At 66.1% G+C, this 55,950-nt stretch carries 53 protein-coding genes and 1 tRNA gene; 26 read left to right on the top strand and 28 right to left on the bottom strand.

Features of this window, described 5'->3' with window-relative positions:
* Positions 1-889: alpha-amylase family glycosyl hydrolase (locus LOC59_RS13365; RefSeq protein WP_269440083.1), on the bottom strand; the 889-nt coding region annotated here is incomplete at its 3' end.
* A gap of 535 nt (positions 890-1,424) precedes the next feature.
* Between LOC59_RS13365 and LOC59_RS13360 the strand changes: the two genes are divergently transcribed.
* Positions 1,425-2,126, top strand: a complete 702-nt coding sequence (locus tag LOC59_RS13360) for a DUF4190 domain-containing protein (protein ID WP_229972539.1) — start codon at positions 1,425-1,427, stop codon at positions 2,124-2,126.
* Between the two features lie 85 nt (positions 2,127-2,211).
* Here the strand turns inward: LOC59_RS13360 and LOC59_RS13355 are convergent, their stop codons facing one another.
* From LOC59_RS13355 to LOC59_RS13340, 4 genes are all read right to left on the bottom strand, one after another.
* Complete coding sequence (locus LOC59_RS13355; protein WP_229972536.1) at positions 2,212-3,573, bottom strand: DUF4032 domain-containing protein; 1,362 nt, start codon at positions 3,571-3,573, stop codon at positions 2,212-2,214.
* 113 nt (positions 3,574-3,686) lie between these two features.
* Positions 3,687-4,775 carry an ABC transporter ATP-binding protein gene (locus tag LOC59_RS13350; RefSeq protein ID WP_227897489.1) on the bottom strand — a complete coding sequence of 363 codons (1,089 nt, stop codon included), beginning with the start codon at positions 4,773-4,775 and terminating at the stop codon, positions 3,687-3,689.
* Between the two features lie 157 nt (positions 4,776-4,932).
* Positions 4,933-5,709, bottom strand: coding sequence for a trehalose-phosphatase (gene otsB / locus LOC59_RS13345; RefSeq protein ID WP_229972534.1), 777 nt, complete (start codon positions 5,707-5,709; stop codon positions 4,933-4,935).
* A complete protein-coding gene (locus LOC59_RS13340) occupies positions 5,706-7,178 on the bottom strand; it encodes an alpha,alpha-trehalose-phosphate synthase (UDP-forming) (protein WP_227897491.1) in 1,473 nt (490 codons plus the stop codon). Before LOC59_RS13340 ends, otsB begins: the two co-directional genes overlap by 4 nt.
* A gap of 163 nt (positions 7,179-7,341) precedes the next feature.
* Here LOC59_RS13340 and LOC59_RS13335 point away from each other — a divergent pair, with 163 nt between their 5' ends.
* The gene (locus LOC59_RS13335; RefSeq protein ID WP_227897492.1) at positions 7,342-8,220 is read left to right on the top strand and encodes a DsbA family protein; all 879 of its coding nucleotides are present in this window, start codon (positions 7,342-7,344) and stop codon (positions 8,218-8,220) included.
* Between the two features lie 135 nt (positions 8,221-8,355).
* Positions 8,356-8,432 (top strand) — tRNA-Thr (locus tag LOC59_RS13330).
* 209 nt (positions 8,433-8,641) lie between these two features.
* Here the strand turns inward: LOC59_RS13330 and LOC59_RS13325 are convergent.
* Positions 8,642-8,941, bottom strand: a complete 300-nt coding sequence (locus tag LOC59_RS13325) for a hypothetical protein (protein WP_227897493.1) — start codon at positions 8,939-8,941, stop codon at positions 8,642-8,644.
* A gap of 73 nt (positions 8,942-9,014) precedes the next feature.
* Positions 9,015-9,830 (bottom strand): DUF427 domain-containing protein, encoded by an 816-nt coding sequence (locus LOC59_RS13320; protein WP_227897494.1) that lies wholly within the window; start codon positions 9,828-9,830, stop codon positions 9,015-9,017.
* A gap of 133 nt (positions 9,831-9,963) precedes the next feature.
* On the opposite strand from LOC59_RS13320, the gene LOC59_RS13315 reads away from it, so the two are divergent.
* From LOC59_RS13315 to LOC59_RS13305, 3 genes are all read left to right on the top strand, one after another.
* Positions 9,964-10,461: a DUF2975 domain-containing protein gene (locus tag LOC59_RS13315; protein ID WP_227897495.1), complete on the top strand. Its 498-nt coding sequence runs from the start codon at positions 9,964-9,966 to the stop codon at positions 10,459-10,461.
* Positions 10,461-10,706, top strand: coding sequence for a helix-turn-helix domain-containing protein (locus LOC59_RS13310; protein ID WP_227897496.1), 246 nt, complete (start codon positions 10,461-10,463; stop codon positions 10,704-10,706). Before LOC59_RS13315 ends, LOC59_RS13310 begins: the two co-directional genes overlap by 1 nt.
* Before the next feature lie 304 nt (positions 10,707-11,010).
* Positions 11,011-12,042 (top strand): hypothetical protein, encoded by a 1,032-nt coding sequence (locus LOC59_RS13305; protein WP_227897497.1) that lies wholly within the window; start codon positions 11,011-11,013, stop codon positions 12,040-12,042.
* Here LOC59_RS13305 and LOC59_RS13300 read toward each other — a convergent pair.
* Genes LOC59_RS13300 through LOC59_RS13290 form a run of 3 tightly spaced genes read right to left on the bottom strand, consistent with a single transcriptional unit; the run spans position 12,039 to position 14,876 of the window.
* Positions 12,039-12,698 carry a GntR family transcriptional regulator gene (locus LOC59_RS13300; protein ID WP_227897498.1) on the bottom strand — a complete coding sequence of 220 codons (660 nt, stop codon included), beginning with the start codon at positions 12,696-12,698 and terminating at the stop codon, positions 12,039-12,041. The two genes, LOC59_RS13305 and LOC59_RS13300, sit on opposite strands and share 4 nt — an antisense overlap.
* Positions 12,699-12,708: 10 nt before the next feature.
* Complete coding sequence (locus LOC59_RS13295) at positions 12,709-13,677, bottom strand: hydroxymethylglutaryl-CoA lyase (RefSeq protein WP_227897499.1); 969 nt, start codon at positions 13,675-13,677, stop codon at positions 12,709-12,711.
* The gene (locus LOC59_RS13290) at positions 13,674-14,876 is read right to left on the bottom strand and encodes a CaiB/BaiF CoA transferase family protein (protein ID WP_229972526.1); all 1,203 of its coding nucleotides are present in this window, start codon (positions 14,874-14,876) and stop codon (positions 13,674-13,676) included. Before LOC59_RS13290 ends, LOC59_RS13295 begins: the two co-directional genes overlap by 4 nt.
* Positions 14,877-15,142: 266 nt before the next feature.
* On the opposite strand from LOC59_RS13290, the gene LOC59_RS13285 reads away from it, so the two are divergent.
* From LOC59_RS13285 to LOC59_RS13275, 3 genes are read left to right on the top strand one after another with little or no spacing between them, the layout of a single operon-like run.
* Entirely contained in the window at positions 15,143-17,218 is a 2,076-nt protein-coding gene (locus LOC59_RS13285) for a hydantoinase/oxoprolinase family protein (RefSeq protein ID WP_227917476.1), read from the top strand.
* 4 nt (positions 17,219-17,222) lie between these two features.
* On the top strand, positions 17,223-19,097 hold the full coding sequence (locus LOC59_RS13280; protein ID WP_227897502.1) for a hydantoinase B/oxoprolinase family protein: 1,875 nt from the start codon (positions 17,223-17,225) through the stop codon (positions 19,095-19,097).
* On the top strand, positions 19,094-19,702 hold the full coding sequence (locus tag LOC59_RS13275) for an isochorismatase family protein (protein ID WP_227917475.1): 609 nt from the start codon (positions 19,094-19,096) through the stop codon (positions 19,700-19,702). Before LOC59_RS13280 ends, LOC59_RS13275 begins: the two co-directional genes overlap by 4 nt.
* A gap of 9 nt (positions 19,703-19,711) precedes the next feature.
* Here the strand turns inward: LOC59_RS13275 and LOC59_RS13270 are convergent, their stop codons facing one another.
* The 3 genes from LOC59_RS13270 to LOC59_RS13260 all read right to left on the bottom strand — a co-directional run bounded on the left by LOC59_RS13270 (position 19,712) and on the right by LOC59_RS13260 (position 21,971).
* Complete coding sequence (locus LOC59_RS13270; protein ID WP_229972524.1) at positions 19,712-20,539, bottom strand: transporter substrate-binding domain-containing protein; 828 nt, start codon at positions 20,537-20,539, stop codon at positions 19,712-19,714.
* 116 nt (positions 20,540-20,655) lie between these two features.
* Positions 20,656-20,988 carry a hypothetical protein gene (locus LOC59_RS13265; protein ID WP_229972522.1) on the bottom strand — a complete coding sequence of 111 codons (333 nt, stop codon included), beginning with the start codon at positions 20,986-20,988 and terminating at the stop codon, positions 20,656-20,658.
* Positions 20,989-20,999: 11 nt separating this feature from the next.
* The gene (locus tag LOC59_RS13260; RefSeq protein WP_229972520.1) at positions 21,000-21,971 is read right to left on the bottom strand and encodes a VOC family protein; all 972 of its coding nucleotides are present in this window, start codon (positions 21,969-21,971) and stop codon (positions 21,000-21,002) included.
* A 141-nt stretch (positions 21,972-22,112) separates the two neighbouring features.
* On the opposite strand from LOC59_RS13260, the gene LOC59_RS13255 reads away from it, so the two are divergent.
* From LOC59_RS13255 to LOC59_RS13240, 4 genes are read left to right on the top strand one after another with little or no spacing between them, the layout of a single operon-like run.
* Positions 22,113-23,294 (top strand): 4-oxalomesaconate tautomerase, encoded by a 1,182-nt coding sequence (locus LOC59_RS13255; RefSeq protein WP_227917473.1) that lies wholly within the window; start codon positions 22,113-22,115, stop codon positions 23,292-23,294.
* A complete protein-coding gene (locus LOC59_RS13250; RefSeq protein ID WP_227897508.1) occupies positions 23,291-24,340 on the top strand; it encodes an amidohydrolase family protein in 1,050 nt (349 codons plus the stop codon). Before LOC59_RS13255 ends, LOC59_RS13250 begins: the two co-directional genes overlap by 4 nt.
* A complete protein-coding gene (gene ligK / locus LOC59_RS13245) occupies positions 24,333-25,016 on the top strand; it encodes a 4-carboxy-4-hydroxy-2-oxoadipate aldolase/oxaloacetate decarboxylase (RefSeq protein ID WP_227897509.1) in 684 nt (227 codons plus the stop codon). Before LOC59_RS13250 ends, ligK begins: the two co-directional genes overlap by 8 nt.
* Positions 25,017-25,049: 33 nt before the next feature.
* Positions 25,050-25,688 (top strand): peptidyl-tRNA hydrolase, encoded by a 639-nt coding sequence (locus LOC59_RS13240; RefSeq protein ID WP_229972518.1) that lies wholly within the window; start codon positions 25,050-25,052, stop codon positions 25,686-25,688.
* Between the two features lie 39 nt (positions 25,689-25,727).
* On the opposite strand, the gene LOC59_RS13235 is transcribed toward LOC59_RS13240, so the two are convergent.
* Positions 25,728-26,480: a hypothetical protein gene (locus LOC59_RS13235; protein WP_229972516.1), complete on the bottom strand. Its 753-nt coding sequence runs from the start codon at positions 26,478-26,480 to the stop codon at positions 25,728-25,730.
* 152 nt (positions 26,481-26,632) lie between these two features.
* Here LOC59_RS13235 and LOC59_RS13230 point away from each other — a divergent pair, with 152 nt between their 5' ends.
* Together LOC59_RS13230 and LOC59_RS13225 are read left to right on the top strand one after the other, a co-directional pair.
* The gene (locus tag LOC59_RS13230; RefSeq protein WP_229972514.1) at positions 26,633-29,365 is read left to right on the top strand and encodes an alpha-amylase family glycosyl hydrolase; all 2,733 of its coding nucleotides are present in this window, start codon (positions 26,633-26,635) and stop codon (positions 29,363-29,365) included.
* 132 nt (positions 29,366-29,497) lie between these two features.
* On the top strand, positions 29,498-29,800 hold the full coding sequence (locus LOC59_RS13225) for a hypothetical protein (RefSeq protein WP_227917469.1): 303 nt from the start codon (positions 29,498-29,500) through the stop codon (positions 29,798-29,800).
* Between the two features lie 30 nt (positions 29,801-29,830).
* Here the strand turns inward: LOC59_RS13225 and nhaA are convergent, their stop codons facing one another.
* The 5 genes from nhaA to LOC59_RS13200 form a co-directional block, all read right to left on the bottom strand.
* Positions 29,831-31,654: a Na+/H+ antiporter NhaA gene (gene nhaA / locus LOC59_RS13220; RefSeq protein WP_229972512.1), complete on the bottom strand. Its 1,824-nt coding sequence runs from the start codon at positions 31,652-31,654 to the stop codon at positions 29,831-29,833.
* 39 nt (positions 31,655-31,693) lie between these two features.
* Entirely contained in the window at positions 31,694-32,077 is a 384-nt protein-coding gene (locus LOC59_RS13215) for an RNA-binding S4 domain-containing protein (protein ID WP_227897515.1), read from the bottom strand.
* Between the two features lie 14 nt (positions 32,078-32,091).
* On the bottom strand, positions 32,092-32,976 hold the full coding sequence (locus tag LOC59_RS13210) for an HNH endonuclease (RefSeq protein WP_227897516.1): 885 nt from the start codon (positions 32,974-32,976) through the stop codon (positions 32,092-32,094).
* A gap of 22 nt (positions 32,977-32,998) precedes the next feature.
* Positions 32,999-33,289 carry a DUF1540 domain-containing protein gene (locus LOC59_RS13205; RefSeq protein WP_227897517.1) on the bottom strand — a complete coding sequence of 97 codons (291 nt, stop codon included), beginning with the start codon at positions 33,287-33,289 and terminating at the stop codon, positions 32,999-33,001.
* Between the two features lie 124 nt (positions 33,290-33,413).
* Positions 33,414-34,271, bottom strand: a complete 858-nt coding sequence (locus LOC59_RS13200; protein ID WP_229972505.1) for a hypothetical protein — start codon at positions 34,269-34,271, stop codon at positions 33,414-33,416.
* Between the two features lie 165 nt (positions 34,272-34,436).
* On the opposite strand from LOC59_RS13200, the gene zapE reads away from it, so the two are divergent.
* Positions 34,437-35,516 (top strand): cell division protein ZapE, encoded by a 1,080-nt coding sequence (gene zapE / locus LOC59_RS13195; RefSeq protein WP_229972503.1) that lies wholly within the window; start codon positions 34,437-34,439, stop codon positions 35,514-35,516.
* On the opposite strand, the gene LOC59_RS13190 is transcribed toward zapE, so the two are convergent.
* The 4 genes from LOC59_RS13190 to LOC59_RS13175 form a co-directional block, all read right to left on the bottom strand.
* Complete coding sequence (locus tag LOC59_RS13190; RefSeq protein ID WP_229972501.1) at positions 35,505-36,455, bottom strand: transposase; 951 nt, start codon at positions 36,453-36,455, stop codon at positions 35,505-35,507. The two genes, zapE and LOC59_RS13190, sit on opposite strands and share 12 nt — an antisense overlap.
* Entirely contained in the window at positions 36,452-36,823 is a 372-nt protein-coding gene (locus LOC59_RS13185) for a DoxX family protein (protein ID WP_227897521.1), read from the bottom strand. Before LOC59_RS13185 ends, LOC59_RS13190 begins: the two co-directional genes overlap by 4 nt.
* 96 nt (positions 36,824-36,919) lie before the next feature.
* Positions 36,920-37,963: a LacI family DNA-binding transcriptional regulator gene (locus tag LOC59_RS13180; RefSeq protein ID WP_229972499.1), complete on the bottom strand. Its 1,044-nt coding sequence runs from the start codon at positions 37,961-37,963 to the stop codon at positions 36,920-36,922.
* Positions 37,964-37,968: 5 nt separating this feature from the next.
* On the bottom strand, positions 37,969-39,693 hold the full coding sequence (locus LOC59_RS13175; protein WP_229972496.1) for a glycoside hydrolase family 13 protein: 1,725 nt from the start codon (positions 39,691-39,693) through the stop codon (positions 37,969-37,971).
* A gap of 278 nt (positions 39,694-39,971) precedes the next feature.
* On the opposite strand from LOC59_RS13175, the gene LOC59_RS13170 reads away from it, so the two are divergent.
* The 3 genes from LOC59_RS13170 to LOC59_RS13160 all read left to right on the top strand — a co-directional run bounded on the left by LOC59_RS13170 (position 39,972) and on the right by LOC59_RS13160 (position 43,873).
* Positions 39,972-41,261: a sugar ABC transporter substrate-binding protein gene (locus LOC59_RS13170; protein WP_227897524.1), complete on the top strand. Its 1,290-nt coding sequence runs from the start codon at positions 39,972-39,974 to the stop codon at positions 41,259-41,261.
* A gap of 72 nt (positions 41,262-41,333) precedes the next feature.
* The gene (locus LOC59_RS13165; RefSeq protein WP_227897525.1) at positions 41,334-42,941 is read left to right on the top strand and encodes an ABC transporter permease subunit; all 1,608 of its coding nucleotides are present in this window, start codon (positions 41,334-41,336) and stop codon (positions 42,939-42,941) included.
* The gene (locus tag LOC59_RS13160) at positions 42,938-43,873 is read left to right on the top strand and encodes a sugar ABC transporter permease (protein ID WP_229972494.1); all 936 of its coding nucleotides are present in this window, start codon (positions 42,938-42,940) and stop codon (positions 43,871-43,873) included. Before LOC59_RS13165 ends, LOC59_RS13160 begins: the two co-directional genes overlap by 4 nt.
* Before the next feature lie 10 nt (positions 43,874-43,883).
* On the opposite strand, the gene LOC59_RS13155 is transcribed toward LOC59_RS13160, so the two are convergent.
* Positions 43,884-44,861, bottom strand: coding sequence for an aldo/keto reductase (locus LOC59_RS13155; RefSeq protein WP_227897626.1), 978 nt, complete (start codon positions 44,859-44,861; stop codon positions 43,884-43,886).
* 134 nt (positions 44,862-44,995) lie between these two features.
* Positions 44,996-45,829 (bottom strand): amino acid-binding protein, encoded by an 834-nt coding sequence (locus tag LOC59_RS13150; RefSeq protein WP_227897527.1) that lies wholly within the window; start codon positions 45,827-45,829, stop codon positions 44,996-44,998.
* A 105-nt stretch (positions 45,830-45,934) separates the two neighbouring features.
* On the opposite strand from LOC59_RS13150, the gene LOC59_RS13145 reads away from it, so the two are divergent.
* Positions 45,935-46,852: a CHAD domain-containing protein gene (locus LOC59_RS13145; RefSeq protein ID WP_227897528.1), complete on the top strand. Its 918-nt coding sequence runs from the start codon at positions 45,935-45,937 to the stop codon at positions 46,850-46,852.
* Between the two features lie 124 nt (positions 46,853-46,976).
* Entirely contained in the window at positions 46,977-48,542 is a 1,566-nt protein-coding gene (locus tag LOC59_RS13140) for an MFS transporter (protein ID WP_227917462.1), read from the top strand.
* On the opposite strand, the gene LOC59_RS13135 is transcribed toward LOC59_RS13140, so the two are convergent.
* Positions 48,539-49,582, bottom strand: a complete 1,044-nt coding sequence (locus LOC59_RS13135; protein ID WP_227897530.1) for an LLM class flavin-dependent oxidoreductase — start codon at positions 49,580-49,582, stop codon at positions 48,539-48,541. The two genes, LOC59_RS13140 and LOC59_RS13135, sit on opposite strands and share 4 nt — an antisense overlap.
* 227 nt (positions 49,583-49,809) lie before the next feature.
* Here LOC59_RS13135 and LOC59_RS13130 point away from each other — a divergent pair, with 227 nt between their 5' ends.
* Together LOC59_RS13130 and LOC59_RS13125 are read left to right on the top strand one after the other, a co-directional pair.
* Positions 49,810-50,883 carry a lipid II:glycine glycyltransferase FemX gene (locus tag LOC59_RS13130; RefSeq protein ID WP_229972490.1) on the top strand — a complete coding sequence of 358 codons (1,074 nt, stop codon included), beginning with the start codon at positions 49,810-49,812 and terminating at the stop codon, positions 50,881-50,883.
* A gap of 230 nt (positions 50,884-51,113) precedes the next feature.
* The gene (locus LOC59_RS13125; RefSeq protein WP_423722593.1) at positions 51,114-52,643 is read left to right on the top strand and encodes a threonine/serine ThrE exporter family protein; all 1,530 of its coding nucleotides are present in this window, start codon (positions 51,114-51,116) and stop codon (positions 52,641-52,643) included.
* Positions 52,644-52,661: 18 nt separating this feature from the next.
* On the opposite strand, the gene LOC59_RS13120 is transcribed toward LOC59_RS13125, so the two are convergent.
* Together LOC59_RS13120 and LOC59_RS13115 are read right to left on the bottom strand one after the other, a co-directional pair.
* Entirely contained in the window at positions 52,662-53,507 is an 846-nt protein-coding gene (locus LOC59_RS13120) for a siderophore-interacting protein (RefSeq protein WP_229972480.1), read from the bottom strand.
* Between the two features lie 32 nt (positions 53,508-53,539).
* Positions 53,540-54,343, bottom strand: coding sequence for a uracil-DNA glycosylase (locus tag LOC59_RS13115; RefSeq protein ID WP_442860592.1), 804 nt, complete (start codon positions 54,341-54,343; stop codon positions 53,540-53,542).
* A 169-nt stretch (positions 54,344-54,512) separates the two neighbouring features.
* Here LOC59_RS13115 and LOC59_RS13110 point away from each other — a divergent pair, with 169 nt between their 5' ends.
* From LOC59_RS13110 to LOC59_RS13100, 3 genes are all read left to right on the top strand, one after another.
* Positions 54,513-54,821, top strand: coding sequence for a DUF3263 domain-containing protein (locus LOC59_RS13110; protein ID WP_227897534.1), 309 nt, complete (start codon positions 54,513-54,515; stop codon positions 54,819-54,821).
* Positions 54,822-54,853: 32 nt separating this feature from the next.
* Positions 54,854-55,471: a LytR C-terminal domain-containing protein gene (locus tag LOC59_RS13105; protein WP_229972478.1), complete on the top strand. Its 618-nt coding sequence runs from the start codon at positions 54,854-54,856 to the stop codon at positions 55,469-55,471.
* A gap of 186 nt (positions 55,472-55,657) precedes the next feature.
* Complete coding sequence (locus LOC59_RS13100) at positions 55,658-55,861, top strand: cold-shock protein (RefSeq protein WP_066301805.1); 204 nt, start codon at positions 55,658-55,660, stop codon at positions 55,859-55,861.
* The last annotated feature ends 89 nt before the right edge of the window (positions 55,862-55,950 follow it).

Genomic DNA, 55,950 nt, shown 5'->3' with positions numbered 1-55,950 from the left:
TCGCTTCGGCGCAGAGCACGCGGTCGCCGTCGTATTCGTCGAGGATTTTGCGCCAGGAGCGGTAGATGTCGTGGATGCCGGCCTGGCCGAACATGGGGGCCGCCTCTCCGGGGAAGCCTTCGGAGGAGGCGCCGTCGGCGCGGCCGCCCCAGTCGGGGAGCCCGGTTTTCTTGATCAGGGCGTGGGCGACGTCGACGCGGAAGCCGCCGACGCCGCGGTCGAGCCAGAAGCGCAGGATGCGTTCGAATTCGTCGTGGACGGCGGGGTTGTCCCAGTTGAAGTCGGGCTGGGTGGAGTCAAAGAGGTGCAGGTACCACTGGCCGGGGGTGCCGTCGGGGTTGGTGGTGCGGGTCCAGGCGGGGCCGCCGAAGTGGGACTGCCAGTTGTTCGGCGGGTTTTCGCCGTGTTCTCCGGTGCCGTCGCGGAAGATGAACATGTCGCGGGCGGGGGAGTTTTCGGGGGCGGCGAGGGCTGCCTGGAAGAGTGGGTGCGCATCGGAGCAGTGGTTGGGGACGAGGTCCACGATGACTCGGATGCCGTGTTTTTTGGCGGTGGCGACGAGGGTGTCGAAGTCGTCCAGGGTGCCGAAGAGGGGGTCGACGTCGCAGTAGTCGGCGACGTCGTAGCCGGCGTCTTTTTGGGGGGAGACGTAGAAGGGGGAGAGCCAGATTGCGTCGATGTCGAGTTCGGCGAGGGCGGGGAGTTCGGCGGTGATGCCGGGCAGGTCGCCGATGCCGTCCCCGCGCAGGTCGCGGAAGGAGCGGGGGTAGATCTGGTAGATGACCGAGGAGCGCCACCATTGGCGGTCGCGTTCGGCGGAGGCCTCATGGACAGGAACAAGCTGGAGCTTTTCGGTACCAGGGGAAGGATCGCGGAGAGCATTGTCCATAGACAGGATCATCCTTTACACACATTGCAGTCTGCTTACCTTAATTTTAACGGCGTGTGTTCCCTGGGGTGTGCCGAATAATGACTGGTGATTGCTCACACAGGGGTGTGGTGTGCGACTTCGGACCTGGCCCGGACGCGCGGCTCGGCGGCGGCTCGGTGAGGGCGGCACTGGCCGCGGACGCGCGGTCCGGAACGGCGGCAACGAAATTCCTCGCTCGCAGAGCTCGCTTGGAATATTAAAGCCGCCTAACCCGGACCGCGGGTCCGCTGGTTGGTCCGTGCGCCTAACCGGGACCGCGGGTCCGCTGGTTGGTCCGTGCGCCTAACCCGGACCGCGGGTCCGGTGGTTGGAGCGGAGTCCGGGCTGCGGGAGTGCAACGGGTTTGGGAGGTGGTCGGGGGCGCTGGCTTGGGGGTTGAGATGAATCTACGGGGGAGTGACAGCTGCGCAGGATAGACTGGGCGGCGATCGCGGACCTCGCCGCAGAGGCGGACCGCATGCCACTATCGCCTTACAAAGTTCCCGGGAGAACCATGTCAGAGAACCGAAACGACGCCGGCTCCGGCCAGCCCGAAACACAGCCCGCGAAGCCGGAAGAAGCCACACAGCAGGTTCCGGACATCGGCGCGCCGACCCAGCCGCTCTACGGACAGTACAGCCCGCAGTCCGGCCAGGCCGCACCGGGCGGGCAGCCGTTTGCCAGCCCCGGGAACCTGCCGTACGGGCAGCAGGAGGAGCCAGCTGCACCCTATGGGCAGCAGCAGCAGCCTGTCGGCCAGCAGGCGCCCTACGGCGGGGACAATTCCTACGGACAGCAGCAGGGGTACCCCGGTACCCAGCAGGGATACCCGGGTTACGGCCAGCAGTCCTCGCCCTACGGCTACCCGAACTACCAGGCCCCGGCAACGAACCCCGGCAAGACCATGGGCATTGTGGGCCTGATCCTCTCCTGCCTGTTCTTTATCCCGTTCGCCTCAGTGGTGGGCTTGATCCTGAGCATCGTCGGATTCGTCCAGTCCCGTAAAGCCAAGCTAAGCAACGGTCCGGCACTGGCCGGCATCATCGTCGGCGCCGTGGTGTTTGTCCTCACGCTGCTTATGACCATCGCGGTGTTTGTCTTCGCTGCCGATGCTGCCATGACCATCGTTGAGGCATGCGAGGCCAACGGACCCGGAGAGGTCTATATCGACGGAGAATTCATCGAGTGCCCGTCTGACTTCGAGCAGTCCCTCTAACCTCTGACCGTCCAGGGCAGGCGAGCGGCACCGGAGGCCGGGCCCGGCAGACCATGCCGGTGCCCGGCCTCCGGTATGTGCGGGCTCAGCCCTGCCCCGGCGCCGCTCCGCCTTCGAGCATGCGCATGGTCTTGGTGTCCGGGTTGAGCAGGATCGCCGCTTCATCCCTGCGGTGGCGCAGCACCGTGTCCATATAGGACTGCACCGCTTCGGCCATCGGCACGTTGCGGTTCTCCTTTTCGGACATGTACCAGCGGTGCTCCAGGACCTCATGCACCACCTCCGCCTGCTCCAGCTTGCTGCCCAGCTCACGCGGCACGGACTTCACTATCGGTTCGAAGACCTGGGAGACCCAAAGGTGCGCGCTCAGTTCTTCGTCCATCTCGGGGTGGTTGTCTGCCCGGTAGGAGTTGAGGTCGTTGAGCAGCCGGCGGGCCTGGTTTTCCTGGGCATCCAGTCCGGTCAGGCTGAGCAGCCGCCGCTGGTGGTGGCCGGCGTCGACCACCTTGGGCTGAAGCTGCACGCGGGAGCCGTCGGGCGTGGTGCGTATGGTGAGCTCGTCGACGTCGAACCCCAGGTCATTGAGCCGCCGGATGCGTGCGTTGACGCGCCAGCGCTCACCCAAGTCGAAGGACTCCTGCTCCGTCAGCTCCGCCCAGAGGTTCCGGTAGCTGTCCATAATCCGCTCGCTGGTGGCAAGGGGGTCGATGTTCTCCTCAACCAGCCCGCCCTCGGCCAGATCCATCAACTCGCCGGCGATGTTCACCCGGGCGATCTCAAGATCGTACTCGCGCTGCCCGTTGGAAAGCTCGGGGTAGAGCTCACCTGTTTCGGCATCGACCAGGTACGCGGCAAACGAGCCTGCATCCCGCCGGAACAAGGTGTTGGACAGGGACACGTCGCCCCAGTAGAAGCCGGCCAGATGCAGCCGCACCAGCAGCAGCGCCTGGGCATCGATCAGTCGGGTCAGCGTGACTTCGCGCAGCGTCTGCGAAAAAACGGCGCGGTAGGGCAGTGAGAAGCGCAGGTGCCGGGTGACCAGCACCGGTGCCAGTTCCTCCCCGTCCTTGTCCATCCTGCCGGTGATGACGGCGACAGGGGCCACGCTCGGCACATTCAGCCGCCTGAGCTTGCGCAGCATGTGATACTCCTGCCGGGCTACGTGCTCGCTGGTTTCCTTGATGGCGACCAGGGAGTCGCCCAGCCGGGCAAAGCGCACAACGTGCCGCGAAATGCCGCGGGGCAGGGCCGCCAGGTTTTCTTTCGGCCAATCTTCCAGCGGAATCGACCAGGGCAGGTCCAGCAGCGCGGGGTCCATGGAAGCTGCAGTGATGTTGAGCGAACCAAGCGGTGACTGGGTTGCTTCCGCATGGCTGCGGGGAAGTTTTCCGGGCTGTCCCCAGTCCGTCGGTTCATCGCGCCAGTTGGCGCGGGGAGTTTCAGTCATGGGCAAAATGCCTTCTATGGACTCAGTTGCGGGGCTTAAACCAATGCGGTGGCCTTCCCCCAGAAGTCTAGTTCAGGGGAAAGGCCACCGCACGTGCAAGGAGTGGCTAAAGGCTACGCTTCGTCAGCAAGTCGCTCTCCGGTGCTGGTGTCGAAAAGGTGCACGTGTCCCGGCTTGGGGCGGACAAACAGGGTATCGCCCTTGGCCGGCGGCCTCCGCGCATCCACGCGTGCGGTGATGGCGTGCTCCTGGCCGTCCAGGAAGGTGTGCCCGTACACAAAAGCATCGGCACCGAGTTCCTCCACGACGTCGACCTCAACCTTCAGGCCCTCGCCGTCGGCGGCGACGTCCATGTCTTCGGGCCGGACGCCGAAGGTCACCGTGTTGCCTGCAGCTGCGTCCAGGATGGTGCGCGGCACGGGGTAGACGGTCCCGCCGAAGGTGACGCCGCCTTCGGTGACCGGCAGCTCGAGCAGGTTCATGGCGGGGGAGCCCATGAAGCCTGCCACGAAGACGTTCATCGGCTTGTCGTAGAGGTTTCGGGGAGTGTCTACCTGCTGCAGTACGCCGTCCTTGAGGACTGCAACGCGGTCGCCCATGGTCATGGCCTCGACCTGGTCGTGGGTGACGTAGACGGTGGTGACTCCCAGCCGGCGGGTCAGCGAAGCGATCTGGGTGCGGGTCTGGACGCGGAGCTTGGCGTCCAGGTTGGACAGCGGCTCATCCATGAGGAACACCTGCGGGTTGCGCACGATCGCGCGGCCCATCGCGACACGCTGGCGCTGGCCGCCGGAGAGCGCCTTGGGCTTGCGGTCAAGGTAGTCCTCGAGATCCAGCAGCTTTGCTGCTTCCCGGACCCGTTCTGCGCGTTCCTCCTTGGAAACGCCCGCAATCTTCAGGGCGAAGCCCATGTTGTCCGCGACGGACATGTGCGGGTAAAGCGCATAGTTCTGGAAAACCATGGCGATATCACGGTCTTTGGGCGGAACGTCGGTGACGTCGCGGTCACCGATCAGGATGCGTCCCGAATTGACGTCTTCCAGCCCGGCGAGCATACGCAGGGAGGTCGACTTGCCGCAGCCGGAGGGGCCCACGAGCACCAGGAACTCGCCGTCGGCGATCTCCAGGCTGAGGTTGTCGACTGCGGGGCGCTCTGTGCCCGGGTACAGCCGTGTTGCTTGGTCAAACGTTACCGTTGCCATGATGTTTCCCTTCACGGGCAGGTACGTGCCCGACGATCCGTTGTGAATGGGTGAATATGAATTTGTAAAATATCGTGATGGGCGCCACAAGAGCACTCACTGTCGCCAAGTATGCCATGTCTGTCCAGCCCCGGCATGAAAAGCGGGAGACCGGGAGCTAATTGCCGACGGCGGCCCGGCGCAGGTCCAGCAGGTGTTCCAGCACTTGTGCGAACTCCCCGGGATTCTGCACCCGGAATGCGGCAGCCGTCTCGCCTGCGCCAACCTTGATGCCGACGTCGCCGCGCTCCAGGACAGCGAACCCCTGCTCGTCGGTGACATCGTCGCCGGCGAAGAAAACTGCCGTCGCGCCGGTGAGTTCGCGGAGCGCGCGGATGCCCTCTCCCTTGTTGGCATGCACGACCGACGCCTCCAGCACCTGCTTTCCGTCGGTCACCTGGACGCCGTCGAGTTCCCCCAGCCGGGCGCGGGCGGCATCAACGGCTGCGGAAGCGACATCGTGGGGCGCGCTGCGGGTATGCAGGACGACCCCGGCGGGTTTGCCTTCGATCCTGCACTCCGGGAAATCCATGACCACCTGTTCGAGGGCATTGCGGGCGCGGGCCAGCAAGGCAGCCTGTTCCGGGGTCAGCTGCAGCGGTTCGGCGTTGGGCCCGGTCCAGGTTTCGGCGCCGTGGCTGCCTACGAGCAGGGTTTCCGGTTCCGGAGAGGCAGCCCTGCGCAGGCTGTCCAGGGCCCTGCCGGAGATCATCGCCGTCGCCGTGTGCGGCACGCCGGCGAGGGCGCGCATTGCTGCCGCGGCTTCCGGGAGCGGACGGGCGTCCTCGGCGTGTTCCACCAGGGGCGCCAGGGTCCCGTCAAAGTCGACGGCCACCAGCAGCTCGTCGGCCGCAGCGAGTGTTGCCAGCGCCGTGCGCAGGTCCAGGGAAATCATTGGTGCTCTCCTTCTCCCTCCAGCCGCAGGGCATTGAGGAAGTTCTGCGACCAGCGTTCGACGTCGTTCTGCAGGACCTGGCGGCGCATCAGGCGCATGCGGCGCTGGGCTTCGCGCGGCTGCATGTTGATGGCGGAGACGATCGCGTCCTTGAGGCGGTCGATGTCGTGCGGGTTCACGAGCACTGCCTGGCGCAGCTGGTCTGCAGCCCCTGCGAATTCGCTGAGCACCAGGGCGCCGGAGTTCTCCGTCCGGGCGGCAACGTATTCCTTGGCCACCAGGTTCATGCCGTCGCGCAGGGCCGTGACCAGCATGACGTCGGAGGCCAGGTACAGGGCAACCATCTCCTCCACCGGATAGGAGTGGTGCAGATAGCGGATGGCGGTGTTGCCCATGGTGTCGTAGGTGCCGTTGATCCGGCCGACGGTTCCTTCAACCTCTTCGCGCAGCAGCCGGTACTGTTCCACGCGCTCGCGGCTGGGGCTGGCCACCTGGATCAGGGAGGCGTCCTCCACGGTGATACGGCCGTCTTCGAGGAGTTCGCCGTAAGCCTTGAGCCGGTGGCTGATGCCCTTGGTATAGTCCAGCCGGTCCACGCCGAGCAGGATCACCTTGGGGTTGCCGAGCTCCCGGCGGATCTGCTTGGAGCGTTCGATGATGTCTTCACGGTGGGCGAGCTCCGTGATCTGGTCGACGTCGATGGAAATCGGGAAGGCCTCGGCCCGCGAGACATAGGAATTGCCATCCTCGTCCGTGACGTGCACCTGCTGCTGGCGGACTGAGTGGCCGGCGAAGCGGCGGACGCAGCGCAGGAAATTCGCCGTGTCGCTGGGGCGCTGGAAGCCAATCAGGTCCGCTCCCAGCAACCCGGCGATGATGTCCCGGCGCCATGGCAGCTGGGCGAAGATTTCCAGCGGAGGAAAGGGAATGTGGTTGAAGAACCCGATCTTCAGGTCCGGGCGGGCCTTCCGGAGCAGCTGCGGCACCAGCTGGAGCTGGTAATCCTGGACCCACACCGTGGCCCCCTCGGCGGCGACTTCAGCCGCAGCTTCTGCGAAACGGCGGTTCACCGTGCGGTAGGAGTCCCACCAGGTCCGGTGGAACTCCGGCGGTGCAATGACGTCGTGATAGAGCGGCCAGAGGGTCGCGTTCGAGAAGCCTTCGTAATAGAGCTCAACCTCTGAGTCGCTCAGCGGCACCGGCCGCAGATGCATGTTGTCGTGGTCGAAGGGGTCCAAAGTTTCGTCCGGGGCGCCGTGCCAGCCGACCCACGCGCCGTCGGCCTTTGCCATGACGGGCGCCAGCGCCGTCACGAGCCCGCCGGGGGAGCGGCGCCATGTGTCGCCGTCGTCAGATCCGTTGTCCGCCACCCGGTCTACGGGCAGGCGGTTTGAGACAACGATGAAGTCGTAATCGCCGTACCCGTCCGTTGAAATCTCAGTCTTCGATTCCGCGGCAACAGCGTTCACCTTCGCACTCCTAAGTTGACTTGTTTGTTTGCCACTCTATCCAACAGGGGAAACTTTGTACCCTCCCGGGACGTTGTCCATGGGGTGCCGGGATATCGTTGTCCCGGAGACTGTGTACGTTGATGCCGCTACCAGCGCGGCCGTTAGAGAGACAGAAGGAAACATGAGCGACCGGAACCCCAAGGCCACCAAGGCTGATCGCCAGGCTGCGGCGCGTGAAAAAGCGCGGGCCCTGCGTGAAGCGCAGCTTAAGAAGGAACGCCGCAACAAGCTGCTGACGCGCTGGGGAATCGTGGCGGGAATCGTCGCCGTCATCGCCATCGTCGCTGTGATCGTGGTCAACAGTCTCCGCGGGGACATTCCCGACGCCGGACCGGCCCCGGCCAACGGCAACGCGGACGGCGGCTTCACCCTCACCTCCACCACCGCGCTGGAGCCTACCGAGCCGCTGGAAGTGGACGTCAACGCGCTGCCCGAGGCAACGACCACAAATGAAGCCGGCGACACCGTGCCTGCAGGCGTCGAAGCAGCCGGACCCGGGGAGCCGGTACAGATTGTCGAGTACGTCGACATCAACTGCGTGCACTGCGCGGACTTCACCGGAACGTACGGTGACCAGATCGGCTCCTGGCTCGACGCCGGCGAGGTCACCTACGAATACCGCACGGTGGCGTTCCTGGACCGTAACTCGCCCACGAACTACTCCTCCCGCGGCGCCAACGCTGCTGCCTGCGTGGCGGACACCAACCCGGAATCCTACTGGGACTTCATGAAGGCCATCTTCGCGCAGCATGCTTCCGGCGAGATCAACAACGCTGCCCTGGCCGATATGGCAGACTCTGTCGGCGCCTCGGATGCCAAGGACTGCATCACCAGCGACGGGTTCCGTACCTACGTGAAGTACGCCGACTCGCTGGCACGCGAAGCCGAAGTCAGCGGCACCCCGACGGTTTACGTCAACGGAGCCGAAGCCGACCTGAACGCTTTCGTCGACACCGTCCAGGCTGCCATCGACGCCAACAAGGCCGAGGCTTCTTCCTAGCAGCTCCTCCAGCCGGCGCCCCGCCGGAGCGGACCAGTCCTGGTTTCGTTCCGGCGGGTGTGCTGGGCTAATCTTGTCTAGCGCTGTTTTGTTGTCCGCGGACGACGACGGCGCGGGGCCGGTTTCCCGGTCCACGCCTCCTTAGCTCAGTTGGCCAGAGCACCTGTCTTGTAAACAGGGGGTCGCCGGTTCGAATCCGGCAGGGGGCTCCACGAAACCCCTTCTGATCAGGCATAACGCCCGGTCGGGAGGGGTTTTTCCATGAATGGACTCGGAGTTTCCGCTTTCGTTCAGGTGACATCTTCAGGCACCTGGACCATCACTCCCCAGTAGCGTCTTCAGCACACAGAAAAACAGGGGCGCGTAACAGCGGCTGGGATTTCAGTCTCAGGACCCGCTGTCTCAGCGCAGCGGGAAGACGTTAGCTGCCGCGGGGGTGGTCTGCATCCGCCGTGTCATCGGGGCGGGGCTGCGACTGGGCCTCGGTCGAACGCTTGCCGACCAGCCACACGAGCAGGACAGCAGCGGCCAGGGTGAGGGTCGCCCCGCCGTAAACGTTCGACGCCGCATAGATGCCGGGCTGCGACGCGGAGAACATCCGGCTCACGAGGCCCGGAATCTGCGGCCCGGCGAGCAGGAACACGGTAAGGAGCGGGCCTGACCCGGTGAACCGGCCCAGGGGGCCGGGGTGTTTGGCCTTTCCATTCTGCTGCTCGCTCATGATCCCAGTGTCCCAGAAAATCCTGAGCGCCGTTGAAGGCCGTCCCGCTCCGGAAGCGGAACCAAACAGCCCCCTAGAACCGGAAGATGGAGTCGATCTCTTGCCTGGCGCCGTCGACGTAGGTCTCGACCCGTTCGTCAAAGAACGAGACCCGGTCTTTCAACTGCCCCGAGTCCGGCAGCACCGACTCGTAGGACCAAGCGAGGTCAGTGCCGGCCGGGTCGTCAGTGACTGACCAGTAGGACGCCGTTCCCTTATAGGGGCAAACCGTCTGCGTGTCCGAGGGGCTGAGGAGGTCCCAATCGACGTCGCTCCTTGGAAAATAGGTACGCGGCGGCAGCATGGTCTCGTAGACAAAGAGGGGCTGCCGGGTCTCAGCCAGGAGCTCGCCGTTGAGATGCATGCGGACCGCGCGGGAGGAATCCCTGGCATCGACACGGTGGAACGGGTCGCGCGGGTGTCCCTTGATCTCATTGTCTTCCTCAAACCAGCTGTCGAAGGCAAAGAAATCCAGCACGACATGGTTCGCCAGGTCAGCGTCGGACGGCCTGAATCCCGCCCCGGCCAGCACCTGGGAGCCCGCCACAATGTCCAGGGCCTGCCCATCGGCGGTGTGGGCGCTGAACGGATACCGCGGATCCATCAAGGCGCCCGGCGGGACCATGGCCAGTGGGTCAACCTCCGTTTCCGCAGGGACCAGGCCGGCAGAGATGTCCTCCGGCGGTACGGCAAATACGGGCGTCACGCGCCGCGGTTCATACACCAGGAAGGCGTTGGTGGAGTCGACGACGGCGTCCGACCCCACCAGGGCGCGGATCCGCCGCGGGGTGGGCTCAAAGCGCAGCATCGGAAGCATCTTCGCGAACTCCGGGGTGATGTGCAGTGCCATGCATCCAGTGTCTTGCCGGCGGACCGGCCAAACAAGGCGTTGCGGAATTCGGCGCAGGCACCAAAACGCTTGACCAATCTATCGTTTATCGATATTAATAGAAGATCATTCGATATCGAGCCAAGAGGCCGCCATGGGAAACTTCACCATCCTCATCCTGCGCGTGCTGATGTCAGGAGTCCTGGCAGGGACGCTGCTCATCCAAGTGGTGCTGGTACCCCTGCTGGGCACCGACCTGGACCAAGGCGATCCGGCGATCGCTGCCCTGCGGATTCCGTTCCTGGTCATCGTGTGTCTCGGGGTGCTCGCGTTCCAGGTCACCCTGGTCTGCGTCTGGCGCCTGCTCACCATGGTCCGCAGGGGGACGGTCTTTTCCGCCGCGGCGTTCCGCTGGGTGGACATCATCATCGGCGCCGTAGGATCCGCGGCCCTGCTGCTGGTTGCCCTGGGGTTCCTGCTCGCGCCCGGAGAAGCGGTTGCCCCGGGAATCGTGCTCCTGGTCGGAGGAGCGGCGGTGACCGCCGCGGGAGTGGCGCTCGTCGTCGTCGTGATGCGGGCCCTGCTCGCCCAGGCTGTCGTGAGGGAAGCGGAAGCGCTGGACCTCCGAACGCAGCTCAGCGAGGTGATCTGATGCCAATCGTCGTCGACATTGACGTGATGCTGGCCCGGCGCAAGATGCCCGTTGGTGTCCTGGCTGAGCGGATCGGCATTACTCCGGCGAACTTGGCGGTGCTGAAGAACGGGCGAGCCAAGGCGGTTCGGTTCACCACGCTCGAGTCGCTCTGCGAGGTCCTGGAGTGCCAGCCCGGAGACCTGCTGCGGTGGGTGCCGGAGAGTGCTGACAGCGCGGACCGCGTACACCAGGCCCAAGCCTGACGCCGGGTAAAACGGGCGCCGGCGCCGTGCCTGGCCGTGTCCGGTTTCCGCACCTGTTCGACCTGCCGCGGTTGATATGAAGTTGTGTCCTAGACCGACGCTGGCACGGAAGAAACTTAGGTAGTCTCAGTACTGGATCACTGCAGGGCAGGGATCCACAGGTTTGAAGGTCCCGTACAGGGGTCAGGCGCCGGGCCGAAGCCGGTGATTTCCATGGGGGTGGAATCACCGGCTCCGGACCGGCGTCTGTGGTTTAAGGGCCGCGTTCCCATGACACCGCGCAAAACGGCGGTACCGTGTCCCGATGGGGAATGAACAACATGGGGGACAGCAGCACGGCCCGGCGGAACTTCTCAGCACAGTCCGGGCCATGGAAGGCCAGGGCATTCCACAGCCCAAGCCGTACATCATGACCGTGCTTTCCGCGGCCAAAGCGTACGCCGGCTGCGGCGAAACCGGGGAGGGCAGGGCACTGTGCGAAAGGGCGTGGGACTTCGCTGAATCAGTCCCGGCCCTGAACCACGACCGCGAGGTGGCAATCCACCTCTACGACGCGGCATGGGACCACCGCCGGCCCCGTGACCCTCTGTACCTGACCGGCGCGTTCTTCCTCGCCGTCGAGGAGCACGGTCCGGGCAGCCCCTGGGTGCCTTACCTCATGCGGGAACTGTACTGGCATCTCCAGGACCGCCCGGGCTGGGACGTTTTCGGCTCCCTCCGGGAACGGGAGGAGGACGAGGAACTGGCGGAAGCGCTGCACCAGATGGCCATCGCGGCGCTCGCAGGGTTTCCTGCCGGAACGAACCACGCCGAACGCTGCCGACGCAGCGACGTCGTCGGGTTCGCAGCGCAGTTCCTGTTCCTGGCAGGTGACGACTTGTGCCGCAGGGCATTGGAGGAATGGCTCTCCGGACCCGTCAGCGGGTACGAATCCGGCACCGCCCTGGTCAGCTTCCTGCTCAGGCTGCCCGCCTATGGACCGGCGCGGGCAGCGGCCGAGCGCACCTTGCAGGCAGTGGAAGCCGATCCCGACTCGACCGGAGCGGAGAAGGCAAGCGTCCTGTTGGATGTCGTGTTCGGCATCGCGATGGCGCCGGATCCTTCCGGACTGGCGCGGCTGCCTGAGCTCGAGCAGCGGATCGGTGGACTGGCGCACGGACCCTTCAGCGAGGGCGAAGCGCACGTGCTGCAGGAAAAGCTGTACCGCTACGTCATCCAGCGCCTGGATGAGGGCAAGGAAGCGCAGCCGGCCCAGCGGGAAATGTTCGGCCGGCTGCTCTTCGACCCTTTCAGCGCCGGCAGTACGTGGTCCTCGGAGAGCCAAGCCCGCCGCTAGACGGCGGCAGTCCGCGCCCCGGCGGCGTTCCGTGCGGCCAGGATGTGGGTGCGCATCACAGCTTCTGCCCACTCGCCGTCGCGGGCCCGCGCCGCAGCCACCAGTTCCGCGTGATGGAGCATGCTGCGGCGCAGGGCTTCGGGACTGTAGGTCCCGAAGGTGTGGGCGACTACTGCCGGCCGCATCAGGGTCTGCAGGGCCACGGCAAAGTGCCGGTTGCCGCAGCGGTCCACGAAAAGCCCGTGGAACTCGTTGTTCAGTGCTCCCAGTGTCCGCAGGTCCCCGTCCGCTGCCGCGGCTTCCATGGCGGTGTTCAGTTCGGCCAGCCGCTCGACGTCGCTGTCCGTTAGCCGGGGAACGGCCAGCAGTGCCGCATGCGGCTCGAAGCCGGCCCGCACGTCGTACAGCCCTGCCACGTCCTCGGGCGAGAAGGAGACCACCTGGGCACCCTTGTTCCGGCTGATCTCCACAATTCCTTCGGCGGCCAGCCGGTTCAGTGCCTCCCGGACCGGGGTCCGTGAAACGCCCAGCCGTTCGGCAAGGGCGGCCTCCCGCAGCCAGGCGCCCGGAGCGACCTCACCGGAGGCTATGAGGGCACGCAGGCGGGCGTAAGGGCTCTCCTCGACGGGATCCGAGGCGGCGGGGGAATGGTCCATGTGAACTACGTTATCCCTTGCCGGAGGCGGGTTCGTCCGCCGGCCAGCGGGCCTCGGCAAGCTGGGTGCGGGTGCCGCCGCGGGCAACGAACGACGCCGATGCCCGCCCGGTCAGCTCCACGATCCGGTTGGCTGCCAGCAGGTAACTCTCCAGGTCCACTCCGGTGTGAATGCCGAGGCCGTCACACAGGTGCACCAGATCCTCGAACGGCGCATTGCCCAGCACGGAGGGATCTCCGGGAAACCAGAGGTCTCCGCCCAGCCCGGCAAAGGAGCCCTCAATCCAGTCCGTGCCGGCCTGCAGTGCAGCCAGGGCATTCGCCGGGGCGAAGCCGTTGCGGTTATGCAGGTGGACACCAACTTCCAGCCCGGGATACAGCTCGCGGACCTCACGGATTCCGTCATAGATTTCGCCGGGCTCTTCCTGCCCGGAGGTCCCGGCGAGGTAGACACCGGCCGACCCTGCGGCCACAGCTGCATCCACCACCCGCAGCCGCTCTTCGCGGGCTACCGGGCCCCGGGCGGGGGCGAAGAAGGAGCAGGCGACGGCGGTGACCAGCCGCAGGCCCGCGGAGCGGGCCAGCTCGCCGATCCGCTCCAGTCCGGCCAGTGCTTCATCGACGGAGAGCCGCTGGTTGCGCCGGCTGACCTCTTGGTCTGCGGAGACCACCACCACCAGTTCATCCAGGCCGCAGTCCGCGGCCCGTTCGGCACCCCGGTAATTCGGTGCCAGACCGCGGTAGCGCACGCCGGGGACCCGGGGAACGGCGGCCATCACCTCGGCGGCATCAGCCAGCTGCGGCAGGACCCTGGGGTGGGCGAAGGACACCGCCTCGATTTCGCGGACGCCCGCATCGATCAGCAGTTGGACCAGTTCCACCTTGTGGGCGGTGCTCAGCGGTTCCGGAACAGACTGCAGCCCGTCCCGCAGGCCCACCTCCACCAGGCGGACCGAGGACGGAAGCCCCGGCAGGCTCATGCCACGCCCCGGGCGCGCAGCTCCTGGAGCGCTGCCTCGTCGACACCGATCCCGGCAAGGACTTCCGCGGTATGGGCTCCGAGCTCCGGGCCGGGCCAGCGGATGCTGCCGCCCGTCCGGCTGAGGCGGGGGAACACGTTCTGCATGGACACCGGACCCAGGGTGGGGTGGTCCACTTCGGTGATGGATTTCCGCGCGGCAAACTGCGGGTCCGTGAACATATCCGCCGGACGGAAAATCTTGCCTGAGGGGACTCCGTGTTCCTGGAGGAGTTTCTCGAGTTCGTCAGCGTCCAGCCCGGAGGTGAAGCCGGCAATCAGGTCGTCGAGCTCCTGCTGCCGCTCCCCGCGGGCGCCGTGGGTGGCGTAGCGCGGGTCGTCCGCCAGTCCAGGGGAGTCCATGGCCTTGGCCAGGCGGGCGAAGACAGTGTCCTGATTGGCGGCGATCAGCAGCCACTGGCCGTCCTGGGTTGGGTAGACGTTGCTGGGTGCAACGTTGGGCAGCACGGCTCCGGTGCGCTCGCGCTGGTAGCCGGTGACCTGCCATTCCGGCACCAGGGATTCCATGACTCCCAGGACAGCCTCATAAATGGCGGAATCAACAACCTGCCCCTGCCCGCTGGACTGCCGCTCCTGCAGGGCGGCGAGGGCTCCGATGGCCGCGAACATTGCGGCGAGGGTGTCGCCTATGGAGATCCCCACCCGGGAGGGCGGCGTGGACGGATCGCCGACGACGTAGCGCAGGCCTCCCATCGCTTCGCCGATCGCTCCATACCCGGCGCGCTGCGCATACGGGCCGTCCTGGCCAAAGCCGGAAACCCGCACCATCACCAGCCGGGGATTCTCCCGGCGAAGCTCCTCGAACCCCAGGCCCCAGCGTTCCATGGTCCCGGGGCGGAAGTTCTCAATGACGACGTCGGCCTGTGCAATCAGCCGTTTAGCCAGCTCCTGGCCTTCGGGGTCCCGAAGATTCAGGGTCACGGACCGCTTGTTCCGTCCGACCACCGACCACCAGAGGGAGATGCCTTCGGGCAGTTGCCGGCCCCACTGGCGCAGCGGATCCCCGCGTGCCGGGTCTTCGATTTTGACGACGTCGGCGCCCAGGTCCCCGAGGAGTTGTCCGCAGAACGGCCCTGCGAGCAGCTGGCCCATTTCCACCACCCGAACGCCCGCCAGCGGGCCCTGTTGTGCAGGTGGCATGGTTGCTCCTTCTGTGGGCCGGGTACGGGCAGTGTGCATACAACCTGACAGTTGGATATCCCAGTGTCAAGGACGCTGGCGGAAGCTTTGCGAAGGGTTGTATGCAATCTATTGACAGTGCAACATCGCACCCCTAGCCTGATGCCACTCATGTGACGCAGGCAACGGGGCCGGCGGCATGAAGCGGCATAAATGCACTTCCGGCACGGATCCTTCCGCTGCCCTGGCCACGCGTGGACCGGCAGCACCACCCCCAAGGAGAACTGATGGCGTTTCGGTTAGGCGTGGATGTCGGCGGCACATTCACGGACATTCTGCTTGTTAATGAGGACACCGGCGAAACGCACCGGTACAAGACATCCTCCACTCCCGAGGACCAGTCAGTCGGCGTGCTGCACGGCATCAGCCAGGTATGCGCCGCCGCGGGGATCGACACCTCCGCGGTGAAGGACGTGCTGCACGGCACTACCGTTGCGACCAACGCCATCCTGGAACAGAAGGGCTCCCGCGTTGGGCTGGTAACCACCCGGGGCTTCCGCCAGGTGCTGCAGATTGCGCGCTCCTTCGTTCCCGGAGGGCTCGCCGGCTGGATCATCTGGCCCAAGCCGGAGCCTCTTGCGGATCTCGAGGACACCGTCGAAGTAACGGAGCGCGTCTCCACGGCCGGCGCCGTACTGACGCCCCTGGACGAAGACGACGTCCGCCGGCAGCTGGCCAAACTGGGGCGCAACGGCGTCGAGGCGCTGAGTATCTGCCTGATCAACGCGTACGCGAACGGCAGCCACGAGGCGCGGATCGCCGAGATCGCCGGCGAAGTGCTCCCCGGCGTTCCGGTGTCCCGCTCCTCCGTTGTCCTTCCCGAGCTGCGTGAATACGAACGCGCCATCACCACCGTTGCCAATGCCTACGTCCAGGGCCAGGTCTCCGGCTACGTGCGGAACCTTGACGCGCAGCTTGCCAACGCAGGGATGGATACCCAGCTCTCGATCCTGCGCAGTGACGGAGGACTTGTCTCCGGAACCGTCGCTGCGGACAACCCCGTCTCGCTCCTGCTTTCGGGCCCGGCCGGAGGCGTAACCGGCGCGGCTTGGGCGGCTGAGCAGGCCGGCTACACCGACTTCCTGACCTTCGACATGGGCGGCACGTCCACCGACGTCGCCCTGGTCCAGAACCTGCAGCCGCGCATCGGCCGCGAGACCACGGTGGGGGACCTCACCGTCCGGGCCACCTCGGTGGATGTGCGGACCGTTGGTGCCGGCGGCGGATCGATCGCCCACGTTCCGCCGCTGACCCAGGCGCTGCGCGTCGGGCCGCAGTCCGCAGGGGCGGCGCCGGGACCGGCGTCGTACGGACGCGGCGGCGCCGATCCGACGGTCACGGACGCAAACGTTGTGCTCGGCTATCTTCCGGCCGAACTGGCAGGCGGGGAAATCGGCCTCGACGCGGAAGCAGCAGCGGCAGCCGTGAAGACCATTGCCGATGCGACCGGGCTGAACGATGTTGAACGGGCCGCTGAGGGGATCGTCAACATCGTCAACGAGAACATGTTCGGCGCGCTGAAACTGGTGTCCACCCAGCAGGGATTCGACCCGCGGGACTTCGCCCTCGTGGCATTCGGGGGAGCGGGGCCGCTGCACGCCAACGCGCTGGGCAAGCTCACCGGAGCGTGGCCGGTGATCATCCCGCCGTCGCCCGGCGTGCTGTCGGCCTACGGCGATGCCACTACGAGCCTGCGGAATGAAGCAGCCCGGACGCTGGTCCGTCCCTTCGGCGATTTCACCGACGCGGAACTGTCCGGCCTGCTGGACGAGCTCAGCGCCACCGCCCGGGAAACCCTGCTCGCGGCGGGGCTGGGGGACTCCGACCTCACCGTCAGCTACTCCGCCGACGTCCGCTACCACGGGCAGGGTTTCGAGATCCCGGTTCCGCTGGATTACGCGGCGTTTGCAGCCGGCGACGGCGGCGGGTTCGCGGGGCTGAGGCAGGCATTCGACAAAGAGCACGAGCGGCTCTTTTCCTTCCTGCTGGACAACGAGCACGAGCTCGTGACCGTCCGGTCCACCGTGAACGGTCCGCGTCCGGAGGTCGCCTCCATCAGCCTGGACACCGGCGGCACGGATCCGTCGGCAGCGGAACGGACCTCCACCACCATCTTCGTGGAAGGCAGCTCGGTCGAGGCCATGGTGTACGACCGGGACCGCCTCCTGGCGGGAAATGTGGTTCCCGGCCCGGCGGTCATCGCGGAGATGGATTCCACCACCCTGGTCCTCCCCGGACACACCGCTGCCGTGCACCCGCACGGCAGCCTGCTCATCCGCCCCGTCCAAGACCCGAAGGAGTAGGCCCATGGCCCAGTTAGTGGAGACCGCCACCGAGCCGCTGCAGGCCGTGGACGTCGACGTCGTAACGCTTGACCTCATTGAAAACGCGCTCCGCAGCGCGCGGTATGAGATGGACGAAACACTCTTCCGCACTGCCCTCAGTCCCGGGATCCGGGAGCAGCACGACGAGTTTCCCCTGATCGCCGACCCGAGCGGCAAGATGATCGTGGGGCAGTTCGGCCTCTCGATTCCCGACTTCCTGGAGAACTTCCACGGAACCATCGAGGAGGGCGACGTGCTGATGACCTCCGACCCGTATTCCTGCGGGGCAGCGATCAGCCATGCCAACGACTGGCTGGTGGTGATGCCCATCTTCTTCGAGGGACGGATCGTCGGATGGGCTTCGCAGTTCGGGCACATGACCGACGTCGGCGGGAAGACTCCGGCGTCCATGCCCACCGATGCCCGGACCATCTTCGAGGAAGGCGTGGTGATTCCGCCGTTCAAGCTCTACCGGCGCGGAGAGAGGGACGACACGGCACTGGGCATCATCCTGAACCAGGTCCGCAAGCCGGACTGGAACCGGGCGGACCTGAACGGACTGGTCGCAGCCTGCAGCACCGCCTCCCGGCGGGTGCAGGAAATGTGCGCCCGGTTCGGCGTGGACACCTACACCTCCGCACTGAACGCCCTGCTGGACCGGAACTACCGCGCCATGAAGACGCTGCTGTCCATGGTGTTCGAAGAGGGCAAACCGCTCTCCTTCACCGACTACATCGATGACGACGGCCGCGGCTTCGGCCCGTACGAGCTGAAGATGACCATCACCCGCACCGGGGACAAGGTGCTGATCGACCTGACCGGCAGCAGCCCGCAGGCGCAGGGTCCGATCAACTACTACATCAACGAGAACCTGATCCGGATGTTCTTCGGCATCTACATGATCACCGTGGCCGATCCGCAGATCCTGTGGAACGACGGGTTCTATCCGCTGGTGGACGTGGAAATCCCCGATGACACGTTCTGGAAACCGCGCTATCCGGCCGCGCTGAACGGCCGCAACCACGGCATTGGCCGGCTGTTCGACCTCTTCGGCGGGCTGCTCGGCCAGGCCAACCCGGACCTGCTCAACGGCGCCGGTTTCTCATCCTCCCCGCACTTCATGTACTCCGGGAACTACAGCTCCGGGGACCGGCGGGGTGAATGGTTCCAGCTGTACTCGATCGGCTTCGGCGGGATCCCCGGACGGCCGGTGGGCGACGGCCCGGACGGGCACTCGCTCTGGCCGTCCTTCACGAACATTCCGTGTGAGTACCTGGAGTCCTATTACCCGCTGGTCATTGACCGCTGGGAGACCATCGCGGACACCGGAGGCGCCGGCCTGCACCGGGGAGGCAACGGCGTCGACGTCGCGTACCGCTTCCTGGAACCCGGGACCATCGCCATTCACGACGACCGCTGGCTCACCTATCCGTGGGGTGTCCGCGGCGGCGAGCCGGGCGCCCGCGGACGGAAATGGATCGATAAGGCCGACGGGACCACGCTTATCCTTCCGTCCAAGGTCCACGACGTTCAGGTCGCACCGGGTGACGTCCTGCATTTTGTCACCTGGGGCGGCGGCGGCTGGGGTGATCCGCTGGAGCGTGATCCGGAGCTGGTCTGCAAAGAGGTCCGGCGCGGACTGGTGACGGCGCAGGGCGCGCTCGCCTACGGAGTGGTGTGCTCGGAGGAGGGAACGCCCGACGCCGAGGCCACTCAGGCGCTCCGTGAACGGCTGCGCGGCGACCGGGAGGGCCCCCTGCCCCTTTTCAACCGCGGCGGAGAGATGGCGGACCTGCTGGCCAACAGTCTGGCTGAGACGGGCCTGGCTGCACCGCTGCCGCCGGTGGCGCTGGCGTGACCGGTTTCGCCCACGGATTCGACGGCACCCTGGCACCGGGCACAGCGCCCGCCGTCGTGGCCGTCGACCTGATGCGTGCCTACTTCGACCCGCAGAGCCCGCTCTGCCTGCCGGACAAGGAATTCCTCGACAGCGCGGCGCAGGTGCTTGCCGCTGCCCGTGCCAGCGGCGTCCCGGTGCTGCATACGCGGGTCAGCTTCGGGCCGGACGGCGCGGACGGCGGAGTGTTTATCCGCAAGGTCCCGGCACTCCGCCTGCTGATCGGGGAGACGGAACTGGGCCAGCTCATGCCGGAGGTCGCCCCCGAGGAGGGGGAAACCGTGCTGGTGAAACAGTACGCCAGCGCCTTCTTCGGCACGGACCTGGCCCAGCTCCTCCACACCCGTGCAATCGACACCCTGGTCATCGTGGGCACCAGCACCAGCGGCTGCATCCGCGCAACGGCAGTCGATGCGATGCAGCACGGATTCGTGCCGATCGTCGTCGGAAACGCTGTTGGGGACCGCGACGCCGCGGTCCACGACGGATCGCTGTACGACCTCCAGGCAAAGTACGCGGAGATCTGGAACAGCTCCGCCGTGGAAGAGTACTTCCGGGAGGGCTAGCTCAGGCGCCTACCCCCACCAGGGCTCCTTCGCGGCGTCGTACGTGCCGTCGTTCTCCGCGAGGTTCAGCCACTGGTTGACGTACTCCTGGAACACCGTGTCGCCGAGCGGAAGCAGGTACGCCTTCTGCGAGAAGTTGAACGGGTTGTCCGGGTCCACGGCGCACAGCTCCGGGTACTCGTTGTCGACCCATTTCACCTCAGCGGCGTCGGTGGTCATCACGTCGGCGCGGCCGGCGACGATCTCATCGAAAATCGTGTTGTTGTCCTCGAATCGGATGATCTCGCCGTTAGGGTAGTTTTCGTCGGCGAAGATTTCATTTGTGCCGCCGATCGGGGTGATCGAACGGACGCCGGGTGAGTTGATTTCCTCCACGGTGTCGTAGAGCTCCTCCTCACCGCACCGCGTAATCGGGGTTTTACCGTCGTCCAGCACGGTGCTGCTGTAGAAGGCCTGCTCGGCCCGGGCCAGGGAGACTGAGACTCCGCCGGCACCGATGTCGCAGCCGGCGAGGAAGTCCGGCATCAGGTCCTTCCACGTGGTCTGCACATACTCGATGTCTACGTCCAGGCGTGAGGCAAGGTCCTGGACCATGGCAATGTCGATGCCGCTGAATTCGCCGGTCTCCGGGTCCTTGTAGGTGAACGGCCGGTAATCCCCGGTGGTGCAGACAATGAGCGAACCCCGGGACTTGATGAGGTCCAGCCGCGACTCGTGCGCAGCGTCCTGGCCCCCGGGTGCGGTGGAGGCCCCGGGTTCGGCGGCGCCCGGACTGGTACATCCGGCAACAAGCAGGGTTGAGAGCGCAAGAACGGGCAGCAGATGGAATGACGGCACTGGTACTCCTTGAGGTTGGGGGAAGCGGAAGGTTCTCCGTTCCCTCAAGACCTAGCAGGAAGCTGCAGCGGGTGTCTGCCCACGTCAAAGCCATAATCATTGCCGATGCGGAAACGTTATCCGGTGCTGTGGGACCGTTCCGCGGCGTCAAGTTCCGGCAGAACCCTGCCGAAGTGGGCAGCCAGGACAAACGCCATGCACAGCCCGGATCCCGCCATGATCCACCGGTCCGCCGCTGAGGATCCGGCCCGCCGCAGCAGGAGCATGCCCCCGGCTGCATTGGCTGCACTCCACACGATGTTCGCGGAAGGCGGGGACAGGGCGCCCCCGGGCGGACTGGAAAACGGGGAGGGGAAACGGCGGCCCTGGAGTCCGCTGACGCCGTGGGGAACAGCGTTGACCAGCAGGACGGCGGCTGCGGCACCGGCAAGGAACCGAGCTGCTGGCATGGTTCCGCCTTTCATGGGGTGATCTGTCCCGGCCCGGAGACAGGCGGTGTGCCGTGGGTGTGGAAGGTGGAGATCGTCTTCATGCCCCATGCCTGGCCCTTGGCCCGCTCGGTCTCGGTCCATTCGATGGTTTTCCAGTCCGGCGCCAGAATCAGGCGTGCCCCGGCGTTGCAGAACTCGATCCGGTTTCCGCCGGGTTCGTACACGTAGAGGAAGAAGGTCTGCTGGATAGCGTGTTTGTGCGGCCCGGTTTCAATGTGGATGCCGTTTTCCAGGAAGATGTCTGCTGCCTTGAGGATGTCTTCCCGGGTGTCGGTGGCAAAGGCCACGTGGTGCAGTCGTCCGCTGCTGCCGGTCCAGTCCCCGCTGTAGACCAGGTCATAAGACTTGTTGGAGAACGTAAACCACTGTGCGGACAGGGAGCCGTTGTCCAGCCGGATCTGCTCGGTCGGCTTGCCGCCCAGGATGTCCTCAACGAACCGCCCGTTGGCTTCGACGTCGGCGCCCAGGAAGTTGACGTGGTCCAGCCGGCGGGCGTTGACTCCGCGGCCGGGGAAGCGGTCGGCCTGGTTCTTGAGAGCCGGCCGGGACTCTTCCGTGGGAACATGCCAGGCACTCTCGTAGTAGAGGTCCATGGGGTGGCCATCAGGGTCCGTGAAGGCGTAGGTCTTTCCCATGCCGGGTCCGCCGTCGTGCCAGCCCGTGCCGCGGCCGGCCGCCTCGATGGCCGCAACCCTCCGCTCCAGCGCCTCCTGGCTGGAGGCCCGGAGGCCCAGCCTGCCGACGCCGGAGGTGGCGTGCCGGGTCAGCTTGATGGTGTGGTGTTCGTAGTCGTCCCAGGCGTGCAGGTAGGCGGAATCGCCCTCGCGTGCGACCTCCCGCATGGCGAGCAGTTCCGTGAAGAACCAGAGGCTCCCCTCAAAGTCGGGGGTGTAGAGCTCCACGAAACCAACGTGGGCAATGTCCCGGAATCCAGGCGCCATGGGATTTTCCTTCCGCATTTCTCACGCTCAACTGCAGGGCAACGCAGGGAGTCCATCACCCGTCCGGACAATTGTCAACAATATTGACGGCAAAGTGGCCGGCGGGTACGTTGCTGACTAGCGTCCGACGGGGAGGGGAGCATGGAACAGGTTCAGGGGGCAGCCGGGCCGGCACCGGGACAGCCGGCCGGCAACCAGGTCGGCATTCCCTGCATGTTCATGCGCGGAGGCACATCGCGCGGTCCGTTTTTCGCAGCAGGCGACCTCCCGCAGGACACCGCCCGGCGAGACGCCGTCCTCCGTGCCGTCATGGGATCGCCGCACCCGCTGCAGATAGACGGCATGGGCGGAGGGAATCCGCTGACCAGCAAGGCCGGCATCGTCTCCGTCAGCCGGCGCCCGGGCATCGATCTTGAGTTCCTGTTCGCGCAGCTGCGCCCTGACACCGGCACCGTCGACACCACCCCCAACTGCGGGAACATGCTGGCAGCCGTGCTGCCGTTCGCCGTCGAACGCGGTCTCCTGGAACCGCACTCCGACACGACGACCGCAGCAGTGCTCACGCTGAATACCGGGATGGTGGCAGAGATCAGCATCCGCACTCCGCTGGGGGACGGGGCCAGGTACGTGGATTACGACGGCGATACCCGGATCGACGGGGTCCCGGGAACATCGTCTCCGGTCACCATCAATTTTCTCGACACCGCAGGTTCGGTCTGCGACCAGCTCCTGCCCACGGGCCGGGCCAGGAACACCGTGCATCTTGACGGATCGGGCGAAGTCGCGGTCACCTGCATCGACAACGGACAGCCCCTGGTCATCGTGGAGGCCGCCGCCCTGGGACGTTCGGGCTACGAAGATCCCGCCGCGCTCAACGCCGACGGTGATCTCAAGGATCGGCTCGAGCAGCTGCGCCTCGCCTGCGGGCACCTGATGGGTTTGGGAGACGTAAGCGCAAAGAACTACCCCAAGATGACCTTGGTCTCCGCGGCCCGCAGCGGCGGAACCCTCAACACCCGCAGCTTCATCCCGCACGTATGCCACGAGTCCATTGGCGTGCTGGCGGCGGTCACCGCAGCCACCGCCTGCGTGATTGAGGGAACGGTCGCCCAGGCCGTTGCCGGCGGGGCGCCGCCGCCCGGTCAGCCGGTTTCCGTGGAGCACCCGGCGGGAGAGTTCACCGTGGAACTCGGACTGGATCCGCAGGATCCGCAGCGGGTGACCCGCTCTGCCCTGCTGCGCACGGCACGGCTCATCATGGCAGGCACCGCCTATGTCCCGCGCGCCGTATGGCAGGGACCCTCCGGAGAGGAACACCGATGATCATCGATATCCACGGCCACTACACCACGGCGCCGCCGGCCCTGGCCGCATGGCGCCAGCAGCAGACGGCGTCGCTGGAGGACCCCTCCGTGCCGGCGCCGCACCCAGCCGACCTTCGCATCAGCGACGATGACCTGCGGAAGAGCATCACCGCCAACCAGCTGCGCCAGATGGACGAGCGTGGCATCGACCTCACCGTTTTCTCGCCCCGGGCCTCTTTCATGGCCCACCACATTGGCAGCTTTGAGACCTCCGCCCAGTGGGCCGCCATCTGCAACGAGCTCTGCTACCGGGTCAGCACGCTGTTCCCGGACCGGTTCGCCACCGCCGCAATGCTCCCGCAGTCCCCGGGCGCTGATCCGGCGACCAGCGTTCCGGAGCTGGTGCGCTGCGTGGAGGAATACGGCGCCGTGGCCGTCAACCTGAATCCGGATCCTTCCGGCGGTCTCTGGAACGCCCCGCCGCTGACGGACCGGTCCTGGTACCCCATCTATGAAAAGCTCACCGAGTATGACGTTCCGGCCATGATCCATGTGAGCACCAGCGTGAATCCGGCTTTCCACACCACCGGTTCGCACTACCTGAATGCAGACACCACAGCGGTGATGCAGCTGATCCAGGGCGACCTGTTCGCCGACTTCCCGACCCTGCGCTTTGTCATTCCGCACGGCGGGGGAGCTGCTCCCTACCATTGGGGCCGCCTCCGCGGGCTGGCCATGGCGATGGGCAAGCCTCCGCTGGAGGAACACCTGCTCAGCAACGTCTTCTTTGACACGTGCGTCTACCACCAGCCAGGCATCGACCTGCTGCTGGAGGTGATACCGACAAAGAACATCCTTTTTGCCTCCGAAATGATCGGCGCGGTCCGGGATATTGACCCGTGCACGGGCTTCCACTTTGACGACACGCTGCGCTATCTCGCAGCCGCGGGCCTGACCATCGAAGAGCTCGACGACATCCAAGAGCACAATGCCCGGGCCGTGTATCCCCGGCTGGATGCCCGCCTGGGCAGCCGCGGCGGGGAACGGAGCAGTACCCATGCATGAACTCGGCATAGTCCACCGCACCATTACCCGGCCGTCGGCCTCCGACGCCGCGGCGCTGCAGCCGTTCGGGACAAGCACAGTGCACGAAGCTATGGGCAGGCTGGGGCTCATGCGGCCCTATATCCGGCCCGTTTACCCCGGCGCGAAACTCTGTGGCCCCGCCGTGACAGTACTGCTGCAGCCGGGGGACAACTGGATGCTCCACGTCGCTGTCGAACAGCTGCAGCCGGGGGATGTGCTCGTGGCCGCCTGCACCACGGAGTGCGAGGACGGGTTTTTCGGTGAGTTGCTGGCGACATCGGTCCGTGCCCGGGGAGGGGTTGGCCTCGTGATCGACGGCGGCTGCCGTGACGCCGCTGCGCTGGAAGAGATGGACTTTCCCGTCTTCAGCCGCGCGATCCATGCCAAGGGAACGGTGAAGGCGACGCTGGGGTCGGTCAACGTGCCCGTGGTCTGCGCGAACGCGCTGGTCCATCCCGGGGACATGGTGGTCGCGGACATCGACGGCGTCGTGGTCGTCCCGGCGGCCCGCACCCGTGAGGTGGCGGAGGCGTCCAGGGAGCGCGAAGAGAACGAAGCGGCCAAACGCAAACGCCTGGCCGCAGGGGAACTGGGCCTGGACATGTACCAGATGCGCGGAAAGCTCGAAGCGGCCGGCCTGCGTTACCTCGGCTAAAAACGCCGGTACGGCGCATGGCAAGCTGGAGGGGTGCAACCGAGTGATACCGTCCAGCCGATCCTGCTTCGCGTCGACAAGGAAGAACCTGCAGCGCACCGCGACGCTGTCGCAGCTGCCGCCGTCGCCGGGGTCCTCGCCTACGCTGCCCGGACCGGTGATGATGCCTGGGCGGACTGGGTCTCGGGACGCTTCACCAAGACCGTGCGGCGTGCCGGACCAAAAGCGTTCGCGAAACTCTGTGCCGAAGCGCCTTCGGGGGTTGTCCGGATAGGCAAGGCCGAGGCAGCCGCTTTCGAGCCCCAGCGCTATGAGGACATGCCGCGGGCGGTACGTTCCCTCCAGGTCTCCGGCACGCAGCTTCCCGACGACCAGCCGGCACCCCCTGCAGGGGACGTTCCGGTGATCATCCTGAACCGCGACCTGGGAATGTCCACCGGGAAGGCAGCCGCCCAGGCCGCCCATGCGCTGCTTGCCTGGTACCTGGAACAGGAAACCGCGCACCAGCGGGCATGGGCAGCGCGGCCTGGAGCAACGGTCCTCGAAGTCCCGCAGGGGAGGTTCGGCCACGCCTTGTCCCTGCCGGGCGCCGGGCCGTTGATTGTTGATGCCGGCCTGACTGAAATCGATCCCGGGACCCCGACAGCTTTCGTCGCGGAGCCTGTTGCCTAGTTAGCCGCCTGAGGACGTGGGCTGGAGATCGCCGGCTGCTTAGGTGCTCACCGAAGCTGACCCGAGCCGCCTGGCCTCGCGTGCCCGGGATTCCAGGTCGGCAGCGGCTGGTGCGGGCAGGTCGATGATGCCGCGCAGGGAACCGCGCAGGGTGCGGTAGGCGCCGTCGACTTCCGACGGGGCTGCTGCGCCGTCGAGGATCAGGTTCAGTGCCGCGCGGGCTGTGGCCAGCTTGCCGCGCTCCTGCTCCGTCAGCCGTGACTGTCCGCAGCGGCGTGCGTAATTCTCAGCGGTCCGCAGTGCGACGTCGAAGCGGTCAACGGCGAGATGCAGCCGGTCCGGATCCGTTCCGCGCTCCGCCTCCCGGATGCCCTGCATGGCCACGATGACTTCGCGGATGACCGGATCGGAGTAGTCGGTCATGACCGGGTACTCGATCAGCAGCGATACGTCCGTTTCATAGCGGGACCAGCTCACGAGCGAAGCGTCCCGGCGCTGGCACGCCGCTTCCCAGGAGGCGCTGCGGGCCTGCGACTGCACCCGGAGCCCGCGGCGGGCCTGGAGCCCCTTCGAGGTCCTCCGCACCGTGAAGACCAGCCCTGTCAGGGCGGCGATGGCCAACGGCGGTACAGCGAACGCGAGCACGAACGTGTAGGCAGGCGGAACCGCGCCCCAGACGGCCCAGGCTGCGAAGCTGATCAGCGCATAGACCCCCAGGACAACCATCCCGGAAGCGAAGGCAAACAGGACCAGTGCCGCTGCGGCAATTTTGCGGGCGACTCGTTTCAGCATGCCGACAGAATAGTCCCCCAAGCTGGAGTGCGGCAGGGAACGCAGGCGGGGAATCGGCAACGGACCCACCGAATAACGGGACTTTCCCTAGGGCTGGGCGGATCCGGCGCTTACGGTGTGCCCATCACTGATCTCGATGAGGAGACACCCTTATGCACTCCCGGAATCTGCCTTTGGTGTTCGCTTTGACTGCAGCGCTCGCGGCCGGCGGAGCTGCCGCGCCCTCCGCAGCCCACCCCCGCCACGACCCGAAACCGGACCAGGGGAGCCTGCAGTCACTGCGCGGTCCCGTCACGGATGAGAACTTCTACTTCGTTATGGCCGACAGGTTCGCCAACGGCACTAAGGACAACGACGACGGCGGCCTGGGCCCGGACCCGATGGTTTCAGGCTTCGATCCCACCTCCAAAGGCTTTTACAACGGGGGAGACCTGCAGGGACTGATTGGCCAGCTGGACTACATCCAGGGGCTGGGAACAACCTCGATCTGGCTCACGCCCAGCTTCAAGAACAAGGCCGTCCAGCCCGAAGACAACTCGGCGGGCTACCACGGCTACTGGATCACCGACTTCACCAGAATCGACCCGCACCTGGGCAGCAACGAAGACCTGCGGACCCTGATCGACCTGGCCCACGGGCGGGGAATGAAGGTGTACTTCGACATCATCACCAACCACACAGCGGACGTCATCGGCTATGAGGAGGGCAACCGCACACCCTATGTCTCCAAGGACCAGCTGCCCTACCGCGACGCCGCGGGGCAGGTCTTCGACGACAGGGACTTCGCAGGGACCGCTGCCTTCCCCGAACTGGACCCGGCGTCGTCGTTTCCTTACCTGCCCGTCCTGGAAGCCGGAGAAGAAGACCTCAAAGTACCCGCGTGGTTGAACGACGTGACGCTTTACCACAACCGCGGTGACACCACCTTCACCGGCGAGGATTCCCTGTATGGAGACTTCTTTGGCCTCGATGACCTCTTCACTGAGGACCCGCGGGTCGTGGACGGGATGAAGGAAATATACAAGGCGTGGATTGCGGACTTCGGGGTCGACGGTTTCCGGATCGACACCATGCGCCATGTCAACGACGAGTTCTGGCAGGAATTCGGCCCTGAAGTGCTGGAGTTCGCACGGTCCAAGGGCAAGGACGAGTTCCTCATGTTCGGGGAAGTCTTCGACACCTCCAGGGCCAGGACCTCCCACTTCACCACCGGCGCCCGGATGCAGTCGGTCCTGGATTTCCCGTTCCAGGACGCCGCCCGGAACTTCGCCTCCCGGTCCACCCCGGCGGCGGACCTGGAGGCCTTCTTCGCCGCCGATGACTGGTACACGGACGCGGATTCGAATGTCTACCAGCTTCCAACCTTCCTGGGGAACCACGACATGGGCCGGATCGGCAGCTTCGTCGCAGCAGACAACCCCGGCGCCGCTGAGGACGAGCTGCTGGCCAGGGACCGGCTGGCACATGAACTGATGTATTTCTCCCGCGGAAATCCGGTGATCTACTACGGTGACGAGCAGGGGTTCACCGGACCGGGCGGTGACCAGGACGCACGGCAGAGCATGTTTGCCTCCCAGGTTGAGGAGTACCTGGATGACGATCTCCTGGGAACGGATGCCACGCATGCGCAGGACAACTTCGACACGGGGCATCCCCTGTACACGAAGATCGCGGAACTCGCCCGGCTCACTGCCAGGCACCCCGCCCTGCGCGACGGCGCGCACCAAAACCGGTACGCGAGTGACGGCCCCGGAATCTACGCCTTTTCCCGGATCGACGCAGGAGAACAGCGGGAGTATCTGGTAGCCGTGAACAACAGCACCGAGGCCCAGTCCGCCCGGATTCCCACTGCCTCACCGAGGCAGAAGTTTATGGCCCTGTACGGGACCTCCTCCCGGGGGCTGCACAGCGACCGGCGCGGAAACCTGGCGGTCGAAGTGCCGCCGCTGTCCGCCGTCGTCCTGAAGGCCACCGCAAAAATCCCGGGCTCACGGAATGCTCCAGCCGTCCGGCTGCAGCAGCCTGCCGTCAGCGCCGAAGATGCTGGGCGGATTGAAGTGTCGGCGCAGGTACGCGGAGATTCCTTTTACCAGGTGACCTTCCAGGCACGGACTGCCGGAGGCCGCTGGCAGTCCATCGGCACCGATGACACGGCACCGTACCGGGTTTTCGACGACGTGAGTGACCTGGATGCCGGAACCCGGCTGGAGTACCGCGCGGTCGTGCTGGACAATCGGCGGCACACGGCTGCCTCCCGTACGGTGGCCGCCGTCGTACCTGCCGCAGGCTTGAGCATCACCTCACCCGGGGAGGGAGCACTGGTCAGCGGTGAAGTGACGGTCACTGCAGAGGCGGTTCCGGAGAAGCCGTCGCACGTGGTGGGGATGGAACGGCGCATCGGGGACGGGCCCTGGGAGCAGATGGCGGCGGACGAGTCCTCTCCCGCCTACACCGTTGTCGATGACCTGGAGCAGCTCGGTCTGACCGAAGGCGCCCGGGTACAGTACCGGGCGGTGCTGCTGAGCGGAGAGCTGAGGTCCTTCAGCGAGGTGCGCACCGTCGTCTACGGCACCCCCGAGGTGGTCCAGCCGGCGGCAGTTGCCGTTGCCGGGAGCCTCAACAGCGAGCTGGGCTGCGCGGGTGATTGGGAACCTGCCTGCCCGCAGGCCCAAATGGTGTTCGACGGCGCCACCGGACTGTGGACACTGACAGTTCCCGACCTTCCTGCCGGACGTTATGAATTCAAGGCAGCACTGAATGGCGGCTGGGAGGAAAACTACGGAGCCGGCGGCGTCCGCAACGGAAGCAACGTGGTGCTGGAGCATCCGGGCGGGCGTGTGGAGTGGAGGTATGACCACGCTACCCACATCATCTCGGCCTCGTGAGGCCGGGATCGTCCAGCGGGTCAAGGACGGTACTGGGTGGACGGCGTTTTGAGCGGGAAACACGCCCAATCTTGAGCGAAAATTGCGTCTTTCTATAGCGAACGCACGGGATGGGGTTCCTAATGTCGGGGTATGGGGACTTATAACGCAGTTTCAAGGAAGAGCTCCGCTATCGATTTCTTTTCCCCGCCCGCCGGGGTGGTCCTGTCCGGGAACCGCTGGCTGCACGCCAGCCGGGTGCAGACGGCGCAAACACTGCCGGTGCTCAGCCCGGGCGAGGTCTACGTGACGCGCCGGGGGACGGCGTACCACACCGGGTGGTGCCAGGTGGTTCAGCGGACCTGGGAGTTCAACCGGCCCGCGCTGATGGTCAGCGGGGAAAAGGGCAACCGGCGCCTTTGCCGGTCCTGCGCCGAGGACTCCCGGGGGATGTGACCTGTTGGGCGGGAGCGGCCCGGCAGTGCCTTAGGCATCCCCGGGCCGGCTCGCTTCCAGGGCGCGGATCAGTGAAGCGGCATCATGCGGACCACGGTGCCGGGATCCGTTCACGAAGAACGTGGGAGTCGAGTGCAGGTCCATGGCTTCGGCATCCAGGGCGTCATCCCTGACCCGGTTGCTGACCTGCGCTGACCTCAGGTCCGACTCAAACCGGTCCAGGTCCAAGCCCAGGTTGTCCGCCAATGAGAGCAGATCCGCCGGGCTGAGGCGATCCTGGTTTTGGAACAGGGCGGCTGCGTAGGTGCTGAAGCGCCCTTGCAGAGCCGCAGCCTCGGAGGCCTCCGAAGCTTCCACCGCATGCGGATGGACGCGGGTGAGCGGAAGGTGCCGCCAGACCCAGCGAAGTTCGCTGCCGAAATGTTCGCGGACCTCCTCCACCGCGCCGGTGGCTTTGCTGCAGAACGGACACTCGAAACCGCCGTACTCGACGAGTGTCAGCGGGGCGTCAACTTCACCGGCAATGTGGTCCCTGCCGGGAACAACCGGCCGGGCCAGCTGCCTTCCTACCGGCACCAGCGGTGCCCGCGACTCCAGGACTTTGAAGATGAGCGTGCCGAGCCCAAAGGCGGCCAGTGAGCCGGCAAGGACTCCCACGCGGGCGTCGTTCCGGGCATCGGGGTCCTCAATCGCCAGGCTGATGATGAACAGGGAGATCGTGAACCCGATGCCGGACAGCGCTGCACCCCCGGCGATCCGACCCAAGGTAAGCCCCGGACCGAACTCGCCCAACCGCAGCCGCTGCAGGAGCGAAGAAATCCCGAAGATCCCGACAAACTTGCCGACCGCCAAACCACCCAATACCGCCCACGTCAGGGGTGAGGCAGCAGCGGAGGCCAGCGTAGCGGCGTCGAGCACTACTCCTGCATTGGCCAGCGCGAACAGGGGCAGGATGAGGTAGGAAACCCAGGGGCGAAGAGTGCTCTGCAGACGCTCATTGACCGAGATCGATTCCCGCAGGCTCCCGGCGGCGGCACGGGCATACTCCGAGTTCGGTGATTGGCGGAAGGTCTGCGTCAACGCCACCGCACGTTCAACCTCATGCCGGCGCGGAGCGAAGACGGGTATAAACAAGGCAACAGCGACACCGGCCAGGGTCGGGTGGACACCGGCGTAGTAGAAAGCCAGCCAGGCACAGGCCGCCAGAATTGCATAAACCGTGCCGCGGCCGCGCGGCAGATAACGGGAAGCAGCCACCGCCGCCAGCCCGGCGAAGCCCGCAAGGAGCGGTACAAGCCTCAGGTCCCGGGTATAAACCACGGCGATGATGCTCAGGGCGGCGACGTCATCCACCACCGCGAGGGTGAGCAGGAAAACCCGCAGCCGTCCGGGGAACCTCGGGCCGACAAGCGCCGCACCCAGCAGGAAAGCCGTGTCGGTGGAGATCACAACACCCCATGCGTGGGCGTACTCCGTACTGCCGGCGATCAGCAGGAAGATGAGGGCCGGAACGGCAAGGCCGACGGCGGCGCCAACCACCGGGACAATGGCCCGTGAGCGGTTGGTCAGTTCCCCCAGCGCGAATTCGCGGCGCACTTCGAGGCCCACCATGAAGAAGAAGACAGCCATGAGCACGTCATTGACGACCTCCTGCAGCGTCAGCTCCAGGTCCCAGTTTCCGGCGCGGACCTCAACTGTGCTCTCCCAAAACCCGGCGTAACTCGGCAGCTGGGGCAGATTCGCCCAGAGCAGGGCGAGGGCCGTGAATATCAGGAGCAGGGCTGCGGCGCGTTTTTCTTCCCCCAGCGCTGCCAGCCGGACGAGCAAGCGGGAAGGGCCCTGGCCGATGGACAATGGCTGGCCTCCCTTCCGGAACTGCCGATGCGTCAGAGACTAGCGTTCGCCCCGAAGCCGTTCCATCTCCCGGCGGTCTTTCTTGGTGGGGCGGCCGGTTCCGCGGTCGCGCTGCGGGATGCCCAGGGCCGGTGCCGGCGGACGCTCGGGGGTGTGGTCCGTGAAGAAGTGCGAGGCCGCTTCCGCACCGACGCGCTTGCTGATCAGGCCGCGGACTTCCAGGATCCGTTCAAAACCCGGCTGCCGGACCCGGATGGTGTCTCCGGGCTGGACGGGCTGCGCAGCTTTCGCGGCGTTGCCGTTGAGCTTCACGTGCCCGGCACGGCAGGCGGCAGTGGCTGCGGAACGGGTCTTGTAGGCGCGGATGGCCCACAGCCACGCGTCAATACGCACGGTCTTTGGGCTGCTGCTGGGGATGCTCATGGTTGATTCAGAGTCTAGTCGGCGCCGGGCTTCCGGTTGCCCAGCAGCTGTTCGGCATCTGCCTGTGCCTGGAGGTCTTCCGGGGTGACCGGCCTTCCCGCCAGGACCTGGGGGACCGGAAGAACGGCCCGGGCAGCCAACAACCGGCGAAGCTCGGCCGGAGTGTAGGGGTCGGGGGACCCGGTATGGGCCATCGCATGGCAGTTGGGGCAGAGGGGAACAAGGTCGGTGACCGGATCCAGCTCGTAGCCGTCCTGCACCAGGCGCGGGGGCACGATGTGGTGGACCTGCATCATGCCTGAGCCGTTCTCACCGAAGGCAGCCCTGAATTCGAAGCCGCAGGCCGAGCACGCCGGGCCATGGTGGACCAGGCAGATCCGGATGGCATCCGGGTCGTTTTCGTAACGGCTGGCCAAGGACCACCGCAGTGCCTCCTGCGGCAAGGTCCCCGGGATGACAGCTGTCGCGGGGCTGGGGAGCGCGGCCAGCTGCAGTGCCCAGGCCGCCCGCAGGTCAGCTTCCTCATCGCGGTCCAGCAGCAGGATTCCGCTCTCCGGAAGGGTGCCGGAGGGCAGCAGGCCGCTGAGCGGAATCTGGTCTCCGAGCGGGAGGAGAAGGTCGATATCCACGTCCACCACGGTGACTGGACCGTCTGGATCTGCCTCGGCATCCGAAATGGCGTAAGGATAGGAGACGACGACGCCGTGGCCGGCTACGCCTTCATGCGCACCAGGGAGGACAAACCAGGTGTCCGCTCCTGGCTCAATGCTGGGGGCTCCGGTGATGTCCCAGACAGCCCGGAACATTCCGGCGTCGGCCGCACCGGCTGCGGCCGACGCATAGTCAGGCTGCCAGGCTTCCGGCCACACAGGGTCCCAGCCGAGAAGGACAGCGCTCAACTGTGGTTCCTCCAGGGACTGCTCAACGCGGCTGGTACGTCAGGCAATCGGCGAGTTCCGCCCCGGGCCCAACCCGTACGTCGTGGGCGTCGCACATCAAATGGTCATTGAAACGGCATTCTTCGCGCTGGCACGCGCCAACGGTGGCCAGGACCTTCGGCAGCCCGCCGGTGGACGAGGTGTCTATGAAGGTAGCGCAGCTGGCATGGTCGGGAGCGCCTCCAACCGTGATGGCATATGCGGTGCAGCCTTCGTGGTTGAAATCGCAGTTATGGACCGAACAATCGGAAACGGGTGCTACGTGGTCAGTCATGGGTTCCTCCCGTGCAGGTTGCCGGAGTGCATGTTGCCCGAAACCCGAACGTACCACCGTTATGCGCGAATAATTAGCACGAATTTTTGGGCTCTAATTGGTACCGGTGCGCCGGAACAGGTGCCTACAGCCGCAGTATTGCCACCGCGGTCAGCACCGCCGTGACAGTGAGCGCCAGCCGGAGAAGGAATGACGCTTCGGGGTAGGAACGGCGGAGGGCCTTGGGGAGCCCGTCCCGTGCCGGCCAGGACCGGGCATCACACCGGATGACCATCGCGGTGTAGACGATCGCCCCGCCGAGCCCGCAGACAGTCGTCAGCACGCCAACAACTGGATTCTCGGTAATCATGCCGCCGGAAAGCAGCACGCCGAGGGCCAGGCCGAACGCGCTGCCCCGACCCACAAAGTCGAGGTACTTCGCCATCGCCGGAAGGAACACTGCCGCAAAGCGGCGTGCGGCACTGGTGCGAAGCAACTGTCCGGCCGACTGTGAAAAGGTCCGTCGGGTGGCCGCGAGTTCTGCCAGGCTTCCCGCTGACCTGACCGCCGATTCCACGGGAGCGAAAGCCTCGGTGACGAGTTCTTCCTGCTCACGGAGGAGCCCTGGGCGTTTCAGCAGCTGGGCCAGGGCCCCTGCTGCGAGGACCCGCTGGCTGCTGTCGGGCCGGGAACGCCGCTGCCGTTCCATCCTTTTGAGCCATCCGGTATCGGAAGAGCCCAAGCCGTGCAGCGGCTCCGCGGTGGCAAGGCCGAGGCGCCGTGCATACGAGATTGTTCTTTTCCGGCCCGAAGGCGCCGGCAACCTGTCGCGGAGGGCCTCAGCACGTGCGGCAACCAGTTCGGTGTACCGGTCCTGCAAGGCCGGAAGGCCGGTGTTGTCCCAGCAGGCCCGAGCCGCGATCACCACACCGAACACTGCTGAAACAAGTGCCGTGGCCTGTATGACCGTCCAGGTATCCAGGACCCGCAGTAGTTCGTGCACAGTTCCCCCACATCGTTCTGCCTGACGGGAACAGCATTTCACGTTCCGTTTCCGGTGCTGGAGTACAGCGTCCGGGACGCGTAACAGTGGGGCCGGCGGGGTATGTGGCTGTCCGGGGAAGCCCCCTTTTTGGTGCCCGGGTGCGCGGCTGGGTATAACCGGGTTATGACCTCCGTGCAGCTGCCCGCCCTTGCAGGCGCCCTGGCCCGCAAAGCAGAAGCAGAGGGGTTGGAACTCGACGCCGCCCAGGCTGCGGCTCTCCCGCTCCTCGCGGCGGCAGAAGAATCGGTGCGCCGCGGAGTTTCCGACGGATCGGTCTATCTGTGGGGACCGCCGGGCGGGGGGAAGACCTGGCTGCTCGACGCGTTCTTCGATGCGGTTCCGGTGGAGCAGAAGCGCCGCCTGCACTTTCACGATTTCTTCCGCGAACTCCATGCCCGCACTTTTGAGGGGTACGGCAGGAAGGGATTCCGGGAACAATCGGCCTTCGCTGAGGGGCTCGATGCGCTGCTGGGCGACGCCCGCCTGCTGTGCTTCGATGAATTCCACGTCAGCGGGCCGGCCGACGCAGCGTTTGTCACCCGCCTGCTGCGGCAGGTGCTTGAGCGCGGCATTGTCCTCGTGGCAACGTCCAACTATGCCCCGGACGACTTGCTCCCGGACCCGATGTTCCACCACCTGTTTGAGCCGGGCATCGAACTGATCCACCGGCACCTCACCGTCGCATGCCTCAACGCCGGCGTCGACTACCGCAGTATCCCTGCAGCCACGCGCCCCAGCACGGGGTTTGCGTCTGGATACCACCTCCGCCGCCCCTATCCCTCGCTGCTGCGGGAGGCGGGCCTGCGGGAACCGGAACCTGAAGAAGCCCGGTCAGTCCAGCCCGGGCCGGTTCCGCTGAGCGCAGCACGAGCAGCGGGAGACCAGGTCTGGTTCCACTTTGCGGAACTCTGCGAGGTGCGCTCAGCGGCCTCCGACTACCTTGCGCTCGCAGGGCAGTTCCGGCACTGGGTGGTGTCCGGAGTTCCGTCCCTCACCGAAGCGGATCCGTATGCCTGGCAGCGCTTCGGGAACGTGGTCGACGTGCTCTACGACGCCGGATGCAGGCTGGATGTGATCGGCTTCGCTGATTACGAAGGACGTTTTCCGGGAACCGGGAACGCCGTGGACCTGGGCCGGATCAGCAGCCGTTTCGGCATGCTGCGGGAGCTCTCCGCGCCGCCGGTTGCCGGTTCAGTGCAGTGACTGGAGCTTGGCCTCGGCTTTGTCCAGCGCCCGGCGCGCCGCCCTCGCCTCACGGCGGGCAGTATCGCGGGAGCGCTCCAGTGTTCCGCGGTGCCGGTCCACAGTGCTGACCTCGCGTTCGAGTTCGCGGATTCGTTCCCTGAGGTCATCGATCTCGTCCGTCAACGCGTCCCGGGCAGCGGTTTGGCTGTCCAGTTCGGCTTGGACGGCGGCAAGCTGTTCCTCAGCCTTCCGCGCGGTTTCCTTCGCGGATGCCAGTGCATCTTCTGCACTGCGGAGCGCCTTGGCCTGCGCTGCCCGCTGTTGCCGGGAGGACATGCCTTCTCCATCCCCACGGACGGGAGCCGGCCGGGACGGCCGCGCTGCGCCGTCGTTCCTGGCGCCAGCCGACACCAGCGGCTGGGCGCTCCCGGGGTCAGCCACGGCGCCGTCCAGGTCCACGGGCTCCCAGCCGTTGGCTTCCAAGCCACGGACCAGGCGTCCGGTAGCAAGGGCCGCGGCCGCGTCCGCATCCGTCATGGCAGCCCACAGCGTCTGTTCCACTTCCGCGGCTACCGCTGCGCTGACCGGATGACCCGTTTCCCCGGCCAGCTCCCGGGCCTGACGGGCCAGGGCGCGCAGCATGCGGTGGCGTTCAGAGTTCAGCCGGCGAAGCTCGTCGCGGTCCAGGTCCGCCTGGGCCTCCCGCAGTGAGGCCCCGAGTGAGAGGACATCGGCGATCGCCTGTCCTTCCTGCCGCACCAGGGTATTGGCCAGCCATGCGGCGGCAGAGGGCTTTGGCAGGGCCTTCAGCCGCTTGCCGAGTTCCTTGTCGCCGGTCCGGGAGGCCTCAGCAGCGTGCTGGTTGCGGGCAGCAGTGAAGTCGGCAGGGAGCAGCCCGTAGAGTTCCGTGACGACCTCGCCCGGCTCCCTTCCGGCGCCCTGCCTGGCAGCCGTCACCCCGGGTACGGTCCGAACCGGCCGATGGCGATGAAAACGTTCATCGCCAGGAGGATGCAGGGGAGCGCCACCCGCTGCCGTTCACGGCGGCGCAGATGGACGGCGACGGCGCCGGCCATCAGCATGCCCAGGGCGCAGGCGGCAATGGGGGTGAGGATGGGAGCGACATCAGCTGCGGCGGGAATGATGAGCCCGAGAGCGCCGAGAATCTCCGCGAGGCCGATCAGCTTGACAGCCCACGCCGGAAAATCGGCAGGCCAGCGCAGCACCCGGACCAGCTTGTCGTACGGCTGGACCAGCCGCATGACGCCCAGTCCCAGGTACAGCAGGGCCAAGACGATTTCGGCCACCCATAGAAACACCAGCATTGCTGATCCTTTGTCCCCCTCCAGCGCCGGAGCGCACCGGTCACAATATCCTAGCCAGCAGCCCCCGTTCCGGGGTACCACTGAGAGTCCGCATGGTCAGGTCCGCAGCGAGCCGGGCACGGCCGTGCTGGAACGCACCACGAATTCCGTGGGGTGGAAGCCATGCAGCAGATCCTTGCTGACAGGGCGGTCCTGGAGAAGGTCAAGGACCGCACCGACCGCTGATGCTCCCTGTCCTGCCGGGTCCTGGCTGATCGTGGTGAGCCCGAAGACCTCCGCCAGCTCGTGCCCGTCAATCCCGATCACCGAAAGGTCTTCCGGGACCCGCAGGCCCATCTCACGGGCAGCGAGCATCGTGCCAACGGCGATCTCGTCGGCAGCGCAGAAGATGCCCGTGACCTGCGCGGCAGGATCCGCCAGGAGCCGTTTCGCCGCGGCGAATCCACCGGCGACGCTGAATTCCGAATTGCTGAGCCATTCTGGGGCGACGCTCAGCCCGGCATCTGCCATGGCCTGGAAGTAACCGTCCTGCCGGGTGCTGCCCATACGGAAGTCACGCTCGAGTTCCTCCCCGCCGCCGATGTGGGCAATCCGGGTATGGCCCAAGGCAATCAGGTGCCGGGTTGCCAGTGAAGAGATGCTGAATTCGTCCACCCGGACCGTTGGGGTTTCCGGCAGCGGGCCGCCGATTGCCACGATCGGTTTGCCGACTTCCCTGAGCTGTCCCAATTCTTCATCGGTGAGCCGCAGCGCCACCGTAATGACGGCGTCGAGCCGTTTGCGCTGCAGCATCTCCTTCAGCACGCTCTCGCGGTGCCCGGGGCCGTCGCTGGTGTTGTACAGCGTGAGGTCATAGCCCGCCTCGATCAGGGCCGACGCCGCCCCCTCGAGGACCTGGGAAAAGTACCAGCGTCCCACCGTTGGCAGGACAATCCCGATGTTCCTGCTGCGCCCGGAGGCCAGGGACGACGCGTTGTAGGAAATGACGAACCCGAGTTCGTCCGCAGCTTCCTGGACCTTGCGGCGGGTCGCCTCGGAGACCCGTCCGTTGCCGCTCAGCGCCCGCGAGACCGTCGCCGCCGAGACCCCTGCCCGAGCAGCGACTTCCTTGATCCCGGCCCCGCGGGCACCATGCTCCATTGCCGCTACGCCAGCCGGAGCCAGACGGCGGTATCCGGCCCCAGGAAGCCGTCCTGGCCGGCTTCCGGCACGCTCTGCGCAAGCAGTTCGCCCTCGGGCAGCTGCACGGTATTGGTGCCCATGTTCATCACCGCCAGCACGTTGCCGTTGACCAGCGCGACGACGCCGTCGTTTACGAACTCCGGCCACCACGCGAGGGACCCGTGTCCCAGGGAGAGTTCGCGCCGCAGCTTCAGGGCGGTGCGGTAGAGGCCAAGGGTCGACGCCGGATGGGCAGCCTGTACGTCCCGGGACAGTTCGCGCCACTCCTCCGGCTGGGGCAGCCATGCCGCTCCGGTGCTGCTGAAACCGTAGGACGGCTCATCTGCGCGCCAGGGCAGGGGTACCCGGCAGCCGTCACGGCCAAGCCGTTCCCCGCCGGTCCGGTGGAACGTGGGGTCCTGCCGGTGCCCGTGCTCAAGCATGGTGTGGTCCGGCATCCCGAGCTCTTCGCCCTGGTAAAGGTAGACGCCGCCGGGCAGGGCCAGCATCAGCAGTGTGGCCGCCCGGGCGCGCCGCAGCCCGAGGTCGTGGTCAGGCTGCAGATCCTCCGGTCCCAGGCCGTCTCCCGGCCGGTTGTGCCCTGCAGTGAGGCCAAAGCGGGAGACGTGGCGGACGACGTCGTGGTTGGAGAGGACCCAGGTGGTGGGAGCGCCGACCTGGTCGAAGGCGGTGAGGCTGGTTTCGATGATGCGGCGCAGTTCGGGTGCGTTCCAGGGGTGGTGGAGGTAGGCGAAGTTGAAGGTTTGGTGCATTTCGTCGGGCCGGACCCAGTCGGTGAGCCGGTCCAGGGGGTCGATGGTCGCTTCGGCGCAGAGCACGCGGTCGCCGTCGTATTCGTCGAGGATTTTGCGCCAGGAGCGGTAGATGTCGTGGATGCCGGCCTGGCCGAACATGGGGGCCGCCTCTCCGGGGAAGCCTTCGGAGGAGGCGCCGTCGGCGCGGCCGCCCCAGTCGGGGAGCCCGGTTTTCTTGATCAGGGCGTGGGCGACGTCGACGCGGAAGCCGCCGACGCCGCGGTCGAGCCAGAAGCGCAGGATGCGTTCGAATTCGTCGTGGACGGCGGGGTTGTCCCAGTTGAAGTCGGGCTGGGTGGAGTCAAAGAGGTGCAGGTACCACTGGCCGGGGGTGCCGTCGGGGTTGGTGGTGCGGGTCCAGGCGGGGCCGCCGAAGTGGGACTGCCAGTTGTTCGGCGGGTTTTCGCCGTGTTCTCCGGTGCCGTCGCGGAAGATGAACATGTCGCGGGCGGGGGAGTTTTCGGGGGCGGCGAGGGCTGCCTGGAAGAGGGTGTGCGCATCGGAGCAGTGGTTGGGGACGAGGTCCACGATGACGCGGATGCCGTGTTTTTTGGCGGTGGCGGTGAGGGTGTCGAAGTCGTCCAGGGTGCCGAAGAGGGGGTCGACGTCGCAGTAGTCGGCGACGTCGTAGCCGGCGTCTTTCTGGGGGGAGACGTAGAAGGGGGAGAGCCAGATTGCGTCGATGTCGAGTTCGGCGAGGGCGGGGAGTTCGGCGGTGATGCCGGGCAGGTCGCCGATGCCGTCCCCGTTCAGGTCGCGGAAGGAGCGGGGGTAAATCTGGTAGATGACCGAGGAGCGCCACCATTGGCGGTCGCGTTCGGCGGAGGCCTCATGCACGGGAACAAGGGAGGCTCCCGGAAGGAGGCCCTCAGGGGCAGCGATGGAGCTAAGCATGCCTTGAATCCTAGGCGATGGTACCCGGGGTAGTGCAAACGCTTCCACAAATTCTCCCCCGTGTTCCTGTCCAAGAGGTGGTTGAATCTTAGGGGCTTCTGACCAGCGGGAGCCGGTACTGGTCGGACGATTCAGCGTCCGCGATGGTGTGACTGGACGCACACTGTGCACACGCTTACACTTGCACCCATGCCACCGCCCGGGTTCCGGACCGGCTGGCGTCACCCGGCCCGCGGAGGGCCTTCACTACAGACCTAAAACACAGAAGAGGTACACCAATGAAGGTGCGCACAACGGGTACGACGGCGTTTCGCCGGCGTACCTTTACTCTCGGTGCCGTGTCGGTCACCGCGGCACTGGTCCTCAGCGCCTGCGGCGGATCGGACGCCGGCGAAAAGGCCGAATCCAGCGATCTGGCCTCCGGCGGCGCCACGACCCTCACGATGTGGGTGGACGCAGAGCGCTCTCCCGCCCTGACCGACGTCACGGAGAAATTCAAGGAAGATACCGGTATCGAGGTCAAGCTCGTCACCAAGGACTTCCAGCAGGTTTCGGATGACTTCATCACGCAGGTACCCACCGGCAAGGGCCCGGACCTGATCGTCGGCCCGCACGACTGGCTGGGCAAGTTCGTCCAGAACGGCGTTGTCGCTCCGATCGAACTCGGTGACAAGGCCGGCCAGTTCCAGGAAAGTGCCATCAAGGCCATGACCTATGAGGGCAACACCTACGGCGTTCCCTACTCGATCGAGAACATCGGCCTGCTGCGCAACACGGACCTGGTCCCGGAAGCCGCCGCCACCATGGACGAGGTCATCGCCAACGGCAAGGCAGTCGTGGCTGAAGGCAAGGCCGAATTCCCCTTCCTGGTACAGATGGACCCCAAGCAGGGCGATCCCTACCACCTTTACCCGCTGCAGACCTCCATGGGCGTGCCCGTCTTCGGCACGGACGAGGCTGGCAGCTACGACGCTTCGAAGCTGGAACTGGGCAACCCCGGCGGCGTCGAATTCGCCGAGAAGCTTGTGGCCTGGGGCGATTCCGGCGAACGCATCTTCAACTCCAGCATCACCCCGGATATCGCCAAGGAAAAGTTCAACGCCGGAGCCTCCCCGTACCTGCTGACCGGCCCGTGGAACGTCCCGGACGCCGAAGCCGCCGGCATCAACCTGGCTGTCGACCCGCTGCCGACTGCCGGAGATTCCCCGGCGCAGCCGTTCGTCGGCGTCAACGGCTTCTTCATCAGCGCCAAGAGCCAGAATGCCCTGGCAGCCAACGAATTCGCCCTGAACTACCTCACCACCGAGGCCGTGCAGGATTCCATGTTCGAGGCAGGCGGACGCCCGCCGGCCCTGACGGCTTCCTTCGACAAGGCTGCCGAAGACCCGATCGTGGCTGCGTTTGGCGAAATCGGTGCCAACGGTGTTCCGATGCCGGCCATCCCGGAAATGGAAGCCGTCTGGGCTGACTGGGGCGGCACGCAGCTGGCCCTCATCAAGGGCGAAGCAGACCCGGCAACGGCATGGCCGGCCATGGTCTCCAACATCGAGTCCAAGATCAGCAAGTAGCGGTACCAACCAGCCGCAGGCGACGAGTGGTCCGGACGGGATTCCCGTCCGGACCACCTGTAGGAGAACTTCATGGCCGTTTCCACGGACGCACCCGTCCGCCCGTCCAAACCCGCACCGGTCCGCGAGCGCAGGCGCAGTCCCGACTCGATCGCCGGAACGCTGGCCAAGATCCTGCTTCTGGGACTCGTGGACGCGTTCGCCGTCTACGTTCTGATGATGCTCTTCCTTGCCGAAGAGTGGGTCATCCTTGCCGTGGCGGCCGGCGTGACGCTGGCGATCAACTGGATCTACCTGCGGCGGGGCGGCCTTCCGGCCAAGTACCTGGCACCCGGGGTGCTGTTCCTGCTGGTCTTCCAGGTTTTCGTGGTGGTCTACAGCGGTTACGTGGCCTTTACGAATTACGGCGACGGGCATAACAGCACCAAGGAAGACGCCGTCGCGGCAATCTCCCTGACCGCCCAGCAGCGGGTGCCCGACTCCCCGGCCTACCAGGTCTCCGTGGTGGAGCAGGGGAACGAGCTGTTCCTGCTGGTTACCGATCCGGACGGACGGGTTCAGCTCGGCGGCAGCGAGCAGCCGCTCGAAGAGGTCCAGGACGCCCAGCTCGGCGGAACCGGCAAGGCGACCGGTGTCCAGGGCTATGAAACCCTCGCCTTCAATGACCTGCTCAACAGGCAGTCGGAGATCCTGGAACTCACGGTCCCTTTCTCCGAGGACCTCGACGACGGGACGCTGAAGACTGCTGACGGCTCCAACGCCTATGTCTACAAGCCGGTGCTGGTCTACGACGAAGCAGCAGATACCTTCACCAGTTCCGAGACGGGAACCGTCTACCGCGACAGCGGCGAGGGGTCCTTCGTTTCCGAAGACGGGGAACGGCTTGCCACCGGCTGGAAGATCAACGTGGGCTTCGAGAACTTCCAGCACGCCGTCACGGACCCGGAGCTCCGCGGACCGCTGCTGAGCGTGATCGGCTGGACCTTTACCTTCGCGGTTGCCTCCGTGGCACTTTGCTTCGGGCTGGGGCTGTTCCTGGCGATCACGTTCAACCACCCCACGCTCAAGGGCAAACGCACCTACCGGGTGCTGATGATCATGCCCTACGCTTTCCCTGCCTTCCTCGCCGGACTGGTCTGGTCAGGCATGCTGAACCAGGAGTTCGGCTTCATCAACGGGACGTTCTTCGGCGGTGCGTCCATTCCCTGGCTGAACGACCCCTGGCTGGCCAAAGCCAGCGTGCTGCTCGTGAACACCTGGCTGGGTTTCCCCTACATGTTCCTTGTCTGCACCGGTGCCCTGCAGTCCCTGCCCGAGGAAGTGAACGAGGCCGCGAGAATGGACGGCGCCTCCGCCTGGCGAATCTTCCGTTCCATCAAGCTCCCGCTGCTGCTGGTCTCCACTGCACCGCTGCTGATTTCCACGTTCGCGTTCAACTTCAACAACTTCAACGTGATCTTCATGCTCACCGGCGGCGGCCCGCGCTTCCCGGGCACCAGCCAGGACATCGGCGCCACCGACCTGCTGATCACCGTGGTCTACAAGGTGGCCTTCGGGCAGGGGACGGGCCGTGACTACGGTCTGGCCAGCGCACTGGCGATCCTCATCTTCGTCATCGTCGCCGTCATTTCCGCCGTCAGCTTTAGGCAGACCAAGTCGCTGGAAGAAGTGAACTCATGAGCACCTCCACCTCAGTTCCGTCCAGGCTCGCCGCGGAAGCCCCGCGCCCCGGGCCCGCCGTCCGGCCCACCCGCCGCAGTTTTGGAGCCTGGTTCAAGGACACCGGATGGCGGCACCTGGTGGGCCTGGTGATGACGGTCTTCGCCCTGCTGCCGCTGGCGTACGTCCTCTCCGCTGCCCTCAGCCCCAGCGGAACCCTGGTTGCCTCGTCCGGACTGTTCCGGGACATTGGGTTCGCCAACTTCCAGGCACTCTTTTCAGACCCGCAGAAACCGTTCGCCCGCTGGTTCCTGAACACCCTGGTGATCGGCGTGGTCACCAGCATCGCAACGGTCTTCCTGGGGGCGCTGGCCGCCTACAGCTTCTCCCGGATGCGCTTCACCGGGCGGCGGATGGGCCTGCTGAGCCTGCTGCTGCTGCAGATGTTCCCGCAGATGCTGGGCGTAGTTGCCATCTTCCTGCTGCTCTCGGAAATTTCAGACATCGTTCCCTGGCTTGGGCTGGGCAGCCAGCTGGGCCTGATCATGGTCTACCTGGGCGGGGCGCTTGGGGTGAACACCTACCTGATGTACGGGTTTTTCAACACGGTCCCCAAGACGCTCGACGAAGCGGCACGGATTGACGGTGCCGGGCATTTCCAGATCTTCTTCACCATCATCCTTCGCCTGGTGACTCCCATCCTGGCGATCGTGGGCCTGCTGACCTTCATCACCACCACGGGGGAGTTCATGATCGCCTCCATTGTCCTCAACGATCCGGATAGCCAGACCCTCGCCGTCGGGCTCTATTCCTTCGTGGGGGACAACCAGTCCCGGACGTGGGGCGTCTTCTCCGCCGGAGCGGTGCTGGCAGCCGTGCCGGTGATGGTGCTGTTCCTGTTCCTGCAGCGCTACATCGCCTCCGGCCTGGTCGCGGGCGCGGTGAAGGGCTGACGCGGGCAGGTTAGAAGCCGACGACGCCGTGCGGGATGTAGTGCTCGTCCAGCAGCGCCAGGTCCTCCGAGGTGAGCTGCATGTCCAGGGCGCCGACGTCGTCCTCCAGATGCCCCACCCTGGTGGCACCGACCAGCGGCGCCGTCACCACGGGATGCGCCATCACCCAGGCGATGGCCACCTGCGCCCTGCTGGTTCCATGCGCCTGGGCGACCTCACCGACGGCATCGGAGACCAGCCGGTCGGTGGACTCGTACGCGCCATAGAGCCTGTCGTCCAAAGCATCCCGCCCGCGGTGCCTGCTCGGCTCGTCCCAGGGGCGTGAGAGCCGTCCCCGCGCCAGCGGGCAGTACGCCAGGACGCCGATTCCCTGGTCCTCACAGAGCGGGTACATCTCCCGTTCCTCTTCCCGGTAGATCAGGTTGTAGTGGTCCTGCATGGTGATGAAAGGCGTCCATCCGTGTTCCTGCTGCAGGCAGAGGGCCCGGGCGAACTGCCAGGCGTATGTGGTCGACGCGCCGATGTACCGGACCTTTCCGTCCCGGACCAGCTGGTCCAGGGTGGAGAGCGTTTCCTCCAGCGGCGTCGTCCCGTCCCAGCGGTGGATCTGGTACAGATCGATGTAGTCGGTTCCGAGCCGGCGCAGGCTTTGGTCCACCTGCCACAGGATGTGCTTGCGGGACAGTCCCCAGCCGTTGGGTCCTCGGGACATCTCGCCGTGGACTTTGGTGGCGATGACAACCTCTTCGCGGCGGGCGTACTCGGCCAGCGCGACGCCGAGGATGCGCTCGCTGTCCCCGGCTGAGTAGACGTTTGCCGTATCGAAGAGGTTAATGCCCAGTTCCACGGCCCGCCGGATGAGGAGCTTGGATTCGTCCTCGCGCAGCGTCCAGTCATGGTTGCCGCGGTGCGGGTCACCGAAGCTGAGGCATCCCAGCCCGAGCGCGGACACTGTCAGGCCGGAGTTGCCAAGCTTGGCGTAGCGCATGGAGTTCATGACCTTGCCTCCAAGAATGTTGCCTCGGGCAGCGGGAGCGCCGGCGGCACCGCCGGTACTGCCGATGCTACGGCGGCCGTTGCACGGGGTACAGGGTCAGAGGGCTTCACGGCGGATAGCAGGGCTCAGCCGGGCCGCGCGGTGCGAAGCTCTACAGTCTCGGCGATCTCGGCAAGCCGGCTGGCGCGGGCGGACTCTGCCGGCGTGAACGGCTCCCCGGGCCGGATGAACCTCAGCGCCTCGTCCCAGGCCGTGGGGACCTTCAGGACCGGGGTTCCATATTCCGGCCCGCCCGGAGCGAGGCGGGACGGATCAACCACCAGTTCCGCCGCGAGGAGTTCCGAGACGGCCCAGCCGAGCTCCTGCGGGTTGGCCGCCACCCGTGCGCCCAAGGCCAGAGCCTTGGTTTGGCCGTCGGCCAGGGCCAAAGCCGTCGTGGGCCAAACCAGCACAGACCCGGCTCCGCCGTCGGCAAGCGCCTCGGCCACGTCGTGTTCCCGCAGCCCAGGCGGTCCGGAGACCACGAGCTCGTCCATGACTCCGCCGGGCACTGGTTGCGAGGTAATCGAGAGGATATTCGCACGGGACCGTGCCAGCGCATGGGCCAGGTCCTCCAATGCACCGGGAGTATCCGCGAGGACCACGCGTGCCCTCCAGAGGGTTCCCGAACCGGCCAGCATGCTCCGCTGCCGCAGCGCCGGACCGTGGAGCCAGCTGTGCAGCAGCCGGCGGGCCGAAGGCTCGGCCACCCAAATCACCAGGACCGTGGCGGTGACCGTGAGCAGCAGGACTTTGGACAGGTAGGGAAGATCCGCCTGCAGGACGGCAGCGTGGACCAGGAGTTCGATGGGGAGCATGGCGGCAACGTTGGCGGCCGTGAGGCGGGTACGGCCCGGCCGCGGCAGCTGGCCGCAGGACCCGCAGGCCAGATCGGAAGCGGAGGCAGGGCGTTTCGTCATGGGCCCAGTGTCGCGGGGGACCTGTTTCGCGCGTATTGCGGGTGCGTCAATTGTGCGTGGCACAGGGTCTGCCTCCCGGGCAGGACCGGGACCTATACTTCAGCCATGGTTTTTGCTCCCAAAGGTCCCAGCGCCGGGCAGGACAGCAGTGCGGGTGCGGAGAAGGGCGCCGCAGCCCTGCTGCTGGCGTACCTGCAGGAGCAGCTTGCTGAACTGCTCCGGCAGCAGGAAAGGGTCCGGGCCGAGGAACCGGAGGCCGTCCATAAGATGAGGGTGAGCACCCGCCGTCTGCGTTCGGCGCTGGCCAGCTACCGCCGCCTGCTTGAAAAGGAACCGGCCCGCAGCCTGCGCGGTGACCTGAAATGGCTGGCACAGGTGCTGGGCGGGGCCCGTGATGCACAAGTGATGCGCCACCGGCTGCAGGCCCTCGTGGCATCGCAGCCTCCGGACCTGGTCCTGGGGCCGGTGGCGGCCCGGATCGACGAAGAACTGCTCAGCGACTATTCGTCCGCCGTCCAGTCGGTGCACCAGGCGCTGGACAGCGAGCGCTATGGGCAGATGGTCAAGCAGCTGGCCGGGATGGTAGCGGATCCGCCGTGGAACCAGGCCGAAACCGGTTCCGGGCGGCACACCGCGGAGGCAATGATCCGCCGGGACCGCGGCCGGCTCCGGGCCCGCGTCAAGGAGGCCAAGGCCGAAAAGGATCCCGAAAAGCGTGCGGAGATCCTTCACGAAGCACGCAAGGAGGCCAAGCGGCTGCGCTATGCCGCCGAGGCGTGGAGGCCGGCAGGAGGAAGCGCAGCAGACGCCATGGTGGAAGCCGCCGAGGGACTGCAGAAAACACTGGGGGAGCACCAGGACAGCGTTGTCACCAGGTCGCTGCTGCGCTGGATGGGAAGTACGGCCGGAGAGGGCGAAAACGGGTTCACTTACGGGCGCCTCCATGCGATTGAGGAGCACAGGGGAAGGGCCGCGGAGAAGAACTATCGCCGCCTGTGGAACAAGTTTCCGCCAGGGCCCTGAACCTCGGCCGCTGTGAACGGGCACTCTGGACGCGGCGGAGGTGCCGGACATAACCTTCAGGAAGCGGGGGTCAGGTCTCCGGAACCGCCGGGGCGCCCGGTTCCTGCGCTGACGGAGGGATCCAATGGCATCTCCCTGGGCGCCGCTGCAGAACCGGATGTTCCTCATACTGTGGCTGGCCCAGCTGGGGTCCAACATCGGCAGCTGGATGCAGACCGTCGGCGCGCAGTGGTATCTGGTGGAAACCGGCGCCAGTCCCGCCCTGGTATCCCTGGTGCAAACCGCCTCCCTTGCTCCTGCCCTCCTGCTCGGACTGATTGCGGGCGTCCTCGCCGATGCGTTCAACCGCCGCCGGCTGATCCTGGGCGCCAACCTCTTTGCCGCCGGCGCCGGGATCCTGCTCACGGTCATTGCCGCGTTGGGCCTGCTCGGGCCCGATGCCCTGCTCCTCTACACGTTCCTGATCGGCTGCGGGGTCGCCCTCAGCTCGCCGGCCTGGCAGGCCATAACCCCCTCGCTGGTACCGAGGGACCAGATCCGTTCCGCCTCGGCGCTGGGGTCGGTGGCGATGAATGCCGCCCGTGCCATAGGACCGGCCGTGGGAGGCCTGCTGGTTTCGCTCGCTGGTCCAGCCTTCGTCTTTGGTGTCAATGCGGTGTCATTCCTGGGCACGGCACTGGCGGTGTTCGTGTGGCGGGGCGCACCGGAGAGTCCTGCGGACCGCGAACGGGTCGGCGAAGCGATGGCAGCCGGCATCCGTTATGTGCGGGCAGCGCCCAGGATCCGCCGCATCCTGCTGCGCTGCGTGATGTTCATGGTTCCGGCCAGCTCCCTGTACGCCTTGCTTCCCATTGCCGTCAACGGCCATCTTCAGCTGGGTTCCTCAGGCTACGGACTCCTTCTTGGCGCCCTCGGCATCGGTGCCATCCTCGGAGTGGTAATCCAGGGCCGAGTCCGGGAGCTCTTCCCGGATAACGCCCTGCTGGCAGCGTCCGCCGTGGCGTTCGGGGCCTGCGTTTTTGCCGCAGGCTACCTCCCCGCGGTACCGCTGGCTGCCCTGCTGGTGCTGGGCGGAGCAGCATGGATCAATACCTTTTCCACGCTCAACAGTGCTGTGCAGCTGACCCTGCCGGAATGGGTCCGGGCGAGGGGACTTTCCGTCTACCTCATGGTTTTCACCGGAACGCAGGCATTCGGGTCGCTGTTGTGGGGGAGCCTGGCCACGGCGTACGGCTACTCGGCGGTCCTGGCCGCCGCCGGCGTCGTGCTGGTCCTGGTGGCCGCGAGCGTGGCGGTCCTGCCATTGCTTCCCCGCACCGGCAAGCTGGACCGCAGCGTTCCTGAGCCGGACCTTGGGCTGGAGGTCGAAAAGGAGCCGAGACCCGACGACGGGCCGGTGACGGTCTTGGTGGCCTATGAACTGGAACCGGGTGAGACCGCAGCGTTCGTGCAGGCAATGCATGAAGTCCGGCTCTCGCGGATGCGCACCGGAGCCACAGGGTGGGAGCTGGTGCATTCGGTGACGGATTCCCGCCAGTTCCGCGAGATTTACGACGTTCCGACGTGGCGCGAGTACATGCGCCAGGAGCATGAACGGCTCACCGGCGAAGACCGGAAGAACATTGAGCGGGCGGAATCCCTGGCGGCGGAGGAACCACGGACCAGGTGGTTCCTCCCCGCGAAGGCCTAGTCCCCGGCCGCCAGCGCTTCGCGGACCCGGGGTGCTACCTCGGATCCATAGAGTTCGATGCACTTCATCAGGTTCTCGTGGGGAAGCGTGCCCAGACTGTACTTAAGATCGAAACGCGACAGTTCGAGGGTCCGCGCGGTCCGCACGATCTTTGCCGCCACAGTTTCCGGCGAACCGACAAAGAGCGCGCCCTCAGGACCGGCCGATGCTTCATACTCCGAGCGGCTGACCGGCGGCCAGCCGCGTTCCCTGCCGATCCGGTTCTGCATCGCGGCGTAGTGCGGCCACGCTTCCTCCAGCGCCTGCTCGTCCGTAGCGGCTATGTAGCCGGGAGAATGCGCCCCGACGGGAAGCATCGGCTTGCCGAACTCCTTCAGCGCCCGCTTGAACAGGGAAACGAACGGGGTGAAGCGGGCAGGTTCCCCGCCGATGATGGCCAGCATCAGCGGCAGGCCGTAGTGGGCCGCGCGGACAACGGACTGGGGCGTGCCGCCGACGGCGATCCACGCGGGGAGGGCACCGTTTTCCGTGGGGGGATAAACCAACACGTCGCGCAAGGGAGGCCGGATGGTCCCCTCCCAGCTGACGGGCTTTTCTGCCAGCAGCTTGGTGAACAGATCAAGCTTCTCTTCGAACAGGACCTCGTAATCAGCCAGGTCGTAGCCAAAGAGAGGGAAGGACTCGGTGAAGGAGCCGCGGCCAAGGATGATTTCTGCACGGCCGTTGGACACGGCGTCGAGCGTTGCGAAACGTTCGTAGACCCGGATGGGGTCGTCGGAGGAAAGGACGGTCACCGCGGATCCCAGGCGGATACGGCTGGTCTGGCCTGCGATGGCTGCCAGCACGGTCTCCGGCGAGGACACCGCGTAGTCGTCCCGGTGGTGTTCACCAATACCGATGAAATCGAGTCCGAGGGAGTCGGCCAGGACGGCCTCCGCCACCACGTTGCGGACGACCTGGGGCATCGGCAGCTTGTTGCCCCCGCCGTCGAATGTCACGTCTCCAAACGTGTCCAGTCCCAGTTCAATCTGCTGTGCCACTCAGTCCGCCTTCTTCTCGATCTCATGCAAATGCATCTAATGATGAGCCTAACCTGTCTTGGCGCACGGGTATTCCCGCCGGTCCGGGTACGGGCCTGCTCCGCCGCGCCGCACCCGGCCGCACGGAGCGCCCCGCGCTCGCAGATAGACTGGAAACCGGTCCGGAGCGCGGCTCCGTGCCCGGGGGCGACGAGACAGATCCACCAACCGAGGACAGTTGAGGAACTTTGCGAGACTTTAGTGCACGCCTGGCCACGCCTGAGGAGATTGCGGACTGGGACAACCGCGTCCCGGCGAACCCCAACGGCGGCAACGTCCTGCAGTCCGCCGCCTACGCGGAGGTCAAATCGCACCACGGCTGGAACCCCGTCTACGTTGTCTTCACGTGCGCGGACTACACGTCCTACAACCTGGTCATCGAAAAGAAGGTCCCCCTCCTGGGCAGCCTCTGGTACCTCATCAAGGGTCCCGATGCCGCCGCAGCCGAAGACGTGCCGGCCATGGCCCGGGCACTGGGAAGGTTTGCCAAGGAGAGCGGCCGCCGGGTCTTCGCACTCAAGGTGGAGCCGGACATCGTGGACGGAGAAGACGTACGGAAACTCTTCCGCGAAGCCGGGCTGGTCAAGACCTTCAATCTCCAGCCCAACGACTCCACTGCGCTGCTGGACACGACGCCCGACACGGAACAGATTCTCAAGAACATCTCCTCCCGTGCCCGCAACGCCGTCCGGCGGGCGATCCGCGAAGAGGCTGACGTGCGCCGGGTGGAGCCCACCGAAGAGAACATGCGCGCCATGTACAAACTGATGAGCCACATCGAGGACCGCTCTTCGGCGAGGATGCGCTCCTACGAGTACTACCGGCGCTTCTGGTCAAACTTCACGGCCGCCGGACAGGGCCGCTTCTACTTTGCGTTCGAAGACGGCGAGCCGAGTGTCGGTGCGTTCGTCATCGCCTACGGCAAAAAGGGTACGTACAAGGACGGCGGCTCCAAGCCGCGGCGCAAGCAATACGGGGATTCCCACCTGGTGCAGTGGACTGCGCTGACCGAACTCAAGGAAGACTTCGGTATTGAGGAATACGATTTCTGCGGCACGCCGCCGAGCAGCGAACTCAAGAACAAGGAACATCCCCACCACGGACTGGGCCTGTTCAAGACCAGCTTTTCCAAGACCGTCACGGACTTCGCCGGGTGCTGGGACCTGGTGCTGGACCCGCTGCGGTACCGGATCTGGAACACCATCGGTGAACGTGTGACCCGCCAGATCTACTGGCGCAGGCATCACCAGCCTTTCTACTAAACGCACGTCAAGACGAGGCCAAAGGGGTGGACACTGTGGAGAACGAGAATGAGCGCCGCAACGCTGCCCTGAGCACGCAACCGGAGGCAGGGCTGATCCCTGTGATCAAGGCACCCGAACGGGCGGCGCGGAGCAGCGCCGCCGGCCTGCGCAGCACCAAGCCCAAGCCGCCGCCGGCGACGTCCTCTGTTCCGCGGCTGGAGAAGGGTGCTCCGGCAAAGGCTCCGTCAGTGACCCCCAAGGGCCAGCGTGCGGCCGGTGTCCCGCCGCGCACCGGCAAGCCGCGGGCACGCAAGACGACGCCCCGCCAGCACAGCCCCTCAGCGGCCCAGCGTACGGATTCGTCCTCGGCAGCGGCACGGCGGATGCTGCGCCGGCTGGTGCAGGGGGAAACACCGCCGACGCAGGCCATGTCGATCGTGGAACGACTGGCCGGGAGCCCCTACGCCAACCCCCGGGTACGCTCCGGCGGTCCGGATGCCAGTGCGCGGAAGACCCTCGACTTCGCCCTCGGCATGGCAGAAACCATGTTCAGGTACGGTGCCGGTGCCCTCGAAGTGGAAACGGCCATAATCGCCGTGACCGCTGCCTACGGACTCGAAAACATCGAAGTGGACATCACCAACCAGTCGGTGCTGCTGAACTACTCGCCCAAGGACCAGACGCCCATCACGGTCATGCGCGTCGTCCGGTCCTGGACGAACAATTATGCGGGACTGGCACTGGTGCACCGGCTGGTCACTGACATCGTGGACGGCCACGTCACCCGTGCCGAGGCGTCAGCCCGGCTGGGCGAGATCGTCCATAAACCCAAACCGTTCCCGCGCTGGGCTGTCACCTTCTCCGCCGGACTGTTTGCCGCCGCCATCGTCGCATTTATTGGCGGCGGCCCGCTGGGATCAGCCGTCGGATTTGGCAGCACCATCCTGGTCAGCCTGCTGCAGCGGGTGCTCGGACGCTGGCGGGTGCCGGACTTCTTCACCACGGCTGCGAGCGGGTTCCTCGTGACCGCCCTCGCCATGCTGTTCTGGTGGCTGGACGCCAGCGGTTCGGTGGACCTGAATATTGCGCCCGGAATCGTGGTGGCAGGGGGCATCCTCCTGCTGCTGCCCACCGGACGGCTGGTTTCCGCCGTGCAGGATGCGATCAACGGCTTCCCGGTGACCGCCGCCGGCCGCTTCCTCTCCGCCTTCCTCAGTTTTGGCGCCATTGTCGCGGGAATCGCCGTCGCACTGGTGGTGGGCACCCTGCTGGGGATGCCCTCCCTGGAAGTGACTGAAGAGACGTCGTCCCAGTACCCGTTCGCCGTCACGGTGCTGATACTCGCCGTAGCCCTGGCCACGATCAGCATCACCGAGCAGTCACCGATGAACCTGGTGCTGCCCACGGTGCTGATCGGCGTGGGCGGGTTCCTGGTGGGGACCCTGTCAGAAGCGGTGGGCGTGGGCCCACGGCTGACGCCGGCTGTCGCAGCGATCGCGATCGGCATGGCCAGCCGGATCGTCGCCCTGCGGATGGGTGCGCCGCAGCTGGTGATCGCCGTGCCGGCGATCCTGTTCCTGTTCCCGGGCCTGAGCATCTTCCGTTCCATGTACGGCCTGAGCATCGGGCTGGAGGATATTTCCGACGGCGTCATCGGACTCTTTAACGCCCTCACCGTGATCCTGGCAATCGCCGGGGGAGTGGTCTTCGGTGACAACTTGGCCCGTCCGCTGACCCGGAACCTCAGCGGAAATGACCGCCGCAACCGCAGGCGCTGAAGGCCCGGATACCAGGGGTCAGAGAACCTTGCCGATCGGGGTCCGCTTCTCTGCCTGGAAAGCGTCCTCGGTCCGGCCCGCTGCCCAGTAGCCGGAGAGCGAGACCTGGTCCCGCTCGAGTCCATGCCGGTTGAAGAATATTTCCCGGAGTTCCTTCATGGCTTCGCGCTCACCGTGGGCAAAAACCTGGACGCGTCCGCTGGGCCAGGGGTACGCGGCCACGGCTTCAGCCAGGACCTGTCCCGCTCCTGCGGCCGATCCCCGGTGAAGCCAGGTGATGCGTACGCCGTCAGGCGCGGTCAACGGCAGCTCGTCTTCCGGGCCGTGGACTTCGATCAGTGCGGAACCGATGGCGTCGGCCGGCAGGGCTTCCAAGGCGGCCGCCGTAGCGGGCAGGGCGGACTCGTCAGCTGCGAACAGATACCAGTCAGCCTCGGGATCCGGCGAGAAACCGCCGCCCGGACCGCCGAACGTGATCGTCTCACCGGGCTGGGCGCCGGCGGCCCACGGTCCGGCAAGGCCTTCCGCCCCGTGCACCACGAAGTCCATGGCCAGTTCCCGCTTCACCGTATCCACCCAGCGGACGGTGTATGTCCGTGAGACCGGCCAGTTTTCCCGTTCCGTCTGTTCACGCAGCGTTTCCAGGCTCACCGAGCCGTCCAGCGGGCGGCCGTCAGGCCCGAACCAGATCTTGCAGTAGGCGTCCGTGCATTCGCTGGGGTGGAACGAGTCGAACCCGGGGCCGCCAACGACAATCCGCACCATGTGCCGGGAGAGCTGTTCCCGGCGCAGGACCTGCATGGTGTGGACGGGCCTTGCACGCCGGACCGGAGCAGGGGAACGTGTGGCGGGTGCTTCAGGCATGTGTTGTTTCTCCTGGTACGGGGGGACTGCTTCTACGGTACCCCGGGAAGCTGCCAGTCCACCGGGGTGCTGCCCTGGGCGAGTAACATCTCGTTGGCGCGGCTGAAGGGGCGGGATCCGAAGAATCCCCGCGAAGCGGACAAAGGGCTGGGATGGGCCGACTCAACCCTCGGGGCACCGCCCAGCAAAGGCGCCAGGGCCTGCGCCTGCCGCCCCCACAAGACGGCGACGAGCGGGAGGGGTGATCCGTCAGCACGCCGCCGCGCAGCCAAAGCCCGTACGGCCAGATCGGTGATGTCCTCCCAGCCCCGGCCGCGGTGGGAGTTCGCCGCGCCGGCCTCTACTGTCAGGGAACGGTTCAGCAGCAGGACCCCCTGTTCCGTCCAGGCGCTGAGATCTCCATGGGCGGCGGGGGCGATGCCCAGATCCGCCTGCAGCTCCTTATAGATGTTGGCCAGTGAACGCGGAAGGGGCCGGACTCCCGGCTCCACCGAAAAGGAAAGGCCGACGGCGTGCCCCGGTGTTGGGTACGGGTCCTGTCCGGCGATGAGCACCTTCACCTCTGACATGGGGCGGCGGAAGGCACGCAGGATGTTCTGCGGGGCGGGCAGGATGTGGGCTCCGGCACTGCGGCGGCGTTCGAGGTCGTCTCCCAGCCGGTGGATCAGGCCGGCCGCCGGGGCAAGGGCCTCGGCCCAGTCCGGGGCCATCAGCGAGGCCAGCGGTGTCCCGCTGGTGAAAGGAATGGGCGTGCCGCCGTCGGTTTCCTGCTGCCCGCCGCCGGGCGTGACGGGAGGATCCAGGGGGAACAATGCCGGCTCTTCGCTGTTTCTCACCTGTCCAGTCTTGGATATCTCCCGCCAGAATCCCAACCGCATCCGCGGCACACCTAAATGACAAGGTTGTTATTCCGGTTTAGGATTACTGCTGGACACAGACTTTCCCCCGCACCGGCATGCCTTACTGCCGCGCCCGGGGGAACAGACCAGGAGACGGGGACACTCAGTGGCAGGAACAGCTGAAGCCGGGGCCTTCTCACCGGACGGCACCGTCGACCCCGAGAGCCCTTTGAGTGAACGCGAGCAGCAGATGCTCTCGCTGGAACGTTCCTGGTGGAAATACTCGGGGGCCAAGGAACAGGCCATCCGGGATCTCTTTGGGCTCTCTGCGACTGCCTACTACCAGATCCTCAACGCGCTGATCGACACGGAGGAAGCGCTGGCACACGATCCGATGCTGGTGAAGAGGCTGCGTAGACTACGTACTACACGCCAGCGTGCGCGCACTGCCCGCCGCATGGGCACCGACGCATAGGGCCCCACAGATCAAGGACAGACAACGCAACCATGAGCCAATACCCCAGGGACGAGTTCGATAAGGTCCCGGAGACCTCCACACGGCAGGGCGTCCACCGCGAACGCCTCATCCCTGCGCGCTCAAGTGGTATTGGCCTGATCATTACGGTTGGTGTCCTGGCACTCCTCGTCGGGCTGGCCGCATATGTGGTCCTGCCCCGTCTCGGCATCGGTGCTGACGGCAACGCGACACCGGTGGCCGCAGAAACGGAAGCGACCGATTCTGCTTCGCCGAGCGCCCCGGCAACACCGTCCAGCCCGCCGTCGCCGTCTGCGTCGCCGTCTGCGGTGCCGTCCAGCAGCCCAGAGCCGACCCCGGTGGAATCGACCCCCGCGGCAGACAAGACCCAGCCGGTGGTCGTCCTGAACGCAAGCGGCATCAGCGGCCTGGGCGCCGGCATCTCCGCCCGGATCGGTGCCGAGGGCTGGATCACTTCCAGTGTCGGCAACTGGGCCGGAGCTCCGCTGCAGGGCTCGGTCATCTTCTACAACGGCGAGGCCCAGCGCGCCAACGCGGAGGAGCTGTCTGCCCTCCTCGGGATCCCCACGCTCAGTGAGTCGCCTGAATTCGCCACTGTGACAGTGGTGGCGGGCCCCGGTTTCCAGTAAATAGCCGAGTGTTGTTAAAACTCGATAACTAATTCCCCGCCCCGGACCGCTGCCGGGTCCCTGTGGCTAAAGTTAGCTCCAGCCGCCGGGGTAACAGCGGTCCGGCCCCACCTCGGCACGGATCTCCCGGCAGCTGTTCCGGCGGAGCACCAGCCCCGGGACTGACCTGGACAAGGGGAGAGAAGCATGGCGCAGGGCATCGTCAAATGGTTCAACGGCGAAAAAGGGTACGGGTTCATCACAGTCGATGAGGCCCAGACTGATGTTTTTGTCCATTGGTCCGCCATCCAGTCAGCCGGGTACCGGACACTGGAAGAGGGCCAGCGGGTGGAATTCGAGATCGGTGAGGGACAAAAGGGTCCCCAGGCCGAAGACGTCCGGACGGTCTAGCCGGACCCCGCCAAGCAAAAGAGCCGGGGGGCCCCAGAGCCCAGGCGGCGCGCGCCGGAATAGAGTTTGTCGAGGTTGGGGCGCACGGG

This window comes from Arthrobacter sp. zg-Y916 (assembly GCF_020907385.1).
Lineage (GTDB): Bacteria > Actinomycetota > Actinomycetes > Actinomycetales > Micrococcaceae > Arthrobacter_B > Arthrobacter_B caoxuetaonis.
This window is presented reverse-complemented; position numbering and strand designations above follow the sequence as displayed.

Bases quoted from the DNA above. Each gene is read 5' to 3' on its own strand.
- LOC59_RS13255 (WP_227917473.1), top strand. From the start codon at position 22,113: ATGGAACAGGTTCAGGGGGCAGCCGGGCCGGCACCGGGACAGCCGGCC.
- LOC59_RS13235 (WP_229972516.1), bottom strand. From the start codon at position 26,480: ATGCTGAAACGAGTCGCCCGCAAAATTGCCGCAGCGGCACTGGTCCTG.
- LOC59_RS13170 (WP_227897524.1), top strand. From the start codon at position 39,972: ATGAAGGTGCGCACAACGGGTACGACGGCGTTTCGCCGGCGTACCTTT.
- LOC59_RS13155 (WP_227897626.1), bottom strand. From the start codon at position 44,861: ATGCGCTACGCCAAGCTTGGCAACTCCGGCCTGACAGTGTCCGCGCTC.
- LOC59_RS13315 (WP_227897495.1), top strand. From the start codon at position 9,964: ATGGGAAACTTCACCATCCTCATCCTGCGCGTGCTGATGTCAGGAGTC.
- LOC59_RS13320 (WP_227897494.1), bottom strand. From the start codon at position 9,830: ATGGCACTGCACATCACCCCGGAGTTCGCGAAGATGCTTCCGATGCTG.
- zapE (WP_229972503.1), top strand. From the start codon at position 34,437: ATGACCTCCGTGCAGCTGCCCGCCCTTGCAGGCGCCCTGGCCCGCAAA.
- LOC59_RS13175 (WP_229972496.1), bottom strand. From the start codon at position 39,693: ATGCTTAGCTCCATCGCTGCCCCTGAGGGCCTCCTTCCGGGAGCCTCC.
- LOC59_RS13250 (WP_227897508.1), top strand. From the start codon at position 23,291: ATGATCATCGATATCCACGGCCACTACACCACGGCGCCGCCGGCCCTG.
- LOC59_RS13120 (WP_229972480.1), bottom strand. From the start codon at position 53,507: ATGCCTGAAGCACCCGCCACACGTTCCCCTGCTCCGGTCCGGCGTGCA.
- LOC59_RS13230 (WP_229972514.1), top strand. From the start codon at position 26,633: ATGCACTCCCGGAATCTGCCTTTGGTGTTCGCTTTGACTGCAGCGCTC.
- LOC59_RS13265 (WP_229972522.1), bottom strand. From the start codon at position 20,988: ATGCCAGCAGCTCGGTTCCTTGCCGGTGCCGCAGCCGCCGTCCTGCTG.
- LOC59_RS13355 (WP_229972536.1), bottom strand. From the start codon at position 3,573: ATGACTGAAACTCCCCGCGCCAACTGGCGCGATGAACCGACGGACTGG.
- LOC59_RS13295 (WP_227897499.1), bottom strand. From the start codon at position 13,677: ATGAGCCTGCCGGGGCTTCCGTCCTCGGTCCGCCTGGTGGAGGTGGGC.
- LOC59_RS13325 (WP_227897493.1), bottom strand. From the start codon at position 8,941: ATGAGCGAGCAGCAGAATGGAAAGGCCAAACACCCCGGCCCCCTGGGC.
- LOC59_RS13310 (WP_227897496.1), top strand. From the start codon at position 10,461: ATGCCAATCGTCGTCGACATTGACGTGATGCTGGCCCGGCGCAAGATG.
- otsB (WP_229972534.1), bottom strand. From the start codon at position 5,709: ATGATTTCCCTGGACCTGCGCACGGCGCTGGCAACACTCGCTGCGGCC.
- LOC59_RS13280 (WP_227897502.1), top strand. From the start codon at position 17,223: ATGGCCCAGTTAGTGGAGACCGCCACCGAGCCGCTGCAGGCCGTGGAC.
- LOC59_RS13360 (WP_229972539.1), top strand. From the start codon at position 1,425: ATGTCAGAGAACCGAAACGACGCCGGCTCCGGCCAGCCCGAAACACAG.
- LOC59_RS13260 (WP_229972520.1), bottom strand. From the start codon at position 21,971: ATGGCGCCTGGATTCCGGGACATTGCCCACGTTGGTTTCGTGGAGCTC.
- LOC59_RS13180 (WP_229972499.1), bottom strand. From the start codon at position 37,963: ATGGAGCATGGTGCCCGCGGGGCCGGGATCAAGGAAGTCGCTGCTCGG.
- LOC59_RS13150 (WP_227897527.1), bottom strand. From the start codon at position 45,829: ATGACGAAACGCCCTGCCTCCGCTTCCGATCTGGCCTGCGGGTCCTGC.
- LOC59_RS13335 (WP_227897492.1), top strand. From the start codon at position 7,342: ATGAGCGACCGGAACCCCAAGGCCACCAAGGCTGATCGCCAGGCTGCG.
- LOC59_RS13100 (WP_066301805.1), top strand. From the start codon at position 55,658: ATGGCGCAGGGCATCGTCAAATGGTTCAACGGCGAAAAAGGGTACGGG.
- LOC59_RS13105 (WP_229972478.1), top strand. From the start codon at position 54,854: ATGAGCCAATACCCCAGGGACGAGTTCGATAAGGTCCCGGAGACCTCC.
- LOC59_RS13165 (WP_227897525.1), top strand. From the start codon at position 41,334: ATGGCCGTTTCCACGGACGCACCCGTCCGCCCGTCCAAACCCGCACCG.
- LOC59_RS13140 (WP_227917462.1), top strand. From the start codon at position 46,977: ATGGCATCTCCCTGGGCGCCGCTGCAGAACCGGATGTTCCTCATACTG.
- LOC59_RS13350 (WP_227897489.1), bottom strand. From the start codon at position 4,775: ATGGCAACGGTAACGTTTGACCAAGCAACACGGCTGTACCCGGGCACA.
- LOC59_RS13205 (WP_227897517.1), bottom strand. From the start codon at position 33,289: ATGACTGACCACGTAGCACCCGTTTCCGATTGTTCGGTCCATAACTGC.
- LOC59_RS13225 (WP_227917469.1), top strand. From the start codon at position 29,498: ATGGGGACTTATAACGCAGTTTCAAGGAAGAGCTCCGCTATCGATTTC.
- LOC59_RS13145 (WP_227897528.1), top strand. From the start codon at position 45,935: ATGGTTTTTGCTCCCAAAGGTCCCAGCGCCGGGCAGGACAGCAGTGCG.
- LOC59_RS13160 (WP_229972494.1), top strand. From the start codon at position 42,938: ATGAGCACCTCCACCTCAGTTCCGTCCAGGCTCGCCGCGGAAGCCCCG.
- LOC59_RS13185 (WP_227897521.1), bottom strand. From the start codon at position 36,823: ATGCTGGTGTTTCTATGGGTGGCCGAAATCGTCTTGGCCCTGCTGTAC.
- LOC59_RS13300 (WP_227897498.1), bottom strand. From the start codon at position 12,698: ATGGACCATTCCCCCGCCGCCTCGGATCCCGTCGAGGAGAGCCCTTAC.
- LOC59_RS13285 (WP_227917476.1), top strand. From the start codon at position 15,143: ATGGCGTTTCGGTTAGGCGTGGATGTCGGCGGCACATTCACGGACATT.
- LOC59_RS13305 (WP_227897497.1), top strand. From the start codon at position 11,011: ATGGGGAATGAACAACATGGGGGACAGCAGCACGGCCCGGCGGAACTT.
- LOC59_RS13215 (WP_227897515.1), bottom strand. From the start codon at position 32,077: ATGAGCATCCCCAGCAGCAGCCCAAAGACCGTGCGTATTGACGCGTGG.
- LOC59_RS13290 (WP_229972526.1), bottom strand. From the start codon at position 14,876: ATGCCACCTGCACAACAGGGCCCGCTGGCGGGCGTTCGGGTGGTGGAA.
- ligK (WP_227897509.1), top strand. From the start codon at position 24,333: ATGCATGAACTCGGCATAGTCCACCGCACCATTACCCGGCCGTCGGCC.